Source organism: Pseudomonas muyukensis, assembly GCF_019139535.1.
GTDB classification, from domain to species: Bacteria; Pseudomonadota; Gammaproteobacteria; order Pseudomonadales; family Pseudomonadaceae; genus Aquipseudomonas; species Aquipseudomonas muyukensis.
The window spans coordinates 815,001-872,671 of the sequence record NZ_CP077073.1; the positions used below are offsets into that span (position 1 = coordinate 815,001).

At 63.9% G+C, this 57,671-nt stretch carries 34 protein-coding genes, 3 rRNA genes and 1 pseudogene (1 of these 38 only partly in view); 22 read left to right on the forward strand and 16 right to left on the reverse strand.

The annotated features are described in order from the left end of the window. Positions 1–8: 8 nt before the first annotated feature. The 3 genes from KSS95_RS03815 to rrf (KSS95_RS03825) all read left to right on the forward strand — a co-directional run bounded on the left by KSS95_RS03815 (position 9) and on the right by rrf (KSS95_RS03825) (position 3,374). Positions 9–2,901 (forward strand): 23S ribosomal RNA (locus KSS95_RS03815). Between the two features lie 130 nt (positions 2,902–3,031). Next, positions 3,032–3,147: ribosomal RNA gene (gene rrf / locus KSS95_RS03820) — 5S ribosomal RNA — on the forward strand. 111 nt (positions 3,148–3,258) lie between these two features. After that, a 5S ribosomal RNA gene (gene rrf, locus KSS95_RS03825) occupies positions 3,259–3,374 on the forward strand. A gap of 333 nt (positions 3,375–3,707) precedes the next feature. Here rrf (KSS95_RS03825) and KSS95_RS03830 read toward each other — a convergent pair. From KSS95_RS03830 to KSS95_RS03855, 6 genes are all read right to left on the reverse strand, one after another. After that, complete coding sequence (locus KSS95_RS03830) at positions 3,708–4,175, reverse strand: SRPBCC family protein (RefSeq protein ID WP_217851803.1); 468 nt, start codon at positions 4,173–4,175, stop codon at positions 3,708–3,710. Positions 4,176–4,205: 30 nt separating this feature from the next. Next, a complete protein-coding gene (locus KSS95_RS03835) occupies positions 4,206–7,634 on the reverse strand; it encodes an amino acid adenylation domain-containing protein (RefSeq protein ID WP_217851805.1) in 3,429 nt (1,142 codons plus the stop codon). A 10-nt stretch (positions 7,635–7,644) separates the two neighbouring features. Beyond that, positions 7,645–8,574, reverse strand: coding sequence for a diiron oxygenase (locus tag KSS95_RS03840; protein WP_217851807.1), 930 nt, complete (start codon positions 8,572–8,574; stop codon positions 7,645–7,647). Then, entirely contained in the window at positions 8,571–9,347 is a 777-nt protein-coding gene (locus KSS95_RS03845) for a DUF3050 domain-containing protein (protein WP_217851809.1), read from the reverse strand. Before KSS95_RS03845 ends, KSS95_RS03840 begins: the two co-directional genes overlap by 4 nt. 603 nt (positions 9,348–9,950) lie before the next feature. After that, positions 9,951–10,526 (reverse strand): hypothetical protein, encoded by a 576-nt coding sequence (locus tag KSS95_RS03850; protein ID WP_217851811.1) that lies wholly within the window; start codon positions 10,524–10,526, stop codon positions 9,951–9,953. 61 nt (positions 10,527–10,587) lie between these two features. Next, positions 10,588–11,280, reverse strand: a complete 693-nt coding sequence (locus KSS95_RS03855; protein ID WP_217851813.1) for a GntR family transcriptional regulator — start codon at positions 11,278–11,280, stop codon at positions 10,588–10,590. 270 nt (positions 11,281–11,550) lie between these two features. Between KSS95_RS03855 and lapG the strand changes: the two genes are divergently transcribed. Both lapG and lapD read left to right on the forward strand, forming a co-directional pair. Continuing rightward, the gene (gene lapG / locus KSS95_RS03860; RefSeq protein ID WP_217851815.1) at positions 11,551–12,252 is read left to right on the forward strand and encodes a cysteine protease LapG; all 702 of its coding nucleotides are present in this window, start codon (positions 11,551–11,553) and stop codon (positions 12,250–12,252) included. Positions 12,253–12,262: 10 nt separating this feature from the next. Then, on the forward strand, positions 12,263–14,209 hold the full coding sequence (gene lapD, locus KSS95_RS03865; RefSeq protein ID WP_217851817.1) for a cyclic di-GMP receptor LapD: 1,947 nt from the start codon (positions 12,263–12,265) through the stop codon (positions 14,207–14,209). Positions 14,210–14,285: 76 nt separating this feature from the next. Here the strand turns inward: lapD and KSS95_RS03870 are convergent, their stop codons facing one another. Both KSS95_RS03870 and KSS95_RS03875 read right to left on the reverse strand, forming a co-directional pair. After that, positions 14,286–14,627, reverse strand: coding sequence for a tryptophan synthase subunit beta (locus tag KSS95_RS03870; RefSeq protein ID WP_134694095.1), 342 nt, complete (start codon positions 14,625–14,627; stop codon positions 14,286–14,288). Between the two features lie 162 nt (positions 14,628–14,789). Continuing rightward, positions 14,790–28,736 (reverse strand): retention module-containing protein, encoded by a 13,947-nt coding sequence (locus KSS95_RS03875; RefSeq protein ID WP_217851819.1) that lies wholly within the window; start codon positions 28,734–28,736, stop codon positions 14,790–14,792. 348 nt (positions 28,737–29,084) lie between these two features. Here KSS95_RS03875 and KSS95_RS03880 point away from each other — a divergent pair, with 348 nt between their 5' ends. From KSS95_RS03880 to KSS95_RS03890, 3 genes are read left to right on the forward strand one after another with little or no spacing between them, the layout of a single operon-like run. After that, positions 29,085–30,422: a TolC family outer membrane protein gene (locus KSS95_RS03880; protein WP_217851821.1), complete on the forward strand. Its 1,338-nt coding sequence runs from the start codon at positions 29,085–29,087 to the stop codon at positions 30,420–30,422. 43 nt (positions 30,423–30,465) lie between these two features. Beyond that, complete coding sequence (locus KSS95_RS03885; RefSeq protein WP_217851823.1) at positions 30,466–32,622, forward strand: type I secretion system permease/ATPase; 2,157 nt, start codon at positions 30,466–30,468, stop codon at positions 32,620–32,622. Between the two features lie 7 nt (positions 32,623–32,629). Then, on the forward strand, positions 32,630–33,988 hold the full coding sequence (locus tag KSS95_RS03890; RefSeq protein WP_177414250.1) for an HlyD family type I secretion periplasmic adaptor subunit: 1,359 nt from the start codon (positions 32,630–32,632) through the stop codon (positions 33,986–33,988). A 159-nt stretch (positions 33,989–34,147) separates the two neighbouring features. On the opposite strand, the gene KSS95_RS03895 is transcribed toward KSS95_RS03890, so the two are convergent. Continuing rightward, the gene (locus tag KSS95_RS03895; RefSeq protein WP_217851825.1) at positions 34,148–34,705 is read right to left on the reverse strand and encodes a WYL domain-containing protein; all 558 of its coding nucleotides are present in this window, start codon (positions 34,703–34,705) and stop codon (positions 34,148–34,150) included. Positions 34,706–34,912: 207 nt separating this feature from the next. Between KSS95_RS03895 and KSS95_RS03900 the strand changes: the two genes are divergently transcribed. The 6 genes from KSS95_RS03900 (at position 34,913) to KSS95_RS03925 (ending at position 41,034) form a co-directional block, all read left to right on the forward strand. Continuing rightward, positions 34,913–35,725 carry a tetratricopeptide repeat protein gene (locus KSS95_RS03900; RefSeq protein ID WP_217851826.1) on the forward strand — a complete coding sequence of 271 codons (813 nt, stop codon included), beginning with the start codon at positions 34,913–34,915 and terminating at the stop codon, positions 35,723–35,725. 291 nt (positions 35,726–36,016) lie between these two features. Further along, a complete protein-coding gene (locus KSS95_RS03905; RefSeq protein ID WP_217851828.1) occupies positions 36,017–36,454 on the forward strand; it encodes a MarR family winged helix-turn-helix transcriptional regulator in 438 nt (145 codons plus the stop codon). Continuing rightward, positions 36,451–38,538: an FUSC family protein gene (locus KSS95_RS03910; RefSeq protein ID WP_217851830.1), complete on the forward strand. Its 2,088-nt coding sequence runs from the start codon at positions 36,451–36,453 to the stop codon at positions 38,536–38,538. Before KSS95_RS03905 ends, KSS95_RS03910 begins: the two co-directional genes overlap by 4 nt. Then, positions 38,535–38,747 carry a DUF1656 domain-containing protein gene (locus KSS95_RS03915; protein ID WP_016392395.1) on the forward strand — a complete coding sequence of 71 codons (213 nt, stop codon included), beginning with the start codon at positions 38,535–38,537 and terminating at the stop codon, positions 38,745–38,747. The genes KSS95_RS03910 and KSS95_RS03915 overlap by 4 nt, the downstream gene beginning before the upstream one ends. After that, positions 38,744–39,619 carry an efflux RND transporter periplasmic adaptor subunit gene (locus tag KSS95_RS03920; protein ID WP_217851833.1) on the forward strand — a complete coding sequence of 292 codons (876 nt, stop codon included), beginning with the start codon at positions 38,744–38,746 and terminating at the stop codon, positions 39,617–39,619. The genes KSS95_RS03915 and KSS95_RS03920 overlap by 4 nt, the downstream gene beginning before the upstream one ends. Then, the gene (locus KSS95_RS03925; RefSeq protein WP_217851835.1) at positions 39,616–41,034 is read left to right on the forward strand and encodes an efflux transporter outer membrane subunit; all 1,419 of its coding nucleotides are present in this window, start codon (positions 39,616–39,618) and stop codon (positions 41,032–41,034) included. Before KSS95_RS03920 ends, KSS95_RS03925 begins: the two co-directional genes overlap by 4 nt. 163 nt (positions 41,035–41,197) lie before the next feature. Here KSS95_RS03925 and KSS95_RS03930 read toward each other — a convergent pair whose 3' ends face one another. The 4 genes from KSS95_RS03930 to KSS95_RS03945 are packed head-to-tail and all read right to left on the reverse strand — an operon-like array spanning position 41,198 to position 44,329. Further along, positions 41,198–41,941, reverse strand: a complete 744-nt coding sequence (locus tag KSS95_RS03930) for a penicillin-binding protein activator LpoB (protein WP_217851837.1) — start codon at positions 41,939–41,941, stop codon at positions 41,198–41,200. Between the two features lie 3 nt (positions 41,942–41,944). Continuing rightward, positions 41,945–42,532, reverse strand: coding sequence for a penicillin-binding protein activator LpoB (gene lpoB, locus KSS95_RS03935; RefSeq protein WP_134692869.1), 588 nt, complete (start codon positions 42,530–42,532; stop codon positions 41,945–41,947). 21 nt (positions 42,533–42,553) lie between these two features. Further along, positions 42,554–42,922 (reverse strand): YcfL family putative periplasmic lipoprotein, encoded by a 369-nt coding sequence (locus tag KSS95_RS03940; protein ID WP_217851839.1) that lies wholly within the window; start codon positions 42,920–42,922, stop codon positions 42,554–42,556. Between the two features lie 15 nt (positions 42,923–42,937). Continuing rightward, positions 42,938–44,329: a COG3014 family protein gene (locus KSS95_RS03945; RefSeq protein ID WP_217851841.1), complete on the reverse strand. Its 1,392-nt coding sequence runs from the start codon at positions 44,327–44,329 to the stop codon at positions 42,938–42,940. A 289-nt stretch (positions 44,330–44,618) separates the two neighbouring features. Here KSS95_RS03945 and KSS95_RS03950 point away from each other — a divergent pair, with 289 nt between their 5' ends. Both KSS95_RS03950 and KSS95_RS03955 read left to right on the forward strand, forming a co-directional pair. Next, positions 44,619–46,562 (forward strand): cytochrome c/FTR1 family iron permease, encoded by a 1,944-nt coding sequence (locus tag KSS95_RS03950; RefSeq protein WP_217851842.1) that lies wholly within the window; start codon positions 44,619–44,621, stop codon positions 46,560–46,562. A 172-nt stretch (positions 46,563–46,734) separates the two neighbouring features. Continuing rightward, positions 46,735–47,187 carry a YaiI/YqxD family protein gene (locus KSS95_RS03955; protein ID WP_217851844.1) on the forward strand — a complete coding sequence of 151 codons (453 nt, stop codon included), beginning with the start codon at positions 46,735–46,737 and terminating at the stop codon, positions 47,185–47,187. Positions 47,188–47,390: 203 nt separating this feature from the next. Here the strand turns inward: KSS95_RS03955 and elbB are convergent, their stop codons facing one another. Beyond that, entirely contained in the window at positions 47,391–48,056 is a 666-nt protein-coding gene (gene elbB / locus KSS95_RS03960; RefSeq protein WP_217851846.1) for an isoprenoid biosynthesis glyoxalase ElbB, read from the reverse strand. A gap of 182 nt (positions 48,057–48,238) precedes the next feature. Between elbB and KSS95_RS24540 the strand changes: the two are divergent. Further along, a pseudogene (locus tag KSS95_RS24540) lies at positions 48,239–48,796 on the forward strand (sterol desaturase family protein); the annotation flags it as partial. A 501-nt stretch (positions 48,797–49,297) separates the two neighbouring features. Here the strand turns inward: KSS95_RS24540 and KSS95_RS03970 are convergent. Beyond that, the gene (locus KSS95_RS03970) at positions 49,298–49,942 is read right to left on the reverse strand and encodes a DedA family protein (protein ID WP_217851849.1); all 645 of its coding nucleotides are present in this window, start codon (positions 49,940–49,942) and stop codon (positions 49,298–49,300) included. Positions 49,943–50,150: 208 nt separating this feature from the next. On the opposite strand from KSS95_RS03970, the gene hemB reads away from it, so the two are divergent. After that, positions 50,151–51,161: a porphobilinogen synthase gene (gene hemB, locus KSS95_RS03975; protein WP_217851851.1), complete on the forward strand. Its 1,011-nt coding sequence runs from the start codon at positions 50,151–50,153 to the stop codon at positions 51,159–51,161. A 20-nt stretch (positions 51,162–51,181) separates the two neighbouring features. Continuing rightward, entirely contained in the window at positions 51,182–53,419 is a 2,238-nt protein-coding gene (ppk1, locus tag KSS95_RS03980) for a polyphosphate kinase 1 (protein ID WP_217851853.1), read from the forward strand. A gap of 137 nt (positions 53,420–53,556) precedes the next feature. Here ppk1 and ppx read toward each other — a convergent pair whose 3' ends face one another. Then, positions 53,557–55,059 (reverse strand): exopolyphosphatase, encoded by a 1,503-nt coding sequence (gene ppx / locus KSS95_RS03985; RefSeq protein ID WP_217853926.1) that lies wholly within the window; start codon positions 55,057–55,059, stop codon positions 53,557–53,559. Between the two features lie 242 nt (positions 55,060–55,301). Here ppx and trxA point away from each other — a divergent pair, with 242 nt between their 5' ends. The 3 genes from trxA to ubiD all read left to right on the forward strand — a co-directional run. Further along, a complete protein-coding gene (gene trxA, locus KSS95_RS03990; RefSeq protein WP_217851855.1) occupies positions 55,302–55,631 on the forward strand; it encodes a thioredoxin TrxA in 330 nt (109 codons plus the stop codon). Positions 55,632–55,941: 310 nt separating this feature from the next. Next, positions 55,942–57,201 (forward strand): transcription termination factor Rho, encoded by a 1,260-nt coding sequence (rho, locus tag KSS95_RS03995; protein WP_011536308.1) that lies wholly within the window; start codon positions 55,942–55,944, stop codon positions 57,199–57,201. Positions 57,202–57,395: 194 nt separating this feature from the next. Continuing rightward, positions 57,396–57,671, forward strand: the 5' portion of a protein-coding gene (gene ubiD, locus KSS95_RS04000) for a 4-hydroxy-3-polyprenylbenzoate decarboxylase (RefSeq protein WP_217851857.1). 1,191 nt of this gene lie beyond the right edge of the window; 276 of the gene's 1,467 nt are visible here — the first part of the coding sequence; its start codon is at positions 57,396–57,398; the stop codon falls past the right edge of the window.

The following is a 57,671-nucleotide window of genomic DNA, read 5'->3' on the forward strand; positions in this document are numbered from 1 at the left end:
GGTTATATGGTCAAGTGAAGAAGCGCATACGGTGGATGCCTTGGCAGTCAGAGGCGATGAAAGACGTGGTAGCCTGCGATAAGCTTTGGGGAGTCGGCAAACAGACTGTGATCCAGAGATCTCTGAATGGGGGAACCCACTCAGCATAAGCTGAGTATCTTGTACTGAATACATAGGTGCAAGAGGCGAACCAGGGGAACTGAAACATCTAAGTACCCTGAGGAAAAGAAATCAACCGAGATTCCCTTAGTAGTGGCGAGCGAACGGGGACCAGCCCTTAAGCTGGTTTGAGATTAGTGGAACGCTCTGGAAAGTGCGGCCATAGTGGGTGATAGCCCCGTACACGAAAATCTCTTGCCAGTGAAATCGAGTAGGACGGAGCACGAGAAACTTTGTCTGAACATGGGGGGACCATCCTCCAAGGCTAAATACTACTGACTGACCGATAGTGAACCAGTACCGTGAGGGAAAGGCGAAAAGAACCCCGGAGAGGGGAGTGAAATAGAACCTGAAACCGTATGCGTACAAGCAGTGGGAGCCTACTTTGTTAGGTGACTGCGTACCTTTTGTATAATGGGTCAGCGACTTATATTCAGTGGCGAGCTTAACCGAATAGGGGAGGCGTAGCGAAAGCGAGTCTTAATAGGGCGCTTTAGTCGCTGGGTATAGACCCGAAACCGGGCGATCTATCCATGGGCAGGTTGAAGGTTAGGTAACACTGACTGGAGGACCGAACCGACTACCGTTGAAAAGTTAGCGGATGACCTGTGGATCGGAGTGAAAGGCTAATCAAGCTCGGAGATAGCTGGTTCTCCTCGAAAGCTATTTAGGTAGCGCCTCATGTATCACTGTAGGGGGTAGAGCACTGTTTCGGCTAGGGGGTCATCCCGACTTACCAAACCGATGCAAACTCCGAATACCTACAAGTGCCGAGCATGGGAGACACACGGCGGGTGCTAACGTCCGTCGTGAAAAGGGAAACAACCCAGACCGTCAGCTAAGGTCCCAAAGTCATGGTTAAGTGGGAAACGATGTGGGAAGGCTTAGACAGCTAGGAGGTTGGCTTAGAAGCAGCCATCCTTTAAAGAAAGCGTAATAGCTCACTAGTCGAGTCGGCCTGCGCGGAAGATGTAACGGGGCTCAAACCATGCACCGAAGCTACGGGTGTCATCTTTGATGACGCGGTAGAGGAGCGTTCTGTAAGCCTGTGAAGGTGAGTTGAGAAGCTTGCTGGAGGTATCAGAAGTGCGAATGCTGACATGAGTAACGACAATGCGAGTGAAAAACTCGCACGCCGAAAGACCAAGGTTTCCTGCGCAACGTTAATCGACGCAGGGTTAGTCGGTCCCTAAGGCGAGGCTGAAAAGCGTAGTCGATGGAAAACAGGTTAATATTCCTGTACTTCCAGTTATTGCGATGGAGGGACGGAGAAGGCTAGGCCAGCTTGGCGTTGGTTGTCCAAGTTTAAGGTGGTAGGCTGAGATCTTAGGCAAATCCGGGATCTTAAGGCCGAGAGCTGATGACGAGTGCTCATTAGAGCGCGAAGTGGTTGATGCCATGCTTCCAAGAAAAGCTCCTAAGCTTCAGATAACTGGGAACCGTACCCCAAACCGACACAGGTGGTTAGGTAGAGAATACCAAGGCGCTTGAGAGAACTCGGGTGAAGGAACTAGGCAAAATGGCACCGTAACTTCGGGAGAAGGTGCGCCGGTGAGGGTGAAGCACTTGCTGCGTAAGCCCACGCCGGTCGAAGATACCAGGCCGCTGCGACTGTTTATTAAAAACACAGCACTCTGCAAACACGAAAGTGGACGTATAGGGTGTGACGCCTGCCCGGTGCCGGAAGGTTAATTGATGGGGTTAGCGCAAGCGAAGCTCTTGATCGAAGCCCCGGTAAACGGCGGCCGTAACTATAACGGTCCTAAGGTAGCGAAATTCCTTGTCGGGTAAGTTCCGACCTGCACGAATGGCGTAACGATGGCGGCGCTGTCTCCACCCGAGACTCAGTGAAATTGAAATCGCTGTGAAGATGCAGTGTATCCGCGGCTAGACGGAAAGACCCCGTGAACCTTTACTATAGCTTTGCACTGGACTTTGAGCTTGCTTGTGTAGGATAGGTGGGAGGCTTTGAAGTGGGGACGCCAGTTCTCATGGAGCCATCCTTGAAATACCACCCTGGCAACCTTGAGGTTCTAACTCAGGTCCGTTATCCGGATCGAGGACAGTGTATGGTGGGTAGTTTGACTGGGGCGGTCTCCTCCCAAAGAGTAACGGAGGAGTACGAAGGTGCGCTCAGACCGGTCGGAAATCGGTCGTAGAGTATAAAGGCAAAAGCGCGCTTGACTGCGAGACAAACACGTCGAGCAGGTACGAAAGTAGGTCTTAGTGATCCGGTGGTTCTGTATGGAAGGGCCATCGCTCAACGGATAAAAGGTACTCCGGGGATAACAGGCTGATACCGCCCAAGAGTTCATATCGACGGCGGTGTTTGGCACCTCGATGTCGGCTCATCACATCCTGGGGCTGAAGCCGGTCCCAAGGGTATGGCTGTTCGCCATTTAAAGTGGTACGCGAGCTGGGTTTAGAACGTCGTGAGACAGTTCGGTCCCTATCTGCCGTGGACGTTTGAGATTTGAGAGGGGCTGCTCCTAGTACGAGAGGACCGGAGTGGACGAACCTCTGGTGTTCCGGTTGTCACGCCAGTGGCATTGCCGGGTAGCTATGTTCGGAAGAGATAACCGCTGAAAGCATCTAAGCGGGAAACTTGCCTCAAGATGAGATCTCACTGGGATCTTGAATCCCCTAAAGGGCCGTCGAAGACTACGACGTTGATAGGTTGGGTGTGTAAGCGCTGTGAGGCGTTGAGCTAACCAATACTAATTGCCCGTGAGGCTTGACCATATAACACCCAAGCAATTTGCTTACGCAGATTGTGGTGGTGAAGACGAAAGACCCGAAGATTCGTAGGGCCACAAATTCACATATCCGAATTGGCTGAGAGTGCTGCAAGGCATTCACGGCAACCGAATTTCTTGACGACCATAGAGCATTGGAACCACCTGATCCCATCCCGAACTCAGTAGTGAAACGATGCATCGCCGATGGTAGTGTGGGGCTTCCCCATGTGAGAGTAGGTCATCGTCAAGATTCATTTCGCAAAACCCCTATCTGCGCGAGCAGGTAGGGGTTTTGTCTTTAAGTAGAGAGTACAGAGATTCGCCGAGACGTCCCTGCTGGACGGGTCGGCATACAGAATTTCTTGACGACCATAGAGCATTGGAACCACCTGATCCCATCCCGAACTCAGCAGTGAAACGATGCATCGCCGATGGTAGTGTGGGGCTTCCCCATGTGAGAGTAGGTCATCGTCAAGATTCATTTCGCAAAACCCCTATCTGCGTGAGCAGGTAGGGGTTTTGTCTTTGTGGCGCAATAAACCCAGGCATGTGCGCTCCCTGTAGGAGCGGCCTTGTGTCGCGATCGGACGCGTAGCGGCCGCAAACCTGCAGCCTCGGTCCCCCAGGAAAATCGCGTCGCCTGGTTCGCCAGCAAGGCTGGCTCCTACAGGCCGTTGGCGGGCGGCGATCATTGTAGGAGCCCGAGGCATGACACAAGGCCAGTTCAATGGCCGTGGCGTCTGCTTGAGAAACAAAAAGGCCGCTCCCGATGGGAGCGGCCTTGTTGTTTCTGCCTGCCTACTGGCGTTATCAGCTCAGCAGGTTACGTACATTGCCCATGGCTTCATCAGCGAACCCCTGCAGGAACGCCTGGAATCCCGGCAGCGCTTCGGGCCCGCCTTCCCATGGCTCGGCCTGGATCGTCCAGGTGGCGCGGCTGCGGTTACCCTCGAGCGCCACCACTTCCATGGCCGCCCATAGGTTGCCGATGTTCAGGCTGGTGTAGATCAGGCTCCAGGTCATGTTCATGGCCTGGTCATCCCGCGAGTTCAACTGCTCGATCACCACGTTGCCATCCTTGAATAGCTTCTTGCGCACCGAACGCACGCCTTGGCCTGTCATTTCGATATGCGCCAAGGCGGGGATGAATACCGGGAACCCGGCAAAGTTGCCGACAATGTTCCACACACTGGCGGCCGGTGCGGCGATCTCAACGCTGGACGCCACCTGGCAGCCTTGCGGGTTGCGGATCAGGGTATCGGGTTTGCATGCTTGCATGTCGTAGTGCTCCTGTTGGGTTTGAAAGGATCAGATAAAGCCGATATCGGCCAGGTAGCGACAGCCGCGGCCAAGCAGCTCGGGGCTTTTGCTGGGGTAGTGGCTACCCATGCGCAACACGCCGGCACGGGCGTTGTCATGGGCGATGCCAGAGATGTCACCGATGTCTTCCTCGAAGCCGTCCAGATAGAAGCCCAGGACGTCGTACAGCGCGTTGTCGCGGTCGACCCGGCGCAACTGGCGTTGCCACTGCTCGACACTGACCAGCTCGAAGGCATGGCCCTGGGCGCGGAACGATGCCAGGTAGTCACGCCAACGCAGCGGCTCGGGGTTGTGCAGGTTGAACACACAGTGGCCGCTCTGGTGGCGACTGCCGTGGAAGGCGATGAAGCGGGCCAGGAAGTCCACGGGCATGAGGTCGAAGTCGATCTCAAGGCCTGGCACCTGCCCCAGTTGCAACGACCCCTTGAGCATCAGCATCAGGCGGTTGCGCTGGGGTTGGCAGGCGCCGGTGCGGCTGTCGAAGGTGATGTTGCCGGGGCGGAACAGGTTGACCCACACGCCCTGCTCGCGAGCACGGCTGAGGATGCGCTCGCCGACCCACTTGCTCAGGTTGTAGCCATTGCGGATGTAGATGGGCGGGGTCGGCGCCGGGTCTGCTTCCAGCACGCGCCCGTCGGGGCCGACCGCGCTGCAGGCGGATAACGTCGAGACGAAGTTGAAGATCTTCTTGCGCCGCCCTTCGCACAAGCGCAGGCACTCGAACAGCGGCTCGATGTTGTCGGCCGCCAGCACCTGGTAGTCGAGCACATGGTTGACCTGGGCCGCGTTGTGCAGCAAGGCGCCATAGCCGTTATCCAGGTAGTCGTAGTCGGTCTGGGCAAGCCCCAGGCGCGGCTTGCGCAGGTCGGCCTCGAACACCCGCACGCGGCCCAGGTCCAGGGTGATGTGGTTGTCGCGCAATGCCTGGGCGAAGCGTTCGGCCGCCGACACCCCGTCGCCACGCCGGACCAGGCAGGCCACTTCGCTGGCCCCCCAGTCCAGCAAGGCTTCGACCAGGTGTACACCCAGGAAGCTATTGGCCCCGGTGACGATCACCTTGTGCACATCGCCCAGGTGATCCACCGGCAGCACCTGCAGGTTGAGCGCGCGATTGGCATCCTGCTCAAGGCGCGCCAACGATGCACTCGTGCCTGCGTCTTCGCCATCGAGCAGCGCCCCCAGGCGCTGCAGGGTTGGCTGCTCGATGAACCGGTTGATTGCCACGCCCTGGCCGAACTGCTGACGAATCTCCAGCAACAAGCGCGACAGCAGGATCGAGTGGCCGCCAAGGTTGAAGAAGCTGTCGTCGCAGGAAATGTCCGTCTCTGGCAGCTCCAGCAACGTGCTCCACAGGCCTGCCAGGCGCTGCTCGGTCGCGGTCCGTGGTGCCAGGCGCTGGCTGCTCGGCAGTGCCAAGGGGCGCAGTGCCAGGCTCTGGCGGTCGACCTTGCCATTGGCGGTGTAGGGCATGTGCTCCAGCACCTGGTAGAACATCGGGCGCATGTAGTCGGGCAACTGCCGTTCGGCGTGCTCGCGCAAGCGCTGTGCGGCAGCGTCGCACTCGGGGTGGGCGACGAACGCCAGTACCCGACGCTGGTCGTCGATCACCACCGCCACCTGGGCGTACAGGCGGCTATCGCGCAGACAGTGCTCGATCTCCTCAGGCTCGACGCGAAAGCCGCGGATCTTCACCTGGTTGTCGCGCCGCCCGCATATTTCGATGCCGTGTTCGCCCCACTTGCCGATATCGCCCGTGCGATAGGCACGCAACCGGCGGCCATCCGGCAGCTCGAGCTCGACGAAGCGCTCGGCGCTGAGGCTGGGGTTGTTCAGGTAGCCGAGGCCGACACCTGGACCGCTGATGTACAACTCGCCGGGTGTCTGCTGCAGCACTGGCCGCAGCTCGGGGTCGAGGATCAGCACCTGGGTGTTGGCGATGGGCACCCCGAGGTCACGGTTGCTGTCGCCAGCGGCGAACACCCGGGTGGTTGCCAGCACGGTCGTCTCGGTCGGCCCATAGATGTTGTGCAGCCGACACTGCCCGGATAAGCGGGCGATGACTTCGGGCTCACAGACATCGCCCCCGGTAATCAAGTGACGCAGGCCCAGGTGGGTATCGCGCGGCAGGATGCTCAACAGGGCCGGTGGCAGGAAGGCATGAGTGATTTCCTGGCTGTGGATAAGTTGCAGCAGGCGTTGTGGGTCGCGCCGTTGATCCTCGCTGGGCAGCACCAGTTCGGCAGCACAGGCAAAGGTCGGCAGGATGTCCAGCAGGGAGGCATCGAAGCCGATGGTGGAGAATTGCAGGACCCGGGCCTGGTTATCCAACGCCACATGCTCCCGGTACCAGGCCATGAAATGCGTCAGGTTGCGCTGGCTGAGCAGCACGCCCTTGGGCTGGCCGGTGGTGCCGGAGGTATAGATCGCCACGCAAGGGTGATCTGGCGCTGTATCGCGCAGGACCAGGCTGGGCAGCTCGGTTTCTGTGGCGTCAGCCAGGTTACGCACATCCAGTTGCAAGATATCCACAGGCTGCTGGCCATCGTGAAGCAGCACGCAGGCACCGGCGTCGGCGAGGATGCGCTGCCGCCGTTCGGCTGGCGTGGCCGGGTCCAGCGGCAGGTAGATGGCGGCGCTGCCCAGCACCGCCAGGAGGCTGGCGTAAAGCGCCGGCGACTTGTCCATGCACACGGCCACCACTGGCGCATTCGTCCCGCCAGGCAGCAGCGGCAGCAGGGCGCGCTGGATACCCAACGCCCGTGCATGCAGTTGCCGGTAGCTGTAGCGCTGGCCGTCCTGGTTCAGCGCCGGACGCTGTGCCTGTTGCCACAGGCTGCGTTGCAACTGGTCGACCAAGCCAGCCTCGGCGCTTTCCAACAGGTCGGCACGCAGCGTGCGGTTGAACGGGTGGCGGTAGGCCAGGGCTTCGAGCCAGTCCAGGCCATGTTCGCGTTCCTGCTCGCCGGGGCCGACCGTGGGGGCCTCTTGCAGGTATTGCGGATTGCGGGCGAAACGGGTGATGTGCAGCGCCAGCTGTTCGGCCAAGGCCTGTTGCACAGCCTCACGCAGTTGCTGACCGTTGCCAGAGGCCGGGGAGGCCACCGGCGCGCGACCAATCAGGCGCTGAGCGCTGGCATTGCCGCACCAGCAAAGGGTCTCCAGGCGCGGCAGGGTATTGCTGAAGCTGGCCCCCAGGCGCAGGCGGAGCAAGGGGGCAGGCCCCAGTGGCTGCCAGTCGCCACTGGCCAGGGCCAGGCTGCCGTCCTCCACCACCAGGCTCGGCGCGGTCGCCAGCTGTTGGCGCAGGGCATCGCCACTGTCGGCCTGGGCAACGCCGTGGCCGTGCGCGTCGAGGGTCTGGGCCAGCAGGCCAAGGGTGGGGCTGGTCCCCACCAGGAGTATGTCGAGGCGTCTCATGTCGGGATCCTCAGGGCAGGTAGTCGCGCAGCGCGTCTTGCACGCAGGGCGACTCGAGCATGCTGCTGGCGCGGAAGAAGCGCAGGATGTTGCCCAGCAGCGGATGCTGGTGGTTGATCGGGTAGGCCAGTGCCTGCGCTTCCTCGCGCAAGGCCTGACGCACCGACTCGTGCACCGGCAACGCGGCGATCAGGGCGCAGTCGAAGGCTTGCTGGATGTCGCTGGTCAGGTACTGGCGCAGGAACACCGGCAGTACCGCGGCGATGGCCTGGCGGTCGGCTTCGGCCGCGGACTGCCAATACAGGCGTGTCAGCCGGGCCCAAAAGCTCGAGTGACGGCCTTCGTCGAGCAGGTGGTCGGCCATCAACCCCTTCACCGAGGGCTTGACCGAGTCGTCGCGGGCGAAGGCCGCGACATCGTCGGTCAGGGTGTTTTCGGCTATCCCTACGCAGATCAGCTCCAGGGCGTCCCGCAGGGTCTCGGGCACTTGCTCCAGCGCGGCCGGGATGGCGCGGCTGAGCTCGATTTCCTGGGGCAGGGTGATGGGCTCCACGCCGGTCAGGGCGATGGTCTGCTGGAGGAAGTCCATGGCGACCAGGGCGTGGTAGTCCTCGTCGACGACCACGGTCATGGCGTCGTAGCGGCAGGCAAACGGAAAGCGTACGGCGAAGCGGTCCTTGGCGATGCGCCGGGCTGTGCGGTCGACGATTTCGGTCTCGAAGATCACCACGTCGTTGATGAACTTGTAGAGGCTCTGCACCAGGACGAAATCGCGCAGGTGCGGGCACTCGCGCTGGAAAGTGGCGCCCAGTACCAGGGGCTGGCGGCTGAGCGGGTAGATCAGCCGCTGGTCATCCTCCACCCGCCGCCGTGGGCGGGTGCGGATGGTCGCGCGCTCTTCCCAGGCGTCGGCGAAGGAACGGTAGTCGAACGCATTCATGGCGCGACCTCGGCGATCGGCGCCAGCAAGGTGGCCCGCAGCCCGTCCCATAGGGCCATGCGGCTGTCCACGGCGGCGATGGCGGCGGCATAAACGTCTTCCTGGCGCTGCGGGTCGCCAGCGACCAAGCGGTCCAGCAACTGTTCGGCGGCGGGGCCGTGATCCTCGGAGTCGACTTCGATGTGGCGCTGCAGGTAGTAACGGAATGTCGGTGCCTGCTCGTTGCCGATGCCCCATTCGTCGAGAATCTGCTGGAACATCATCGGGATGACGCTTTCCCGGCCATGCAGGAACGCGGCGGCGACGCGATGGGCCGGGGCCTGCAGGGCGGTTTCCAGGGTATCGCGGACGAAGCCTTGCGCCGCCTCGCTGGCACCGGCGCGTTGCAGCGCTTCGTGGGCAGCGACGCCCTGCTGCTGGAGGCTGATGAATCGCTCGATGGCCACGGTGCTGGCGCCAACCTCGCGCATGGCATCCAGGTACAGCTCGAAATGGCTGTAGTGACCATGGTCGAGACGATCGTCCGACTCTTCGCCCAGCACGATTTCGTTGATCAGACGAGCGGCGGCGGGGTCGGCCGGGGGCAGCCAGGGCAGGCTGACGCAGGTCAGTTCCTGTTGCAGTCGCTTGGTCAGCGACATGAAGTCCCAGACGGCGAATACATGGGTTTCCATGAACCGCTGCAAGGTCGCCAACGAGTCGATCTCGGAAAACAATGGGTGGCGGGAAAGTTCAAGTTTCTTGTCGGAAAGTGTGCGCTTCAAAGGCTTCATGAAAAGGTCCGTTGTTATCGGGTTTCAGGGTTCTGGATGACCGTGCAACCTGTGCGTCCCCCAAGTTCGAGGCGAACAGATACCTCGAACTAAGTTTCGATGACGAACAGGCTGCAAGGGCCGCAGGGCTGTCTGTAGGCCAGGAACCACGGAGTATCCGGGCCGCCCGTGCTTGGCGATATAAAAGTTAGATCAACTTTGAAGTGCGCTGCAATTGTTTTTTCAACTATTTATGATGTGCGGTTTTTTAAAATAATAGTTGTCCGAATAAAACAGTTGATTAGTTTTATTTTGGCAATAAGTGCTCCTTCCGATAATTAACTATCAGAAAATTCGGACGCAGAGTGAATGCCTCACTCGGAGCACTGATAAACGGAGTTTGCGGGGCGTGATTATTCAGGGGCGGCTGATCGCTTGCGGTCCTTGCCCGGTGCCAGAGTCCTTCTGCAGGTGAATGAGGACGCAGGCGGCCAGGCCCGTTACTGATGATCAGCGGCCGCTGCGGGAGAGTAGAGTGTGCTCAAAATGCTGGCACTGCCATGGCCTGCAACAGGCCAAGCAGCGCAAATGCCCGAAATCGCCGGTTCAGCGTCGGTAATGGGCCTAGAAGCCGAGCAGCCCGAGGTGGGTGTTGAAGATGCGCACCAGGCGCTGGTTGAGCATTGAGGCGTCGACCGTGCTGGCCGGCATCTCGATCAACTCCAGCGCGCGTCGGGCCTGGCTGTGCCAGCCGAGCATGGCGGCCAATGCCCCCGGGGGGTAGAGCACGGTGATCGGCACCTGCAGGGCCGGGTGGGCAGAGCCTGTGGCGGTGTATGCCGGGCTGTCACAGCTTGAAACAAACAAATGCCGGGTCTGCCCAGGGTAGCGACCCTGGGCCAGCTGGGTCAGGGCCAGGGCGACATGAGCCCCCTGGTGTTGGCCAAACAGGGCGTGGGGCTGCGCCAGGTAGGGCTGCAAGTGCTCGGCCAGGGTCTTGGCCAACTCACTGGCCGGTTGCGTCGGGTCGAGTGCGCCGGGCATGACCGTGGCGGGTACGTCCACCGCGACCAGTTCGATGGGGTCGCTGAGGGTGCGTGCCCATGTGCGGTACTGGATAAGCTGCTGTCGGGTACAGGCCAGGCAGATCAGGCGGACCCTGGACGGTGTTTCGGTCGAGGATTGCTGTCGCGTCTGCACGTGCACTGCCGTTCCTTATGCCGGATCGTCCGACCTTGGGCGGCATGGCCGCCGAATGGGATCAGTTGGCCGCTTGCCGATCGAGGTAGTTGCGAATGGTGCGGGCGGCGTTGTTCAGGTGCGCCTCCAACAAGGTGACGGCTTCGTCCACCAGTTTGTCGCTGGCGGCATCGACCAGGGCGATGTGGTCATCCTGGGTCAGCTTGCCCAGGCCCATCGACGACAGGTGGAAGCGCAGGAAGCGTTCTTCCTCGTTGAGTTCGACCTCGATCATGCGCAGCAGCTTCTGGTTGTGCGCCTTGCTGTAGAGGGCCATGTGCAGCAGGCGATTGAGCCGGCCAATTTCGGCGTGGCGGGTCTCGGTTTCCAGCTGGCGGATGAAGGTCCTGGCCTGGGCGATATCCTCGGCGTCGAGCAAGGGGATCGACTGGCGCAGCGCTTCGGTTTCGAGGATCACGCGCAGGGCGTAGGTGTCGACGGCGTCTTCACCGATCAAGGGAGCGACCACGGCGCCCTTGTGCATCACCACCTGCAGCAGCGACTGGGCCTCGAGCTGGCGCAGCGCCTCGCGCACCGGCATGCGGCTGACACCGAACAGGGTCGCCAGCTCCTGCTGGCGCAGGGCGGTGCCCGGCGGCAGGCGACCGTCGAGGATGGCGCTGCGCAGGCGCTCTTCGATGACACCGCGGGCCAGGTGCGCCGGCACCTGTTCGCTGCCCAGCACGGTGCTCAGGAGTTTGGGTTTGTCAGCCACGCGGGGTTCGCCTCGGCAACGTCAATATTGGATCCAATAACCCTAGTGAGGGTGGGGGGCCCTTGTCAAACGGATTGATCGGCGCCGGCGTCGCAGCGTGATCGCAAAACGCGGCTATCGTGAAGCAAGTCGGCAGCCTTGTGAAGCCAGACAAGGCCGTCAGACCTTGTGCGAAGCGGGTTTGCCGACAGTTGGCGGCATGATCGCACGGTGCCATTGTCTTTTCTGGCCGCTGCCCGCACCATCGCTGCTTTCGAATGATCAGAACAGGTGCCCGCAGTGGCGATACCCTGGAGCTTCCATGCGACCGCGCGCCGTTTCGGGCTGGCCCTGCTGCTGGGCTGCCTGCTGCTGGGCGGCACGCAGGCGGACTGGGACTTCTCCCAGATCAGCCGCCGCGCCCAGGCGTTGTACGGCACGCTGGGCGCGGGCCAGGGGCGGATCGACGCCTGGCAGAACCTGCTGGCGACCCAGAAGCAAGGGAGCGAGCTGGAGCAGTTGCAAGTGGTCAACCTGTTCTTCAACAAGCAGCTGCGTTATGTCGAGGACATCGACCTGTGGCATGAGGTCGACTACTGGGCCACGCCGGTCCAGTCGCTGATCAAGGGCGCCGGCGACTGCGAAGACTACGCCATCGCCAAGTACTTCAGCCTGCGGCGCATGGGCATCCCCGCGGAAAAACTGCGCATCACCTACGTCAAGGCCCTGCGCCAGAACCGCGCGCACATGGTCCTGACCTATTATTCAAACCCACAGGCCCAGCCGCTGGTGCTCGACAGCCTGATGGACGCGATCAAGCCGGCCAGCCAGCGTACCGACCTGCTGCCGGTCTATGCCTTCAACGGCGAAGGCCTGTGGCTGACCGGCGCCGCGGGCAACAAGAAGGTCGGCGACACCAAGCGCCTGTCGCGCTGGCAGGACTTGCTGAAGAAAATGCAGGCCGAAGGGTTCCCGGCCGAACCGGTTTACTGAAGGAGCACAGATGTCACTGTTCAAACAATTGCTGCTAGCCATTTGCCTGTTCCTGGTGGTCGCCTTCAGTGGCAGCTTCATGGTCAGCCTGGAGAGCTCGCGCAGCCAGTACGTCAACCAGCTGCGCTCCCATGCCCAGGATGCGGCCACCGCGCTGGCGCTGTCGCTGACGCCGAACATCGACGATCCGGCGATGGTCGAGCTGATGGTCAGCTCGATCTTCGACAGTGGCTACTACTCCAGCATCAAGGTCATCGACCTGGGTTCCAACGCGGTGCTGGTCGAGCGCCATGCCGAACCCGACACGGGTGGCGTGCCGGGTTGGTTCATCCACCTGATCGGCCTGGAGCCGGCCGGCGGCGATGCCATCGTCAGCCGCGGCTGGCAGCAAGCCGCGCGGGTCGAGGTGATCAGCCACCCGATGTTCGCCCTGGCCAAACTGTGGCAGAGCGCCCTGGGCAGCCTTGGCTGGCTGCTGCTGTGCGGCGCGGTGAGCGCGGTGCTGGGCGCGCTGCTGCTGCGCCGTCAGTTGCGGCCGCTGGACTACATGGTGGCGCAGTCCCACGCCATCGCCCGGCGTGAGTTCCTGAGCCTGCCGGAGTTGCCACGCACGCCTGAACTGCGCCGGGTGGTGCAGGCGATGAACCAGATGGTCGAGAAGCTCAAGGCCCTGTTCACCGAGCAGGCCGAGCGCAGCGAGAAGCTACGCGCCGAGTCCTACCAGGACAGCCTTACCGGCTTGGCCAACCGTCGTTACTTCGAGATGCAGCTCAATGCCCGTGTCAGCAACCTGGAGGAAGCCCGCGCCGGCTACCTGCTGTTGCTGCGGGTGCAGGACCTGGCGGGTCTCAACGCCCGCCTGGGTGGCCAGCGCACCGACCAGCTGCTGCAAGCGGTGGGTGAGCAACTGCGGCGCACCTGCGCCAACTTCCCTGAAACCAACGACCTGATCACCCGCAGCCGCGGCGGCGAGTTCGCCGTGCTGGCACCGGGCATGGTCCATGACGAGGCGATCCAGCTGGCCCAGGCCCTGGAGGCCACCTTGCAGAGCCTGCATGAAACCGGCGCCAGCGATGTCGACCCGGTGGCCTGCATCGGCCTGGCCCCCTATAGCCCGGGGGATGCGCCACAGGCGCTGCTCAAGCTCGCCGACGAAGCCCTGGCCCGTGCCGAGAGCCAGCCGGAGCCGGGCTGGGTATGCCTGGAGCAGGGCGCCGCAGGCCAGGCCGCCGACAGCCACCATGCCTGGCACACGCGCCTGGACCAGGCGCTGGCCAAGGGGCAGTTCGAGCTGTTCTTCCAGCCGGTGGTGGACAGCAAGGCGCCGGACAAGGTGCTGCATTACAAGGTCATCTCACGCCTGCACGATGCCGAGGGCCAAGCCCTGGCGGCGGGGCGCTTCCTGCCCTGGCTGGAGCGCTTCGGCTGGATGGCGCGCCTGGACCTGCTGGTGCTGGAGAAGGTCCTCAGGCACTTGCAGGGGCATGGCGAGTCGCTGGCGCTGAACCTGTCCGCCGCGACCCTGGCCGACCCCAAGGCGTTGCAGCGGGTCTATGACCTGCTGGGGCAGCACAATGCACTCGGGCCGCGCTTGACCTTCGAGATCGGCGAGGAGCAACTGCCCGAGCAGTCGGTGCTCGAGCAATTGACCCGGCGCCTGCGCGGGCTGGGCTTCAGCCTGGCGCTGCAGCGTTTTGGCGGGCGCTTCAGCATGATCGGCAACCTTGCCCACCTGGGGCTGGCCTACCTGAAGATCGACGGCGGCTATATCCGCAACATCGACCACGAGCGGCACAAGCGCCTGTTCATCGAGGCCATCCAGCGTGCGGCGCACAGCATCGACCTGCCGCTGATTGCCGAGCGGGTCGAGACCGAAGGGGAATTGAAGGTGCTGCGCGAGATGGGCGTGCAGGGGATTCAGGGGCAGTTGGTGGGTGAGCCTGCGCCCTGGCGTTGAACGCCAGGGGTGGTTCGCCGGCAAGCCGGCGCCTGCATGATGCTGTGGGCGCCGGCGCGCTGGTGGGTCGGGCCGCTCAGATCAACCCGCCTTCCTCGTCTTCCTCGATCAGGTTGTTCAGGCTGCCCAGCGCCTTGCGCGCGCTGGAGCGGTTGAGCAACTTGGCCTGGGCGCCTGGAGGCAGGTCGGTGATGCTGAACACGCCCTTGGCGGTGAGCACCTCGATCAGGTCCTCCAGCACCCGGATCATGTCCAGGTCGCTCTGCTTGAGCTGCTTGAGGCTGTTTTCCACGACGTCGTCGGCGAACCACGCCTGGATCTCGGCACTGTCGGCCGGGACCATGTCCGTATACTCATCAAACGGGGCGGCTTCCACCCGCAGCAACTGGCCGGCGGCGTCGCGGTGCACGTAGAACATGGCGTGATCCCTCGTCACGATGATTCCTTCTTGGTGTCAGCAGCATAGGCAAAGTTCACCAGGCCTGCTGGCCTGGTGCACGAGTATGCGCGGGAAGCGTTGGCTGGGGAACCCCGGCCGCCGCGGCGACGGCCCTTGCAGGCCGCCGCCGGGGGGGCAGCATCAGCTATTGGAGTTGTCGATCTTGATGGTCGGGTCGGCACCGCTGATCAACGAATTGATCGTGGTGTTCGACCAGTTCACCCCCTCGAGCTTGATGGTCACGTCGGCGTTGGCCAGGCCACCGGCGGCGTTGAGCTTGCCTTCGGTGCTGACCTGCAGGGTCGACTCGCCGCCGACCGTGGTGATCTTCAGGAAGTTGTCGATGGTGCTGGCCTTCTCGCCCTGGAGCAGGTCGCTCAGGTCGAGGCGGTCGCCTTCCTTGACGTTGAAGTCCTTGATCACGTCCTTGCCCAGGTCGCCGGCCTTCCACACGAAGGTGTCGGCACCGCTACCGCCGATGAGGATGTCGTCGCCCTTGCCGCCGATGAGGATGTCATTGCCTTCACCGCCGAGCAGGGTGTCGTTGCCGGCGCCGCCGAGCAGGATGTCGTTGCCCTTGCCGCCGTCGATGTAGTCGTTGCCACCCTGGCCGAAGATGATGTCGTTGCCATTGCCACCGAGCAGGGTGTCGGCGCCATCGTTGCTGCGCGAGATATCGAACTCGCTGTAGTGCTCGGTGATGTACTTGTGCATCGCCCGACCATCCACATCCCCAGTGTCGACGCCAATCTTGCCGGCGACATAGGCCTGGATCGCCTCGACGCCAGTTCCGGCGATGCCGTTGAAGGTCATCAGGTCGCCGAAGATGATGTCGTTGCCGTCGCCACCATTGACCGTGTCGTTGCCTGGGTTGGTGACTTCGGTGTGGCCGAGGATCGCCTCGGCCAGCTTGCTCGGGTCGATGTTGGTCTGTGGCTTGCCATCGGAGTCGAACGGCTTCAGGTCGTTGGCGTTGACACCGTTGTTGAGGCCGATGGCTTCGACGGTGGACAGCCCCGAGAGCAGCTTGAAGCTGTCCAGCGAGTTGCTCTGGGTGGCATTGGTGGTGTCGTAGCCCAGGCCGCCACGCGACGACAGTTCATAGGTGCCGTTGCCTTCGGCGTGCAGCTCGCCGGAGACACCATACTTCCAGCCATTGCGGTAGTACTGCACCTGCAGGTTGCCGGCATTGTCGATGCTGACGTAGTTGGTGCTGCTGCTGTCGATGTAGCCGTTGAACGCCATGCCCGGCTTGTAGTTGATCGACGCCAGGAAGGTATCCAGGGTGATGCCCGAGGTACCCAGGGTCGGGTTGGGGTTCTCGTTGGTCTGATGGTAGGTCGGCTTGCCATCGGTGATGAAGAACGTCTGGTTGCTGCCGGTGCTGCCGCCGTCCTTGAGGTTCTGGAACCAGTTGGCGGTGGTCTTGAACGCGTCTTCGTAGTTGGTGCCGCCGTCGGCCCGCAGGTTGTTCAGTGCGTTGAGCAACTGCTGCAGGCCTGCATCGTTCAGGGTCACCGAGACGTTGCTCTTGACCTGGGTGGCGAAGTCCACCAGGAGGATGTTGACCGTCCCGGAGGCATCGCCCTTGACGCTCGCCGCCAGGGTCTTGAACACCGACTCCAGCGACTTGCGCGCCGCGTCCACGCCCGACGAGCCCATGCTGCCAGAGGTGTCGACGATGAACGCCAGGTTGTAGTTCTGGCCCGGCACCACGTGCAGCCCGGCGACGTCCGAGACGACGATGTCGTTGCCATCGGTGCCGACGACGCTGTCGTTGTCGGACGACAGGTTGCTGGTGTTGTAGCTCTGCGGGTAGACGTTGACCTTGATCGTGCCTTCGCTGGTGGCGGTGCTGCCGCCAACGCTTTCGCTGGAGGTCGAGGTGACCTTCACGTCGAACTGACCGTGGTAGTACGCCGGTGGCTTGATGGTCAGGCTGCCCAGGTTCCAGCCGGTGACGTCCACCGCGTCCTTGCCGACGGTGACGGTGTGGCCGGCGCCATCGGACAGCACCGAGCCTGCCGGGATACCGCCGAGCTTGACGCTCAGGCTCTCGGAGCCATCGGTGTCGGTCAGGTTGGTGCTGATACCCACCAGCTTGACCGGCGCGCCGTTCTCGCTGCCTTCGTTGAGCTTGTAGCCGTCGTAGTAGCCCTGGCCGTTGCTGCCGTGCAGGTCGGACACGCTTACGCCGGCGTTGCTCAGGTCGTTGACGCTCGGGTACATCGGGATGTTCGAGCTGTTCAGGTCCATGGCCGCGCCATTGTTGACCCGGATGTTGACGTCCAGGCTGCCGGGGCCGGCCTGGTTGGCGTTGTAGATCTCCAGGGTGTAGTAACCGCTGGTGGTCGGGGTGAAGCTGCCGGAGATCGCGCCGCTGGCCGAGCCCCAGATGCCGCTGGCGACGTTCTTGCCGCCGATGACGATCTGCAGGCTGTCATCGGCGGTGCCGGTGAAGGCGTAGGTCTTGCCGGCTTCCAGGTAGATCAGGCCGGAGGTCTTCGAGCCGCTGCCTGGGGTGACGTTGCTGCTCGAGTCGACGCCGCTGACCGTCTCGGTCTTGCTGGCACTGCCGGAGTTGGCGAACACGTTCTTCAGCGTATCGCCGGAGATGCCGTTGCCATTGCTGCCCAGGCCGGTGAGGTTGTTCCAGGTTTCCCGGACCAGGCCGATCGAGTTGACATCGTTGCTGGCGATGTTCAGGTCGGGCTTGTCGGCGACCGGGCGGATATCGACCTTCAGGGTCGCTTCGTTGCCCAGGTTGGTGCCGTCGTTGGGCTTGTACTTGAGCTGCGCGTAGTCGGCCTGCTTGTTGCCCACGCCGCTACCGCCATAGCCGTCGATACCCGACTGGTTGGCCAGCGGCACGAACTTCAGCTTGCCGGCGGCGATGTCAGCCTGGCTGACGGTCTGGTTCAGCGACACATCGACCCACGAGGTGCCGTTGAAGAACTTCAGGCTGCCCAGGTCCGGCAGCTTGCTGATGGTCACGGCCAGGCCGGTATTGCCATCGGCGTCGCTGACGTTGAAGTCACCCCACTGGAATACGTAGTCGGTGTCTTCGGTGCCGGTCACCGCGCCGCCGGTCGCGACCGGGGCGTGGTCGTTGTCGATGATGGTGGTGGTGACGCTGGCCTTGCCGGCGTCGACCTGCAGGTTCTCGAAGCCGCCGCCGCTGGCGCCGCTGATCTTGACCGTGAAGTTCTCCGAGCCTTCGACCAGCTTGTCGTCGATGGTCTTGATGTCGAAGCTGGTGCCGCTGCTGCCAGCCGGGATCTTCACGGTGACCACACCGGTGAAGTCCTGGCCGTCGGTGGCGGTGCCGCTGTAGGTCAGGGTGATGGTCACCTCGGACTTCGACGGGTTGCTCAGGGTCAGGTTGTAGTGGGCGGTATCGCCTTCGACCACCGAGGTGTCGCCGCTGATGCCGACGGTGGTCAGGTCGCCCTGGCCGGCCGGTTCGTCGGTGACGGTGGTGGTGACGGTGTTGCTGCCCAGGCTCAGCTTCTCGAAGTTGTCGCCGCCGCTGACCGACTCGATCTTGTTGACGATGTTCGGCTGGCCACCGAGGTACGGGTCGTCCTTGGCGGTAATGGTGAAGGTGCCGCTGGCGCTGCCGGCCGGGATGGTCACCTTGGTGCCATCGGTGAGGGTGAAGGTCAGGCCATTGTGGCCGGTGACCGACAGGCCCTGGGCGTTGCTCAGGGTCACGGTGTAGGTGATCTGGCCGCCTTCGCTGACGGTGGTCTTGTCCGCCGACAGGGTCGCGACCACTTCACTGACGGTATCGGTGATCTGCACGGTGGCCTTGCCGCCGAGCTCGAGGTTCTCGAAGGTCTTGCCGGCGACGCTGGCATCGCTGATGCCGACCGAGACCGAACCTGGGTCCTTGAACACGTCGTCGCCCTGGGCCTTGGTCTTGTACTCGGCTTCGGTCTGGCCGGCCTTGATCACCACCTTGTCGCCGTTGTCCAGGGTCACGGTCAGGTCCTGGGCCAGTTTCTGGCTGACCTTGACGGTGAAGCTTGGCTGCTGGTCTTCGGTGACATTGCCGTTGCTGACGATGGTGACCGAGACCTTGTCGCCCTGGTTGCCGGTGCCTGGGGTGCCCGAGCCCGGTTCGTCGGTGACGGTGGTCTTCACTTCGTTCTGACCCAGGGTCAGTTTTTCGAAGTTGTCGGCGCCGGTGACGCCGGTCAGCTTGTTGCTGATGGTCGGCTGGCCACCGATGAACACATCGTCCGGCGCGTTGACGGTGATGGTGCCGCTGGCGCTGCCGGCCGGGATGGTGACCTTGGTGCCATCGGTGAGGGTGAAGGTCAGGCCATTGTGGCCGGTCACCGACAGGCCTTGGCCGTTGCTCAAGGTGACGGTGTAGGTGATCTGGCCGCCTTCGCTGACGGTGGTCTTGTCGGCGCTGAGGGTCGCGACCACTTCACTGACGGTATCGGTGATCTGCACGGTGGCCGCGCCACCGAGCTCGAGGTTCTCGAAGGTCTTGCCGACCACGCTGGCATCGCTGATGCCGACGGTCAGCGGGCCGCCGTCCTTGAACACGTCATCGCCCTGGGCCTTGGCCTTGTATTCGGTTTCGGTCTGGCCGGCCTTGATCACCACCTTGTCGCCATTGCTCAAGGTGACGGTCAGGTCCTGGTCGAGCTTCTGGCTGACCTTGACGGTGAACGAGGCTTGCTCGGCTTCGTTCACGTCGCCGTTGCCGACGATGGTGACCGAGACCTTGTCGCCCTGGTTGCCGGTGCCTGGGGTGCCCGAGCCCGGCTCGTCGGTGACGCCAGTCTTCACCTCGTCCTTGCCGAGGGTCAGTTTCTCGAAGTTGTCGGCACCGGTGACACCAGTCAGCTTGTTGCTGATGGTGGCCTGGCCGCCGATGAACACATCGTCCGGGGCGGTGATGGTGAAGGAGCCACTGGCGCTGCCGGCCGGAATGGACACCTTGGTGCCATCGGACAGGGTGAAGGTCAGGCCATTGTGGCCGGTCACCGCCAGGCCCTGGCCGTTGGTCAGGGTCACGGTGTAGGTGATCTGGCCGCCTTCGCTGACGGTGGCCTTGTCGGCGCTCAGGGTGGCCACGACTTCACTGACGGTATCGGTGATCTGCACGGTGGCCTTGCCGCCGAGCTCGAGGTTCTCGAAGGTCTTGCCGGTGACGGTGGCATCGCTGATGCCGACCGAGACCGAACCTGGGTCCTTGAACACATCGTCGCCCTGGGCCTTGGTCTTGTACTCGGCTTCGGTCTGGCCGGCCTTGATCACTACCTTGTCGCCGTTGTCCAGGGTCACGGTCAGGTCCTGGGCCAGTTTCTGGCTGACCTTGACGGTGAAGCTTGGCTGCTGGTCCTCGGTGACATTGCCGTTGCTGACGATGGTGACCGAGACCTTGTCGCCCTGGTTGTCGGTGCCTGGGGTACCGGTGCCGGGTTCGTCGGTGACTTCGGTTTTGACTTGCTCTTTGCCGAGGGTGAGTTTCTCGAAGTTGTCCGCGCCGGTCACGCCTTCCAACTTGTTGACGATGGTCGGCTGGCCGCCGATGAACACATCGTCCGGGGCATTGATGGTAATGGTGCCGGTGGCGCTGCCTGCCGGAATGGTCACTTTGGTGCCATCGGTCAGGGTGAAGGTCAGGCCGTTGTGGCCGGTCACCGACAGGCCTTGGCCGTTGGTCAGGGTGACGGTGTAAGTGATCTGGCCGCCTTCGCTGACGGTGGTTTTATCGGCGCTGAGGGTCGCGACCACTTCGCTGATGGTGTCGGTGATCTGCACACTGGCGTTGCCGCCCAGTTCCAGATTCTCGAAGGTCTTGCCATCGACGGCGGCATCGGTGATGCCGACAGTCAGGGTGTCGCCGTCCTTGAAGACGTCATCGCCCTGCGCCTTGGCCTTGTACTCGGCTTCGGTCTGGCCAGCCGGGATCACCACCTTGTCACCATTGGACAGGGTGACAGTCAGGTCATGGTCCAGTTTCTGGCTGACTTTGACGGTGAAGGCGGGTTGCTGGTCTTCGGTCACGTCGCCCTTGCTGACGATGGTCACGGTGACTTTGTCGCCCTCGTTGCCAGTGCCCGGAGTACCGGTACCGGGTTCGTCGGTGACTTCGGTCTTCACTTCCTCTTTGCCGAGGGTCAGCTTCTCGAAGTTGTCGGCACCGGTGACGCTGGTCAGCTTGTTGCTGATGGTGGCCTGGCCGCCGATGAACACATCGTCCGGGGCGGTGATGATGGCAGTACCGCTGGCGCTGCCCGCCGGGATGGTGACCTTGGTGCCGTCGCTCAGGGTGAAGGTCAGGCCGTTGTGGCCAGTGACCGACAGGCCTTGGCCGTTGGTCAGGGTCACGGTGTAGGTGATCTGGCCGCCTTCGCTGACGGTGGTCTTGTCGGCGCTGAGGGTCGCGACCACTTCACTGATGGTGTCGGTGATCTGCACGCTGGCATCGCCGCCGAGCTCCAGGTTCTCGAAGGTCTTGCCATCGACGGCGGCATCGGCAATGCCGACAGTCAGGGTGTCGCCGTCCTTGAAGACGTCATCGCCCTGCGCCTTGGCCTTGTACTCGGCTTCGGTCTGGCCAGCCGGGATCACCACCTTGTCGCCATTGGACAGCGTGACGGTCAAGTCGTGGTCCAGCTTCTGGCTGACTTTGACGGTGAAGGCGGGTTGCTGGTCTTCGGTCACGTCGCCCTTGCTGACGATGGTGACGGTGACCTTGTCGCCTTCGTTGCCAGTACCTGGAGTGCCGGTGCCGGGTTCGTCAGTGACTTCGGTTTTGACTTCGTCTTTGCCGAGGGTCAGTTTCTCGAAGTTGTCAGCGCCGGTCACGCCTTCCAGCTTGTTGACGATCGAAGGCTGGCCGCCGACGAACACGTCATCCGGGGCGTTGATGGTGATGGTGCCGGTGGCGCTGCCTGCTGGGATGGTCACTTTGGTGCCATCGGTCAGGGTAAAGGTCAGGCCATTATGGCCGGTCACCGACAGGCCTTGGCCGTTGGTCAGGGTCACGGTGTAGGTGATCTGGCCGCCTTCGCTGACGGTGGTCTTGTCGGCAGACAAGGTAGCCACGACTTCGCTGATGGTGTCGGTGATCTGCACGGTGGCATCGCCGCCCAGTTCCAGATTCTCGAAGGTCTTGCCGTCCACGGCAGCATCGGTGATGCCGACAGTCAGGGTGTCGCCGTCCTTGAAGACGTCATCGCCCTGGGCTTTGGTTTTGTACTCAGCTTCGGTCTGACCGGCTGGGATTACCACCTTGTCACCATTGGACAGGGTGACAGTCAGGTCATGGTCCAGTTTCTGGCTGACTTTGACGGTGAAGGCGGGTTGCTGGTCTTCGGTCACGTCGCCCTTGCTGACGATGGTCACGGTGACTTTGTCGCCCTCGTTGCCAGTGCCCGGAGTACCGGTACCGGGTTCGTCGGTGACGTCGGTCTTCACTTCGTCCTTGCCGAGGGTCAGCTTCTCGAAGTTGTCCGCACCGGTCACGCCTTCCAGTTTGTTGACGATGGTCGGCTGGCCGCCGACGAACACGTCATCCGGGGCGTTGATGGTGATGGTGCCGGTGGCGCTGCCTGCCGGGATGGTCACTTTGGTGCCATCGCTCAGGGTGAAGGTCAGGCCATTGTGGCCAGTGACCGACAGGCCTTGGCCGTTGGTCAGGGTGACGGTGTAGGTGATCTGGCCACCTTCAGACACTGTGGTTTTGTCCGCCGACAGAGTCGCGACCACTTCGCTGATGGTGTCGGTGATCTGCACGCTGGCGTCGCCGCCGAGCTCCAGGTTCTCGAAGGTCTTGCCGTCCACGGCAGCATCGGTGATGCCAACGGTGAGGGTGTCACCGTCCTTGAAGACGTCGTCGCCTTGTGCCTTGGCCTTGTACTCGGCTTCGGTCTGGCCAGCCGGGATTACCACCTTGTCGCCATTGGACAAAGTGACGGTCAGGTCGTGATCCAGTTTCTGGCTGACTTTGACGGTGAAGGCCGGCTGTTGGTCTTCGGTGACATCGCCTTTGCTGACGATGGTCACGGTGACCTTGTCGCCCTCGTTGCCGGTGCCCGGAGTACCGGTACCGGGTTCGTCGGTGACGTCGGTCTTCACTTCGTCCTTGCCGAGGGTCAGCTTCTCGAAGTTGTCTGCACCAGTTACACCCTCGAGTTTGTTCACGATCGAAGGCTGGCCGCCGACGAACACGTCATCCGGGGCGTTGATGGTGATGGTGCCGCTGGCGCTGCCGGCCGGGATGGTGACCTTGGTGCCATCGGTGAGGGTGAAGGTCAGGCCGTTGTGGCCGGTCACCGACAGGCCTTGGCCGTTGGTCAGGGTCACGGTGTAGGTGATCTGGCCACCTTCGCTGACGGTGGTCTTGTCGGCGCTGAGCGTCGCGACCACTTCGCTGATGGTGTCGGTGATCTGCACGCTGGCGTCGCCGCCCAGTTCCAGATTCTCGAAGGTCTTGCCGTCCACGGCAGCATCGGTGATGCCGACAGTCAGGGTGTCGCCGTCCTTGAAGACGTCATCGCCCTGGGCTTTGGTTTTGTACTCAGCTTCGGTCTGACCGGCTGGGATTACCACCTTGTCACCATTGGACAGGGTGACAGTCAGGTCATGGTCCAGTTTCTGGCTGACTTTGACGGTGAAGGCGGGTTGCTGGTCTTCGGTCACGTCGCCCTTGCTGACGATGGTCACGGTGACTTTGTCGCCCTCGTTGCCAGTGCCCGGAGTACCGGTACCGGGTTCGTCGGTGACTTCGGTCTTCACTTCCTCTTTGCCGAGGGTCAGCTTCTCGAAGTTGTCCGCACCGGTCACGCCTTCCAGTTTGTTGACGATGGTCGGCTGGCCGCCGACGAACACGTCATCCGGGGCGTTGATGGTGATGGTGCCGGTGGCGCTGCCTGCCGGGATGGTCACTTTGGTGCCATCGCTCAGGGTGAAGGTCAGGCCATTGTGGCCAGTGACCGACAGGCCTTGGCCGTTGGTCAGGGTGACGGTGTAGGTGATCTGGCCGCCTTCGCTGACGGTGGTCTTGTCGGCAGACAAGGTAGCCACGACTTCGCTGATGGTGTCGGTGATCTGCACGCTGGCATCGCCGCCCAGTTCCAGATTCTCGAAGGTCTTGCCGTCCACGGCAGCATCGGTGATGCCGATGGTGAGGGTATCGCCGTCCTTGAAGACGTCATCGCCCTGGGCTTTGGTCTTGTACTCAGCTTCGGTCTGACCAGCAGGGATCACCACCTTGTCACCATTGGACAGAGTGACAGTCAGGTCGTGATCCAGCTTCTGGCTGACTTTGACGGTGAAGGCAGGCTGTTGGTCTTCGGTGACATCACCTTTGCTGACGATGGTCACGGTGACCTTGTCGCCTTCGTTGCCGGTGCCCGGAGTACCGGTACCTGGCTCGTCGGTGACTTCGGTTTTGACTTCGTCTTTGCCGAGGGTCAGCTTCTCGAAGTTATCCGCACCGGTTACGCCTTCCAGCTTGTTGACGATGGTTGGCTGGCCGCCGACGAACACGTCGTCTGGCGCGTTGATGGTGATGGTACCGGTGGCGCTGCCTGCCGGAATGGTCACTTTGGTGCCATCGGTCAGGGTGAAGGTCAGGCCGTTGTGGCCGGTCACCGACAGGCCTTGGCCGTTGGTCAGGGTCACGGTGTAGGTGATCTGGCCGCCTTCGCTGACGGTGGTCTTGTCGGCAGACAAGGTAGCCACGACTTCGCTGATGGTGTCGGTGATCTGCACGGTGGCCTTGCCACCGAGCTCGAGGTTCTCGAAGGTCTTGCCGTCGACGGCGGCATCGGTAATGCCGACAGTCAGGGTGTCGCCGTCTTTGAAGACGTCGTCACCCTGGGCCTTGGCCTTGTACTCGGCTTCGGTCTGGCCAGCCGGGATCACCACCTTGTCACCATTGGACAGCGTGACGGTCAAGTCGTGGTCCAGTTTTTGGCTGACTTTGACGGTGAAGGCAGGCTGCTGGTCTTCGGTCACGTCGCCCTTGCTGACGATGGTCACGGTGACCTTGTCGCCTTCGTTGCCGGTGCCCGGAGTACCGGTACCGGGTTCGTCGGTGACGTCGGTCTTCACTTGGTCTTTGCCGAGGGTCAGCTTCTCGAAGTTGTCCGCACCGGTCACGCCTTCCAGTTTGTTGACGATGGTCGGCTGGCCGCCGACGAACACGTCGTCTGGTGCGTTGATGGTGATGGTGCCCGTGGCGCTGCCCGCTGGAATGGTCACTTTGGTGCCATCGGTCAGGGTGAAGGTCAGGCCATTGTGGCCAGTGACCGACAGGCCCTGGCCGTTGGTCAGGGTCACGGTGTAGGTGATCTGGCCACCTTCGCTGACGGTGGTCTTGTCGGCGCTGAGCGTCGCGACCACTTCGCTGATGGTGTCGGTGATCTGCACGCTGGCGTCGCCGCCCAGTTCCAGATTCTCGAAGGTCTTGCCGTCCACGGCAGCATCGGTGATGCCGACAGTCAGGGTGTCGCCGTCCTTGAAGACGTCATCGCCCTGGGCTTTGGTTTTGTACTCAGCTTCGGTCTGACCGGCTGGGATTACCACCTTGTCACCATTGGACAGGGTGACAGTCAGGTCATGGTCCAGTTTCTGGCTGACTTTGACGGTGAAGGCGGGTTGCTGGTCTTCGGTCACGTCGCCCTTGCTGACGATGGTCACGGTGACTTTGTCGCCCTCGTTGCCAGTGCCCGGAGTACCGGTACCGGGTTCGTCGGTGACTTCGGTCTTCACTTCCTCTTTGCCGAGGGTCAGCTTCTCGAAGTTGTCCGCACCGGTCACGCCTTCCAGTTTGTTGACGATGGTCGGCTGGCCGCCGACGAACACGTCGTCCGGGGCATTGATGGTAATGGTGCCGGTGGCGCTGCCTGCCGGAATGGTCACTTTGGTGCCATCGGTCAGGGTGAAGGTCAGGCCATTGTGGCCAGTGACCGACAGGCCCTGGCCGTTGGTCAGGGTGACGGTGTAGGTGATCTGGCCACCTTCAGACACTGTGGTTTTGTCCGCCGACAGAGTCGCGACCACTTCACTGATAGTGTCGGTGATCTGCACGCTGGCGTCGCCGCCGAGCTCCAGGTTTTCGAAGGTCTTGCCGTCCACGGCAGCATCGATGATGCCGACGGTGAGGGTATCGCCGTCTTTGAAGACGTCATCGCCTTGCGCCTTGGTCTTGTACTCGGCTTCGGTCTGGCCGGCCGGGATTACCACCTTGTCGCCATTGGACAGCGTGACGGTCAAGTCGTGGTCCAGCTTCTGGCTGACTTTGACGGTGAAGGCCGGCTGTTGGTCTTCGGTGACATCACCTTTGCTGACGATGGTGACGGTGACCTTGTCGCCCTCGTTACCGGTACCTGGAGTGCCGGTGCCGGGTTCGTCAGTGACGTCGGTTTTGACCTCGTCTTTGCCGAGGGTCAGCTTCTCGAAGTTGTCCGCACCGGTCACGCCTTCCAGCTTGTTGACGATGGTCGGCTGGCCGCCGACGAATACGTCGTCCTGGGCATTGATGGTGATGGTGCCCGTGGCGCTGCCCGCTGGGATAGTGACCTTGGTGCCATCGGTGAGGGTGAAGACCAGGCCGTTGTGGCCGGTCACCGACAAGCCCTGGCCGTTGGTCAGGGTCACGGTGTAGGTGATCTGGCCGCCTTCAGACACTGTGGTCTTGTCTGCGGACAGTGTGGCCACGACTTCGCTGATGGTGTCAGTGATCTGCACGCTGGCGTCGCCGCCCAGTTCCAGATTCTCGAAGGTCTTGCCGTCCACGGCAGCATCGGTGATACCGACGGTGAGGGTATCGCCGTCTTTGAAGACGTCATCGCCTTGCGCCTTGGCCTTGTACTCGGCTTCGGTCTGGCCGGCCGGGATCACCACCTTGTCGCCATTGGACAAAGTGACGGTCAGGTCATGGTCCAGTTTCTGGCTGACTTTGACGGTGAAGGCGGGTTGCTGGTCTTCGGTGACATCGCCTTTGCTGACGATGGTGACCGTCACTTTGTCACCTTCGTTGCCGGTGCCCGGAGTACCGGTACCTGGCTCGTCGGTGACTTCGGTTTTGACTTCGTCTTTGCCGAGGGTCAGCTTCTCGAAGTTGTCAGCGCCGGTCACGCCTTCCAGCTTGTTCACGATCGAAGGCTGGCCGCCGACGAATACGTCGTCTGGTGCGTTGATGGTGATGGTGCCCGTGGCGCTGCCCGCTGGAATGGTCACTTTGGTGCCATCGGTCAGGGTGAAGGTCAGGCCGTTGTGGCCAGTGACCGACAAGCCTTGGCCGTTGGTCAGGGTGACGGTGTAGGTGATCTGGCCACCTTCGCTGACGGTGGTCTTGTCGGCAGACAAGGTAGCCACGACTTCGCTGATGGTGTCGGTGATCTGCACGGTGGCCTTGCCACCGAGCTCGAGGTTCTCGAAGGTCTTGCCCGCAACACTGGCATCGGTCACGCCGAGCGACACCGAGCTTGCGTCCTTGAACACATCGTCGCCCTGGGCCGGCAGAGTGTAGGTCGCCTCGGTCTGGCCGGCAGCGATGACCACCTTGTCGCCGTTGCTCAGGGTCACGGTCAGGTCGTGATCCAGTTTCTGGCTGACCGAAACGGTAAAGGTCGGCTGCTGGGCTTCGGTGACATCGCCGTTGCTGGCGATGGTGACGCCCACGGTGTCGATACTGTCGGTGATCTGGGTCTGCACCGGTGTCTGGTTTGGCACCAGGCTTTCGAAATTGCCGCCAGTGGCCCCTGTGATGCTGGTGCTGACGGTGCTGCCATTGACGAACACGTCGTTGGCCGGGGTCTGGAACTCGACACTGCCGGTGCTTTCGCCGGCCTTGACGGTGACGGTCTGGCCGTTGGACAGGGTGACGGTCACCTCGGTCTGGGCAGGGTTGCTCAGGGTCACGGTGTAGGTGATCACGCCGCCTTCAGTGACGCTCGGGGTGGCGGTCAGGGTGGCGCTGGTGGTGTCTACCGAGTCGCTGATGACGGTTTGCGCTGGCGTCGGGTTCGCCACCAGATTCTCGAAGTTACCGCCCGTTGCCCCCGTAATCGTGGTGCTGACGGTGCTGCCATTGTTGTAGACATCGTTGGGCGGGGTCTGGAAATCGACACTGCCCGACGACTTGCCGGCTTCGATGGTAACCGTCTGGCCATTGGACAGGGTGACGGTCACCGGGGTTTGCGCCGGGTTGGTCAGGGTCACGGTGTAGGTAATCACGCCGCCTTCGGTGACGCTCGGGGTCGCGGTCAGGGTGGCGGTGGTGGTGTCGATGGTGTCGGTGATCTGGGTCACTGCCGGGGTGGTGTTCGGCGTGATGACCAGGCCGTTGCCGCCCGTGGTGCCGGTGATGCTGGCGGAAATCTGGCCGCCGTCGATATAGGGCGTGTCGTTCGGGGCAATGGTGACGTTCACGCTACCCGTGGTCTGGCCCGCCGGAATGACGATCACCGCGCCGTTGGACAAGGTGACGGTCAGGTTGCTCAGCGGCGGCTGGCCGACGGTGGCGGTATAGACGATCACGCCACCCGCCTCGGTGATCGTGGGGGTGGCGTTCAGGGTCAGGCCGGTGACATTGGGGGCGTTGCTGGTGGTATTGGCGCCGTTGGCGTCCAGGGCGCCCACTTCTTCGCTGCCCTGGCCGTTGCCGAAGCCGATCGGACCGGTCGGGAAGCCAATGCTCGGGTCGACCGCGCCGGCGGTCTCCTGCAGCATCACGAAGCTGTGGCCGCCACCCGCCGCACCGCCACCCGCAGCGGATGGGCCCGCGGCGGTGGCTTCCAGTTCGGTGGTGGGGTCGACGCCAGCGGCGATGGCCTGCTGCAGCTCCTCGACCGAAGGCGCCGCCTGGGCGCTGGCCTGGCTCAGGTCGGTGCTGCTGTCGGGGCTGTCGGCACTCCACTGGGTGTCGCGGCCCAGGTCGAGCACGCGGCCGTCGGCCAGCTCCAGGGACACCGCGCCGCCGGCGCCGGTGTCTACCTGCTCGCCGGCGAACAGGCGGTCGCCTTCGATGAGAACGCGCCGGATGCCTTCTGGGGAAACTGCGATGACTTGGCCAACAATGCTTTTGACGATGGCAACAACAGTGCTCATTGGACTCTCCGGACTACCCGTTCAGTTGGCTTCCATGCCTGCTCGCGCGTGAGGCGGCGACTGATGGAATGTTTCAATAATGTTTTTGACGCTGATTTGCGTCAATTTTACGTCTATAATTTCTGGCTATTAAGTTTATGCCAAACTATTGACCTTCTGGCTGCCATCCTAAACAATCGTCGAGGTAATGTCACATTGATATTTGGCCAGCCACAGCTCTCTCTTTCGTATTAATCGCACTGCCTATTCGGAAGTTTCCTACCCACAGGATCAGGGCTTGCCATTTTCCAAGGCAGGGACAGCTTCGGCTGTGATTTAGGACAACAGCTCTCTCGGGAACCAGCAAACATGCGTGCGTCACTGTTCACCGCTCTTCCTTTCGCTCTCGCCGCCACATTCGTTCAAGCACAATCCTTGCCCGAAGCCATGCAAAAAGCCCTCGAGGTGCACCCGGAAATCCAGGCCGGGGTGAACGCCCGCACGGCTGCGGATTACCAGTTGCGCGCCGCCCAGGGCGGCTATTTGCCGCGGGTCGATGTGACAGCCGGTTACGGTCGGGAAGGCACCGACAGCCCCAGCACCCGCAATCGCTGGGAGACGCTCAACCGTGGCGAGTCAGCCATTCGTCTGCGGCAAATGGTTTTTGACGGTTTTGCCACCTCCAGCGAGGTCGGGCGTCAACAAGCCACCGTCAATGCCCGGGCCTATTCGCTGCTGGGCACCTCCGAGCGCACCGCGCTGACCGTCGCCCAGGTCTACCTGGATGTGCTGGCCCGTCGCGAGATGGTGCGCCTGGCCGAAGACAACCTGCGCAACCACGACCGCATCCTCGACCAGATCAAGCTGCGCACCAGCCGCGGGGTCGGGCGCATGGCCGACCTCGACCAGGCCGAAGCCCGCCAGGCCCAGGCGCGCAACAACCTGATCACCGAGCAGACCAACCTGGCCGACGCCAACACCAACTACCTCAGCGTCGTCGGGCAAATGCCGGACGAGTTAAGCACGCCTGCGCCGTTTGTCGACCTGCTGCCGGCAACCCTCGACGAAGCGCGTCACCAACTGATCGAGTTCAGCCCGATACTGCGTTCGGCCGAGTCGGACATCGCCGCCGCCGAAAAGCAGTACGACGCGGCCAAGTCCACTTTCTACCCGCGCTTCGACGCCGAGCTCGGCCGCACCGCCGACAACAACCTCGACGGCGCCGTCGGCCACAACAACGAGTGGCAGGCCATGCTGCGCATGAACTTCAACCTGTACGCCGGTGGCAGCAACAAGGCCGACCTCGAGTCGAAGTCGTACCTGGCCAACCAGGCCCTGGATATTCGCAACAACGCCTTGCGCCAGCTCAATGAGGAGTTAGGCTTGGCATGGAATGCTCTGGACAACGCCAACGCCCAGGTGCCGATCGCCCAGCAGTACGTCGATCACAGCAACCGCGTGCGCAGTGCCTACCAGCAGCAGTTCAGCCTGGGCGAGCGAACCCTGCTCGACCTGCTCGACAGCGAGAATGAAACCTTCACCGCCCAGCGTCGTCTGGTAGAGGTGAAGAACACGCAAATGTTTACTCAGTACCGAATCAAGGCGACCATTGGCCAACTGCTCAAGAGCCAGGGTGTCGTAGCCCCGATGGCCGCCGTTGTGCAGAACGACCTGAAACCCAAGGTGAACCTGCCAGGCATGAACTGAAAGGCGCCTTGAACCAACCCCGCAAGGATGAAGAGAGCGCCGCGTGGAATCCGAAGTCAGTCGAGTCCAACTCAGCCACGATCCACGCAGTCAGCATGACGACCCGCTGCTGGACAGTCTGCTGACCCTGTGTGTCCTGCATCAGAAGCCCGCCAGCCGGGCCATGCTGACCACCGGGCTACCCTTGCCCTCCCAACGCCTGACCGCCGAGCTGCTGCCCCGTGCCGCCGCTCGCGCCGGGCTGCAGGGGCGGTTGCTGCAGCGCAAGCTGGAGCAGATCCCGAGCATCGCCATGCCGGCCATGCTGCTGCTCAAGGAAGGCCGCTGCGCCGTCCTGCTGGGCTGGGAGAACGACGACACCGCGCGCCTGCTGCTCAGCGAAAGCGACGGCGGCGAGGTGCTGGTGACCCGCGAAGCCTTGCAGGGCGACTACAGCGGCAAGGTGTTCTTCGCCCAGCCGCAGCACAAGTTCGACGTCAACCACGGCAACCTGATTCCACGGGCGCGCTCATGGTTCCGTGACACCCTGCTGCGCAGCAAGTGGCTGTACATCGATGCCATCGCCGCCAGCCTGGTGATCAACCTGATCGCCCTGGCCGCGCCGCTGTTCGTGATGAACGTGTACGACCGCGTGGTGCCCAACCAGGCCACCTCGACCCTGTGGGTGCTGGCGGTCGGCATCGCCGGCGCCTACGTCTTCGACCTGATTCTCAAGGGGCTGCGCAGCCTCTGCCTGGACCTGGCCGGCAAGAAGACCGACCTGATCATCTCGGCGACGCTGTTCGAGCGCATCGTCGGCATGGCCATGAAGTATCGCCCGGCGCGGGTCGGCAGCTTCGCCCAGAACATCCATGAGTTCCAGGGCCTGCGCGACTTCCTCGCCTCGCTGACCCTGACCAGCCTGATCGACTTGCCGTTCACCTTGCTGATCCTGATGGTCATCGCCATCATCGGCGGGCACCTGGTGTGGATCCCGATCCTGGCCTTCCCATTGGCCCTGGGGATCGGCTATGCCTTGCAGAAGCCGCTGATGTCGACCATGGAGCGCACCATGGCGCTGGCCTCCGAGCGCCAGTCGAGCCTGATCGAAACCCTCGCCGGGCTGGACGCGGTCAAGGTCAACAACGCCGAGAGTGAGCGCCAGTACATGTGGGAGCAGACCCTCGGCACCCTCAGCCGCCTGGAACTGCGGGTCAAGGTGCTGTCGGGCCTGGCCATGAACATCACCGCGTTGATCCAGCAACTGGCCGGCGTGGCGATGATCTGCGTGGGCGTGTACCTGATCATCGACGGCAACCTCAGCATGGGCGGCCTGGTGGCCTGCTACATGCTCAGCGGCCGCGCCCTCGGCCCATTGGGCTCGCTCAATGGCCTGCTGGCCCGCTACCAGCAAGCCAAAGTGACCATGGTCGCCACCGACCAGATGATGGAACTGCCCCAGGAGCGCAACTTCGAGGAACGCCCGCTGAGCCGCCAGGTGCTGCAGGGCGCCATCGAGTTCCGCGGCGTCGAGTTCACCTACCCCAACCAGCAGAACCAGGCGCTCAAGGGCATCAACCTGAGCATTCGCCCGGGCGAGAAGGTCGGCATCATCGGCCGCAGCGGCTCGGGCAAGAGTTCGCTGGCCAAGCTGATCGTCGGTTTGTACGAGCCGGACAACGGCTCGCTGCTGGTCGATGGCGTGGACATTCGCCAGATCGACGTCAGCGAACTGCGCCACAACATCGGCTACGTGCCCCAGGACATCCAGCTGCTGGCCGGCACCCTGCGGGACAACCTGGTCAGCGGTGCCCGCTACATCGAGGATGAGCTGATCCTGCAGGCCGCGGAGTTGGCCGGCGTACACGAATTCGCTCGCCTGCACCCCGACGGCTACGAACTGCAGGTCGGCGAACGGGGCCAGAACCTTTCCGGCGGCCAGCGGCAGAACGTTGCCCTGGGCCGGGCGCTGTTGCTCAACCCGCAGATCCTGCTGCTCGACGAACCCACCAGCGCCATGGACAACACCGGCGAGGAGCGCCTCAAGCAGCGCCTGGCGGCGGTTGTCGAAGGCAAGACCGTGTTGCTGGTCACCCACCGCGCCTCGTTGTTGTCGCTGGTGGACCGGCTGATCGTCATCGATCGTGGACAGATTGTCGCGGATGGCCCGAAAGCCGCCGTCATGGATGCGCTGAAGAAGGGGCAGATCAGTGTTGCATAAGCTGGATATGGGGCGTTTCAAGGACAGCCTGCGCCGTTATTTCAAAGGCTCCGAATCGCTGGCCGGGCAGCCCCTGCCCGAGGTCAACAAGGCGCTGATCGAGGACGCGCCACGGGTGGTGCGCCTGACCATCTGGGGCGTGATCGCGTTCTTCCTGTTCCTGATCGTCTGGGCCAGCGTGGCGCCCATCGACGAGGTGACGCGCGGCGAGGGCAAGGCGATCCCGTCGTCCAAGGTGCAGAAAATCCAGAACCTCGAGGGCGGTATCGTCGCCGAGATCTTCGCCAAGGAAGGGGAGGTCGTCGAAGTCGGCCAGCCATTGCTGCGCCTGGACGAAACCCGCTTCGCCTCCAACGTCGACGAGACCGAGGCCTCGCGCCTGGCCATGGCCCTGCGCGTACAGCGCCTGAACGCCGAGGTCGAGGACAAGCCGCTGCAGATCGACGAGGAGCTGCGCAAGGCCGCGCCGAGCCAGGCGGCCAACGAACAGTCGCTGTACCTGAGCCGACGCCAGCAGTTGCAGGACGAGATCGGTGGCCTGCAACAGCAGTTGGTGCAGAAGCAGCAGGAGCTGCGCGAGTTCAACTCCAAGCGTGCCCAGTACGCCAACAGCCTGCAGCTACTGCGCCAGGAAATCGCCATGTCCGAACCGCTGGTGGCCCAGGGCGCGATTTCCCAGGTCGAAGTGCTGCGCCTGCGCCGCGCCGAGGTCGAGAACCGTGGCCAGATGGACTCCACCGCCCTGGCCATTCCCCGTGCCGAGGCGGCGATCAAGGAAGTCCAGAGCAAGATCGAAGAGACTCGCGGCAAGTTCCGCAGCGAGGCGCTGACCCAGCTCAACGAAGCCCGGACCGAGTTGAACAAGGCCACCGCCACCAGCAAGGCACTGGACGACCGGGTGCACCGCACCATGGTTACCTCGCCGGTGCGCGGCATCGTCAAGCAGTTGCTGGTCAACACCATCGGCGGGGTGATCCAGCCGGGCAGCGACATCATCGAGATCGTGCCGTTGGACGACACCCTGGTGGTGGAGGCGAAGATCCTGCCCAAGGACATCGCCTTCCTGCACCCAGGCCAGGAAGCCACGGTCAAGTTCACCGCCTACGACTACACCATCTATGGCGGGCTCAAGGCCAAGCTTGAGCAGATCGGTGCCGACACCATCACCGACGAAGACAAGAAGACCACCTACTACGTGATCAAGCTGCGCACCGAGAAGAGCCACCTGGGCACTGAGGAGAAGCCGCTGCTGATCATCCCGGGGATGGTTGCCACGGTGGACATCATGACCGGCAAGAAGACCATCATGAGTTACCTGCTCAAGCCGATCATCAAGGCCCGTAGCGAGGCGCTGCGCGAGCGCTGATTGGCGATCACGTTGCTCTGTCGCCTGCTTCGCCAGCAAGCTGGCGCCTACGGCTTTGGGGGCTGCCAGGCCTTTATCCGTAGGCGCCAGCCTTGCTGGCGAACACCGGCACAGCCGGTGCCCTCCACCGCGCCACCTGCTTCGCCAGCAAGGCCGCGATCATTTCAGGTACTGCGCGGCCGCCGAGGCCAGGGTCCGCGCGATCTCCTCGCGCAGCGCCTGCGGCGCCTCCACCACCAGCCCATCCCCCTGGCTCAGCAGCCACCAGCGCAACGACCAGCCGTCGGCCACGGTCGCGCGCAGCCTGTGCCCCTGCTCCAGGGCCGTCAGCTGCATGTCGCCGGTCAGCGGCGCCTCGCGCAGGCGCCGCGCCAGCAGGTCGCTGATCCACGCCTGCAATTCGATACCGTCCTCCTGCCCAGGCTGCAAGGTGTCGCCGCGCAGGTAGCCATGCAGGTCGAAATTGCCGCGCAACTCGCTGCCGGCAGTGGCTGACCAGTGCCAGCCGAACGGAATGCTCTTGTCGTTGCGCTCCAGCGGGAAGATCAACGACAGCTCGTTGAGGTCGCGCTCGACCGTGCGCTTGCTGACACTGAAACCCACGTCACGCAGGCGCCACACCAGTTCGGCACTGGTGATCCCGGGGGAGCGACTGGGCAACTGGCGCAGCAACGCCCATTGTCGGCTGAGGGTGGCGCGGGTGGTGGCGAACGGCAAAAGGAAACGTCCTTGTCTAGGCTTGCCGGCATAGGATGGCGGCACGGGCGGGGCATGGCAATTGGCCACAGCCCTGCTCAGATCAAGGAAGCGGCAATTGGTTGCCTGGCTTTGAATCGTTCGCGACAGGTTTTGTCGTGCCATCGCGCAGAATCACGCCTCAACACAGTGGAGGTTGGAGCTGTGGGTCGTTCAATGAGGATGAACATGTCTGCCGCCAGCAATATCCATTCGCTGCTTGCCCGGCTGCTTCCCGAGCGGATCGTGCCGGCGCCGGCGCGCCCGGGCCAGCGTCACCGGCTGTTCGCCGGGGTCGGCATGCCCAGCCAGCAGGCACTGCCCGGCGAGCGTTTCGGCCTGATCGATCGCCTGGACGAAGCGGTCGACTTGCAGGCGGTGTATCACGACCTGTGTCGCCAGGCCCTGCTGGGCAACGTGGCGGCGCTCAATGACCTGGGCTGGATCTGGCTCAACGGCAAGTACTGGCGCGGCGACACTTCGCTGGCCGGCCACCTGCTGCGCATGGCGGCGTTGCAGGGCAATGCGGCGGCCTGGTTCAACCTGGGGCAGCAGCACTACTTCGGCAAGGGCGTGGAGGTCAGCTACGCCAATGCGGCGGAGTACTACCGGCATGCCTTCGAGCGCGGCATGGTGCATGCCGCCGCGGCCTTGGGCGATTTGTACGAGGAGGAGGTCTGCGAGGGCGACCAGGTGTGGCAGGTCGATCCGCTCGAGGCCTACCAGTGGTTCCTGCGCGGTGCCCAGCGCGGCGAAAAGCGTTGCCGTTTCGAGGTTGGCTATCGCTTGCTGCATGGCGTGTACGTGGAGGCCGACACCCGGGCCGGGCTGTACTGGCTGGAACTGGCGGCGGCGACCGGGGTGATGCATGCCGCCGAGGAGTTGGCCGTGTACTTCAGCAGCCGCGACGCGACGCGCTACCTGGGCTGGCGTGACCAGGCCATCCAGCTGGGCAGCACCCTGGCACTGACCATGAAGCTGGAAGACCAGATCCAGCCTTGAGCCAAGGCATGGCCGTAACTTATTGATTTAGCTTGACCCTGTGGGAGCGGCCTTGCGTCGCGAAAGGGCTGCGCAGCAGCCCCGGCAATTTCGAGGGTGGCTCAGAACCTGGGGCCGCTTTGCGCCCCTTTCGCGACACCAGGCCGCTGCTACAGGGATCGCGTTATCCGGCCGGATGGCGGGTAGATGAACAACCTTTCATCTGCTCCCCCTGTCGCCCCCGGTTGACGACAGGGGGAGGGCAGGGCGTATATTGATAGTTAGCAAACTATGAATATCCTCGGTTCTCACATGTCCCTCGACGCACTGCACCTGAAAATCAGCAGCGGCATGGTCGTGGCCGCCCGGCATTGGCGTCGCCTGTGCCAGGGGGCCCTGACCGGCTATGGCATTTCCGAAGCCTGCGCCGTGCCGCTGCTGATGATCGTGCGCCTGGGCGATGGCGTGCACCAGGTGGCCGTGGCCCAGGCTGCGGGCCTGGAAAGCCCGTCGCTGGTACGCCTGCTCGACCAGCTGTGCAAGGCCGGCCTGGTGTGCCGCAGCGAAGACCCGCTGGACCGTCGGGCCAAGGCCCTGAGCCTGACCCCGGCAGGGCGCGAGCTTGCCGAGTCGATCGAAGGCGAGTTGGTGCGCCTGCGCCGCGATGTGCTTGCCGGCATCGACCAGGCCGACCTGGAAGCCACCCTGCGGGTGATCCGCGCCTTCGAAGAGGCGGACCTGCCAGCATGAACGGCTTCTTCAGCTCGGTTCCCCCGGCCCGCGACTGGTTCTACGGCGTGCGCACCTTCGCCGCCTCGATGATCGCCCTGTACATCGCCCTGCTGATGCAGCTGCCGCGCCCGTACTGGGCCATGGCCACGGTGTACATCGTCTCCAGCCCGTTCCTCGGCCCGACCACCTCCAAGGCCCTGTATCGCGCCCTGGGCACCTTGCTTGGGGCCGGCGGGGCGATCCTGCTGGTGCCGCCGCTGGTGCAGTCGCCCTTGCTGCTGAGCATCGCCATCGCCCTGTGGACCGGCACCTTGCTGTTCCTCTCGCTGAACCTGCGCACCGCCAACAACTACGTGCTGATGCTGGCCGGCTACACCTTGCCGATGATCGCCCTGGCCGTGGTCGACAACCCGCTGGCGGTGTTCGACGTGGCGTCCTCCCGGGCCCAGGAGATCTGCCTGGGGATCGTCTGCGCGGCGGTGGTCGGCGCGGTGTTCTGGCCACGCCGGCTGGCGCCGGTGGTGCTGGGCTCGGCCGGCAGCTGGTTCGCCGAGGCGATCCGCTACAGCGACACCTACCTTGCCCGCGAAGCCAGCGCCGACAAGGTCGGCGGCATGCGCGGCGCAATGGTCGCCACCTTCAACACGCTGGAGCCGATGATTGGCCAGCTCGGCCACGAAGGCGCCGGCCCGCACACCCTGAAGAACGCCCGCGAGCTGCGTGGGCGAATGATCCACCTGCTGCCGGTGATCGACGCCCTGGACGATGCCCTGGTGGCCCTGCAAAACCGCGCGCCGACGCAGTTCGCGCAGCTTCAGCCGGTGCTCGAGCACGCCCGCGAATGGCTCAGGGGCACCGCCGACAGCGCCGCCGTGGCACGCTGGACCGCCCTGCACGAGCAGATCGACCGCCTGCAGCCTGGCGCCGCGGCGCTCGATCAGCGCGACCAGTTGCTGCTGTCCAACGCCCTGTACCGGCTGACCGAATGGGTCGACCTGTGGCAGGACTGCTGCACCTTGCAGCATGCCTTGCGCAAGGACGACGCCACACCCTGGCGCGCGGTCTACCGCCACTGGCGCCTGGGCCGGCTGACACCGTTCTTCGACCGCGGGCTGATGCTCTACTCGGTGTTTTCCACCGTCACCGCCATCGTCGTCGCCTGCGGCCTGTGGATCGGCCTGGGCTGGAACGATGGCGCCAGCGCGGTGATCCTCGCCGCGGTGTCGTGCAGCTTCTTCGCCGCCATGGACGACCCGGCCCCGCAGATCTACCGGTTCTTCTTCTGGACCTTGATGTCGGTGATCTTCTCCAGCCTGTACCTGTTCCTGGTGCTGCCCAACCTGCACGACTTCCCGATGCTGGTGCTGGCCTTCGCCGTGCCGTTCATCTGCATCGGCACCCTGACCGTACAGCCGCGCTTTTACCTGGGGACCTTGCTGACCATCGTCAACACCTCGACCTTCATCAGTATCCAGGGCGCCTACGACGCCGACTTCTTCACCTTCATCAACGCCAACCTGGCGGGCCCGGTGGGGCTGCTGTTCGCCTTCATCTGGACCTTGGTGGTGCGCCCGTTCGGCGTCGAGCTGGCCGCCAAGCGCATGACCCGCTTCGTCTGGCGCGACATCGTCGAGATGACTGAGCCGGCGACCCTGGCCGAGCACCGCCAGGTTGGCGTGCAATTGCTCGATCGCCTGATGCAGCACCTGCCGCGGCTGTCGCAGACCGGCCAGGACAGTGGCGTGGCGCTGCGCGACCTGCGCGTGGGCTTGAACCTGCTCGACCTGCTGGCCTACATGCCGCGTGCCGGCCAGCAGGCCCGCCAGCGCCTGCAGACGGTGATCGAGGAAGTCGGCGGCCACTACGCCGCCTGCCTGCGCCAAGGCGAACGCCTGCATGCCCCGGCGGCGTTGCTGCGCAACATGGAGCGCGCGCGCCTGGCGCTGAACCTCGATGAGCTGCACGAGCGCGGCGATGCCCGCACCCACCTGCTGCATGCCCTGAGCGGCCTGCGCCTGGCGTTGCTGCCGGGCGTGGAAGTGATGCTCGAGCCTGCCGAACAAACGCAACTGCCCCCCGGCCTCGACGGAGCGCCCCTGTGATCGGTGAACTGGATATCAGCGGGGTGTTCCTGCCCACGCTGCTGGTGATGATGTTTGGCACCTACCTGTTGTTCCTTGGGGTGCACGCGGTGCTGGTGCGCCTGCACTTCTACCGCCTGGTCTGGCACCGGGCGTTGTTCAACGTTGCCCTGTATGCCGTGCTGCTTGGCGCGGTGGACCACTTTTGCCGAAGCCTGATGCTGCCATGAAAAAACCTTTGCTGACCCTGGGCCGCGTGGTCCTGACCCTGCTGGTAGTGACCTTCGCCGCCGTGCTCGTGTGGCAGATGGTGGTGTACTACATGTTCGCCCCCTGGACCCGCGACGGCCACATCCGCGCCGACGTGATCCAGATCGCCCCCGACGTGTCTGGGCTGATCCAGCAGGTCGAGGTGCGCGACAACCAGACCATCAAGCGTGGCGAGGTGTTGTTCACCATCGACCAGGACCGCTTCACCCTGGCCCTGCGCCAGGCCAAGGCGACCCTGGCCGAGCGCCAGGAAACCCTGGCCCAGGCCTCCCGCGAGGCGCAGCGCAACCGCAAGCTGGGCAACCTGGTGGCGGCCGAGCAGCTGGAAGAGAGCCAGTCCCGCGAGGCCCGCGCGCGCTCGGCGGTCAACGAGGCCCAGGTGCAGGTCGACGTTGCCCAGCTCAACCTCGACCGTTCGGTGGTGCGCAGCCCGGTCGACGGCTACCTCAACGACCGCGCCCCGCGCGCCCACGAGTTCGTCAGCGCCGGCCGGCCAGTGCTGTCGGTGGTCGACAGCGCCTCCTACCATGTCGATGGCTACTTCGAGGAAACCAAGCTGGGCGGCATCCACATTGGCGACGCCGTGGACATCCGCGTGATGGGTGATACCACCCGCCTGCGTGGCCGTGTACAGAGCCTGGCCGCCGGCATCGAGGACCGCGACCGCAGCAGCGGCGCCAACCTGCTGCCCAACGTCAACCCGGCGTTCAGCTGGGTGCGCCTGGCCCAGCGCATTCCAGTGCGCATCGCCTTCGACGAGGTGCCGGAAGACTTTCGCATGATCGCCGGGCGCACCGCCACGGTCTCGATCATCGAGGGGCAGCAGCCATGAAACAGCTGATTCTGGCGGGGCTGTGCCTGTCGCTTGGCGCCTGCATGATGGTCGGCCCCGACTACCAGCTGCCCAAGGACGCCGCCGTGCAGCGCGAAGACCTGAACGGCCCGCTGCGCCAGGACGCCGACAGCGTGGTGTCGGCGCCGGTGCCCGAGGATTGGTGGCAGCTGTACCAGGACCCACGGCTGAACCAGCTGGTGCGCCAGGCGCTGAGTGCCAACACCGAACTGCGCGTGGCCGCCGCCAACATCGCCAAGGCCCGTGCCCAGGTGGAAGTGGCCGAGTCGCAAGGCGGCTTCAACGGTGGGGTCAAGCTGGGTGCCCAGCGCCTGCAGGAGTCCGGCGAGGCCTTCTTGCTGCCGGAGAAAGTGCCGGTGGCCAATATCGGCGAGGCGATCATCAGCGCCAGCTACCAGTTCGACCTGTGGGGCACCTTCAAGCGCGGCACCGAGGCGGCCAAGGCCAATGCCGACGCCGTGCAGGCCGCTGCCGACACCGCGCGCATCACCCTGGTGGCCGACGTGGTCAAGGCCTATACCCAGGTGTGCTCGGCCAACGAGGAATACCATATCGCCCATGAGTCCCTGGACCTGCAGCAGCAGAGCGTGCAACTGACCCAGCGCCTGCGTGACGCCGGGCGTGGCGACGAGACCCAGGTGACCCGGTCGCAGACCCAGTTCAAGTCGCTGCGTGCCGAGTTGCCACGTTTCAAGGCCGAGCGCGAGGCCGGGCTGTACACCCTGGCCGCGCTGCTGGGCAAGCCGCTGGAGCAGTTGCCGGCGGGCACCGCCGATTGCGCCGAGCTGCCGCAGTTGGCGCAGTTGATCCCGGTTGGCGATGGTGCCGCGCTGCTCAAGCGTCGCCCCGACGTGCGCCAGGCCGAGCGCCAGCTGGCCGCGGCCACCGCGACCATCGGCGTGGCCACCGGGGCGTTGTACCCGGATATCAGCATCGGCGCGCAGATCGGCACCATCGGCCTGGCCAAGAACCTCGGCGAGCCCTCGGCCAATCGTTGGGGCTTTGGCCCACAGGTCAGTTGGAACATTCCCACCAACGGCACCCGCGCGCGCATTCGCATGGCCGAGGCCTCGACCCAGGCGGCGCTGGCGCATTTCGACGGGGTGGTGCTCAACGCCATCCGCGAGACCCAGACCCGCCTGGCGCAGTACAGCGCGCTGCTGGACCGGCGCGATGCGCTGGCCGACGCCGAGCGTTCGGCGAAGGAGTCGGCGGACCAGACGCACCTGCGTTACCAGGTGGGGCGTGAGTCGTTCCTGGCGGACTTGCAGGCGACCCGCACCTACACCGATGTGCGTGCCCAGCTGGCGGCGGCCAACAGCCAGGTGGCGATGGGGCAGATTGGCGTGTTCCTGGCCTTGGGCGGCGGCTGGAAGGACAGCGCCAGGCCTTGATGGCTGCGGACACGTTTCCTTGTAGGAGCGGCCTTGCCGGGGCGCCGGACCGGTCGGAAAGGGCCGCATAGCGGCCCCAGGGATTTGTGCATCACGGCTGAATCCCTGGGGCCGCTATGCGGCCCATTCGCGACACAAGGCCGCTCCTACAGGGAATGCGTACTTAGTTCAGCACCCGTGCCGGCTCATCCGGCGGCAGGTTGTCGCGGCCACGCGGCGCTTTGGGTTGCCCAGGCAGCGAGCCGCCCAGTTGCTCCGCCAGCTGCTGCGCCACATCCTCGCCCAGCGCCTTCGACACATCCCGCACCACCCGCGGGCGGTTCAGCGTCACCCGCCGGTCCTGGCCCTTCACCAGCTTGGTGTCCTGCCCTTCACCCATGGCGGTGAACGCCGAGGTGATTTCGTAGGTGCGGGTGTTGATCAGGCTGAAGTCGGCGACCACCGTCAGGCCCAGCACCGCCGAGTAGCTGTCGGTGTGGTCCAGCGAGTTGATGTCCTGCTGGAAGTCGATGTCCGACAAGGTGCCGAACAGCACATAGTCGGCGCCCTTGAACGCGCCGTTCTTGATGCGCCGGATCACGTCGTACACGTCTTCCTTCGCGTCGGCGGTGTAGGGGCGGCCCTGGACCAGCTGGAACATGCCGGTCTTGAGGATCTCACCCTTGATGTCGCCACCGAACTTGCGCAGTTCGGTCTGCTCGATGTAGCTGTTGAGGCTCTCGAACTCGCTGTAGCTCGACTGGCCGCTGGCGTGGTACATGCCGGCCTGGCCGCTGCTCTGGGCGTTGACGGTGTGGATGTACTCCTCCACCTGCGCCTGGTAGGCCAGGTCGGTCACCGCCACCTTGGGGGCCGCCTGCGCGGCGAAGGCGCAGGCCAGGCCAATGATTGCCATCCATGCACGCATCGATCAGCGCTCCGTGGTCTTGCGGATTTCTTTTTCGTCCATCCACTCGGCCAGGCCGCTTTCCACGTCGATCAGTTGCAGGCTGAACTTGTAGAACACGTCCTTGTAGTCGCTGCTGCGCTTGACGATGGAGCTGATCGAGCCTTCCAGGCGGTACTTGGCGGCAATCATGTTGCCGGTCTTGGCCACGGTCTTCTTCTTGTACAGGCCGCTCTGGTTCTGCAGCTTGAGCTGGTCGACCTGGCTTTGCATGTCGGTGTTGTCGCTGGCGAAGCGCGCCACGCCGGACTTCATCAGCTGGGTCTTGATCGAGGTGGTGATCTCGCGGGTATCGATGTACTCGCTGGTCTTGTTCTTCACGTCGTACACCTGCACCACCGGACGGCCGTGCAGCACGCCGGACTGGGCCAGGGAGCGGGTCATGCTCTCGGCGATCATCTGCAGGTCGGTGGAGCCGAACTCGTTGGTGACCAGCTCGACAGCCTTGCTGTCGCCGTAGCTGATGTTCTTGCCGCCAAGAACCGGCGAAGGGGTGCTGCAGCCGCTGACCAGGGCGATGGCGATGGCGGCGAGGGAAAGGCGTGCAAACATGGAACGTGCTCCTGAAAAGGGTTACCGGGTGTGGACTTCGAGGCGGAAGTCGCGGGCAGCGGGGGTGGGGGCGATGGCCGGCAGGAACTTGGCCTGCTTGCCGTACAGCGGCAGGGCCTTCCAGCTTTCTTCGTCGGCTACCGGGAAGCCGTCGTCGCCCAGCCAGGCGAAGCGGTAGTAGAGGGTCTGGTTGCTGCGGCTGGTGTTGTTCAGCGCCACGTTGACGGTGAGGAAGCCGTTTTCCCGGGCGACGCGCATCTGGCCGACCTCGATGTCATCCAGTTGGCCCATGGTCACCACCTTGCTGGCGGCGCTGCCGGGGGCGGGAGGCGGGGTGGCGCAGCCGGCCAGCAGGGCGACGGCGGCCAGGGCGAGGCATGTTTTGCGCATGTGCGATCCTTGTGCTTACTTGAGGCTGGCGACGGCTTGCGCCGGGGCCTGCGGGGTGACTTCGACGGCCGGGCCGCCAGCGAATACACGGTTGCCGACCACGCGCAGGCTCACCACCTGGTAGGGCCGGTCGATCTTCACCTTGACCTGGGTGCCACCGAGGTTCGACGGCAGGTTCAGCTGGTGCTCGCCAGGCTTGAGACGGACCCGCGCCACCTGGGTCTGGTCGGGCAGGGTGCGCCAGGTGCGGGTGTCGGCGCCTTCGAGCACGCTGGAGGCGATGCCCACCACCAGGCCGGCCATGGGGTTGGCCTTGTTCAGGTTTTTCTGCGCCACGCCGCGGCTGATGGCGCGCACGCTGGTACGCAGGATGATGCCCGGCATGTCGTCGCGCAGGGCCCGGCGCGACATGGCGCTGGTGCTGTTGAGCGCGGTCAGGGCCAGGGCGCGGTCGTCCAGGCGGATCTCGCCCAGGTGCGCGGTGGAGGTGTCGTCGCGAATGATCGGGAACGACAGCGGGGTGATCACCAGGTTGTCCTCGATCGGCAGCGGCAGCGGGATACGGATCGAGTCCCGGGCCGGGGCCAGGCCGCTCTGCACCACGATCAGCACGTCGCTTTCAGTGGCCTTGGCGCTGTTCTTGTCCAGCTCGAGCAGGGCCTGGTCCAGCAGCGGGGTGTTCGGTCGCAGTTCGGCGGCCTTGCGGTAGCCGGGGGCGGCCAGGCCCTTTTCGCCGAGGGCTTCGTAGACGAAACCGGACAGGTAGTGGCTGAAGGCGCTCTGGTAGCTGTTCTTCAGGCTGACCACCTCCGGGGCATCGAGGCTGGCGACCGGGTAGCCTTGCAGGTCCTTGTATTCGGTCTTGATGCCTTCCTGCTCGGCCGCTTCCTCGCGCTTGAGGTACTCCTTGTCGCGCAGTTCGGCGATCACCGCTTCGCGCTCGTGGGTCTTCTTGATCTCGGTGCGGGCACCATCGAAGTCGTTCTGCGCCAGCAGGTTCAGGGCCATCTGCGTGGTCAGCATGACCTTTTCGTAGTCATAGCCTTCGTAGCGGCGGACCTTGTCGTTGACCAGGTAGCTGCCGAACTGGCTGAGGTACTTGTCGGTGTCGAGCTTGACCGACTCTTCCCACTGGAACACCACGCTGTCGGCGGCGCGCCAGGCGTCCTGGCTGCCCTTGAGGTCGCCCTTGGAGCGCAGCAGCTCGCCTTTTTCGAAGTAGTAGAGCAGGTCTTTCTGCTCGCCCTTGTTGTGGTTTTCCAGCAGGGCGAGGGCGGCATCGACGTTGCCGGCGGCCAACTGCTTGTTGGTCTCCTGCAATTCGCTGTCGTAGCTGCGAAAGACCGAGCAGCCGGTGAGCTGCACGGCGGCGAGCAAGGTCGCCAGGGTCAAAGCGCGGGATACCATCGGACTTCTTCTTTCCCTGAAACAAATGAGCCGCGCGGGCGGGGGCGGCAGATCCCTCTGTTTATCGCCAGAACCTCTCGATGGAGGCGCCTTGATTGCTAATAGCTATTACGGCGGCGCGGGATTATACCCAAAGTAGTAGCCTGGTGATGGCGAATTGCTTCGCAACTTCGGCGGGTTTGCCATCAGTCGTAAAAGCCGGTCGGACGGCGTCGCTCGATGAATTTGTCACGGGATTTTTCATGAAATCTGCCCCTGAGCCTTGAGTGACACAGAGTGGAAGTGAACAATGTTCTCTTTCGTATTTACGTCGAGATTGGCCATGAATTCCCGTTCCCGTCTGTTCGCCTGGCTGCCCGCCTTGTTGCTCGGCCCGCTGCTGGCGCTGTGCAGCGCCCCGACGCTGGCCGAAGCCCCGGCCGATGCGACCAAGGCCCTGCACCTGCTGGACTACATCGGTGCCGACTACCCGCCGACGGTGCGTGACGGCCAGGTGGTGGACGACGGTGAATACCGCGAGCAACAGGAATTCAGCGGTGTGCTGGCCGAGCTGATCAAGGGCCTGCCGGACAACCCCGAGCGAAGCGCGTTGGCGCAGGGCGTGCAGGGCCTGCGCGAGGCCATCGAGCAGCGCCAGGATGGCGCCGGGGTGGCGCGCCAGGCTCGCCAGCTAGGCGCCCGCCTGGCCGTGGCCTACGAGGTCAGCCAGGCCCCGGTGATCACCCCGGATCCGGCCCGTGGCGCCGCGTTGTACGCGCAGAACTGCTCGATCTGCCACGGCGACAGCGGCCTGGGCGACGGCCCGGCCGGCACCGGGCTCGAGCCGCCGCCGGCCAACCTGCGCAGTGTCGAGCGGCTCGACCACCTGAGCCTGTTCGACCTGTACAACACCCTTGGCCTGGGCATCGAAGGCACCGAGATGCCGTCGTTCGCCGACCAGCTCGACGAGCGCCAGCGCTGGGACGTGGCGGCCTACATCGCCAGCTTCACCGCCGATCCGCAGGCAGCCAAGGGCGACAAGGCCTGGAACCTTGCCGACCTGGCCCGGCAGACCCCGGCCGAGGTCGCCGCCAGCGAAGGCGCCGGTGCCGTGGCCGCGTTCCGTGCCCAGCGCGCGCAGCCGCCGCAGGCCAAGCGTGGCCCGGCACAACTGCTCGAGTACACCGCCAGCACCCTGGACAAGAGCCTGGCAGCCTACCGTGCCGGCGACCACGACCAGGCCTATGACTTGTCGGTGGCGGCCTACCTGGAAGGCTTCGAGCTGGTGGAAAGCTCGCTCGACAACATCGACACCCAGGCCCGCAAGGACACTGAGAAGAGCTTGATGGCCTACCGCCAGTCGCTGCAGGACGGCCTGCCGGTGGCCCAGGCCGAACAGCGCCTGGCCGAGGCCAAGGCGAAACTGGACGAGGCCGCCAAACTGCTGGGCAGCGATGGCCTGAGCTGGTCGCTGAGCTACATTTCCGGTCTGCTGATCCTGCTGCGCGAGGGCCTGGAAGCGATCCTGGTGCTGGCGGCGATCCTCGCCTTCCTGCGCAATACCGGCCAGCAGTCGGCGGTGCGTAGCGTCAACATCGGCTGGGGCCTGGCGCTGGTCGCCGGCTTCGCCACCTGGGCCCTGGCCGCCTATGTGATCGACGTGGGTGGCGCCCAGCGCGAACTGCTCGAAGGCTGCACCGCGCTGTTCGCCGCGGTGATGGTGCTGTGGCTGGGGGTATGGATGCACGACCGCCGCCACGCCGCGGCCTGGCAGGACTACATCAAGAGCAGCCTGGTCAGCGGTGGCGGGCGCTTCGGTTTTGCCGTGCTGGCGTTCTTCTCGGTGTACCGCGAGTTGTTCGAGGTGATCCTGTTCTACGAGACCCTGTGGCTGCAGGCCGGGCCCGCCGGGCACCAGGCGGTGCTGGCCGGCGGTGCCACGGCGCTGGTGCTGCTGATGGGCCTGGCCTGGGTGATCCTGCGCGGCTCGGCCAAGCTGCCGCTGTCGCTGTTCTTCAGCATCAACGCGGCGCTGCTGTGCGCGCTGTCGGTGGTGTTCGCCGGGCATGGCGTGAAGGCGCTGCAAGAGGCCGGTGTGCTGGGTACGCGGCCGGTGGCGTTCTTCGAGTTCGATTGGCTGGGCATCCATGCCGATGCCTACTCGCTGAGCGCGCAGGTGCTGGCGCTACTGGCCATTGTGGTGCTGTACGGACGTAGCCGCCTGGCCGAGAAGCGCCGAGCGGCGGCCAACTGATCATAGGCTGGGACCGCCAGGCCGCGCCCACAGTGGCCGTGTCTACCTGAGACCTGGTGTTGCCCCCGTGCAAGACAGTCGCAGCCACAGGCATACTGGTCACTTTGTGGGAGCGGCCTTGTGTCGCGAAAGGAGGGCGCAGCCCTCCCAGCTTTGCGAGGATACGAAAGCAATGCGTGTATGGATCGATGCCGACGCCTGCCCCAAGGCGGCCAAGGACCAGATCGTCAAGTTCGCCCTCAAGCGCAAGCTGGAGGTGGTGATGGTCGCCGGCCAGCCGCAGATCAAGCCGGCCTTCGCCTGCGTGCGGCTGATCGTGGTGCCCAGCGGCATGGACGCGGCCGACGACTACCTGGTAGAGAACGCCGAGCCTGGCGAGTTGGTGATCTGCAGCGACGTGCCGCTGGCCGATCGCTTGATCAAGAAGGGCGTGGCGGCGCTGGACCCGCGCGGCCGCGAGTTCGACGAACGCAACATGGGCGAGCGCCTGGCAGTGCGCAACCTGTTCACCGAGCTGCGCGAGCAGGGCCAGGTTGGGGGCGGGCAGGCCCCTTATGGCGAGCGTGAGAAGCAGGCGTTTGCCAATGCGCTGGACCGGATCCTGACCCGCTTGTCCAAAGCCTGACGCTATCGCGCAAGCATTCGCCTAGCGCTGTGGGAGCGGCCTGGTGTCGCGATGGGGCGCGTAGCGGCCCGATCTCGGCATCATGCAAAATCGCCGGGGCCGCTACGCAGCCCATCGCGACACCAGGCCGCTCCCACAGGGACCGCAGCAGCCATGAGTCTGCGCTTTACCTGTAGGCGATGAGGTCGGTACACCCGCGTTTATCAGTCGTTCTCGTGGGTCAGCTCCAGCACCCGGTCCACCAGCTTGTAGATGCCGCTGGCGGCTTCGCTGATCGACTTCGCCTCCATGTACGCCGGGGTGGTCACCAGCTTGCGCTGCACATCCTCGACGATGTCATGCACATCGCATTCTTCATGGGTGCCGCCCATCTTCACCACCGCCGCGCTGGTGCCGGCGTCCTTGCCAATGGTGCAGACCACGCCCGGCCCGTAGATCTTCGCCGCCAGCGCCGGCGAAATGCAGATCAGCCCGACCGGCTTGCAGGCATCGGCGAAGGCTTCGGCCAGGGCCAGCACATCCGGCTGCACGCTGCAGTTGGCGCCCTCGACGGCAAAGTTCGAAAGGTTCTTCGCCGCGCCGAAACCGCCGGGCACGATCAGCGCGTCGAAGTCCTCGACCTTGGCTTCGCGAATATCCTTCACCGCGCCACGGGCGATGCGCGCCGACTCCACCAGCACATTGCGCGACTCGGGCATCTGCTCCCCGGTCAGGTGGTCGATCACATGCATCTGCGCGATGTTCGGCGCGAAGCACTGCACCTGGGCGCCGCGCTGATCCAGGCGCAGCAGGGTTATCACGCTTTCGTGGATTTCGGCGCCGTCGTACACGCCGCAACCGGACAGAATCACCGCAACTTTTTTCGTCATGCTCAATACTCCAGTGTCGAGGCACTAAATGTCCTCTAGTTTGGCAGATGTATCCATGGGATTTGCCCGGCAGGCGGCCTAATCTTCGTGGATAACCTTGGAGGTGGCCGTTCATGGACCTGATTCTGCTGGCCGTGCCGTTCTTCTTCGTGCTGATCGCGGTCGAGCTGATCGCCGACCGCATGCGCGGGCGGCACAACTACCAGCTCGCCGACTCGATCAACAGCCTCAGTACCGGCGCGCTGTCCACCAGCACCGGGCTGCTGACCAAAGGCGTGGGGTTGGTTACTTACGCCGTGGCCTGGGAGCACCTGGCCCTGTTGCGCTTGCCCGTCGATGCCTGGTGGACCTGGGTGTTCGCCTTCGTGCTCTACGACCTGTGCTACTACTGGCTGCACCGCCTCGGGCACGAGCGCAACGTGCTGTGGGCGGCGCACTCGGTGCACCACCAGAGCGAGGAGTACAACCTCACCACCGCCCTGCGCCAGACCAGCAGCGGCTTCATCTTCTCGTGGATCTTCTACCTGCCGCTGGCGTTGCTGGGCGTGCCGCCGCTGGTGTTCATCACCGTGGCCTCGCTGAACCTGCTGTACCAGTTCTGGGTGCACACCCGGCACGTGCCCAAGCTGGGCTGGCTCGAGTGGATGTTCATCACGCCGTCCAACCATCGCGTCCACCATGCGCAGAATCCTGTGTACTTGGATCGCAACTACGGTGGCGTGTTCATAATCTGGGATCGGCTGTTCGGCACCTTCCAGGAAGAAGACGAACGTGAACCGGTGATCTTCGGCGTGACCACGCCGCTGGCCAGCTGGAACCCTTTGTGGGCCAACCTGCAGTTCTATGCCCAGCTGTGGCACGACGCCCGGCGTGCCGGCAGTTGGTGGGACAAGCTGCGTATCTGGTTCATGCCCACCGGCTGGCGCCCGGCGGACGTGGCGGCGGCTTATCCACAGGCCAAGCAGGACCTGGCAGGCTTTCGCAAGTTCGCCATCCCGCTGGGCGGCGCGCAGCAGCTGTACGTGACGGCGCAGTTCGCGGTCTATGTGGCGTTGGGCAGTTACTTGATGGATTCGGCCGAGCGGCTGTCGCCCGCGGCCCTGGTACTGGGCTGGACGCTGATGGCGTTCGGCTTGTTCGTGCTGGGCGCGGCGCTGGAGGACCGGCCCTGGGCGCGGCGCCTGGAGTGGCTGCGGCTGCTGTCGAATGCGCCGGCCCTGTACCTGGCCGGCGTGCTGGGCTTAGCGCTGGTCGCGCCCCTGTCCTGGCTGTTGCTCCTGGGCTACAGCCTGCTCAGCCTCGGCGGCCTGGCTCTGTGCCGCCGCGCGACGCTCGGCGCGGCTGTTGCGAAAACGCCGGCGCAGCCACAGCAGCAGGCCCAGCACCAGCAGGCCGCCGAGCACCCATAGCTCGTATTTCTTGATGCTGCCCAGCATGCCTTCGAGGATCGCGCCGAAGTGGTAGGCGGCCAGGCCCAGCGCCAACGCCCACACCGCGGCGCCGATGCCGTTGAGCAGCAGGTAGCGGCGTGGCGGGTAGCCGGACAGGCCGATGGCCACCGGCATCACCGTGCGCAGGCCGTAGACGAAACGGAAGCTCAGCACCCAGATGTCCGGGTGGCGGCGGATGTGTTCCAGCGCGCGGTCGCCCATGGCCTGCCAGCGTGGCTTGCGGGCGAGGATCTTGCGCCCGTGGCGGCGGCCCATGAAGTACCACAGCTGGTCGCCGGCGTAGCTGCCACAGAAGGCCACCAGCACCACCAGCTTGATATCCATGTACTCGCGGAACGCAAGAAACCCCGCGAGCACCAGGATGGTCTCGCCTTCGAAGAACGTGCCGAGAAAAAGGGCAAAGTAGCCGAAATCGTTCAGGAATTGTTGAAGCATTTTCTGGCGTGCTGGCGAAATGAACGCGCAGCCTACCCCTTCGGGCGCCTTGGGGAAAGTGTCCAAATGTGTCTCGACGTGAACATTTCCTACAAGGACAATGTCTGCGGCCACAAGTCGCAGGGTTGCCTCAGGGCGTAACACAGGCGTCATAATGGCCGCTTATAACTGTCGCGCTAGCCCGCCTGCGCGGGCTCAGGAGTCTGCCGTGAGCTTTACCCCCGCCAATCGTCTGTTTCCTGCTACCCGTCTGCGTCGCAACCGCCGCGACGAATTTTCCCGTCGCCTGGTTCGCGAAAACACCCTGACCGTCGATGACCTGATCCTCCCGGTATTCGTCCTCGACGGCGACAACCGCCGCGAAGAAGTGCCGTCCATGCCGGGCGTCGAGCGCCTGTCGATCGACCTGCTGCTGGAGGCCGCGCAGGGCTGGGTGGAGCTGGGTATCCCGGCGTTGGCGCTGTTCCCGGTGACCCCGACCGAGAAGAAATCCCTCGACGGTGCCGAAGCCTGGAACCCGGACGGCATCGCCCAGCGCGCCACCCGTGCCCTGCGCGCGCGCTTCCCGGAGCTGGGGGTGATCACCGACGTCGCCCTCGACCCGTTCACCACCCACGGCCAGGACGGCATCCTCGATGAAGAGGGCTATGTCCAGAACGACATCACCGTCGACGCCCTGGTGCGCCAGGCCCTGTCCCATGCCGACGCCGGCGCCCAGGTGGTGGCCCCCTCGGACATGATGGACGGCCGCCTCGGTGCGATTCGCGAAGCCCTGGAACTGGCCGGCCACGTCAACGTGCGCATCATGGCCTATTCGGCCAAGTACGCCAGCGCCTACTACGGCCCGTTCCGCGACGCGGTCGGCTCGGCGCTGAACCTGGGCAAGGCCAACAAGGCCTCCTACCAGATGGACCCGGCCAACAGCGACGAGGCCCTGCACGAAGTGGCCACCGACCTCGCCGAAGGCGCCGACATGGTCATGGTCAAGCCGGGCATGCCGTACCTGGACATCGTTCACCGGGTCAAGACCGAGTTCAAGGTGCCGACCTTCGTCTACCAGGTCAGCGGCGAGTACGCCATGCACATGGCGGCGATCCAGAACGGCTGGCTCAGCGAGGCCGTGATCCTCGAATCCCTCACCGCTTTCAAACGGGCAGGCGCCGATGGCATCCTGACCTATTTCGCCGTGCGTGCCGCTCAATTGATGAGAGGGCAGTAACGCCTTCCCAGGAACGTCAGATGAATAACGAAGTGCTCACCCCTGTCGCGATCAAGGATGCCCAGGCCGTGCCCGAAGAAATGGTGCAGACCCCGCCGGACCTGCCGGTCGCCGCTCAGCCGGAGGCCGTGGCCGAAGCCGCGCCCCCCGCGCCGACGCCAGCCCCGGCGATCGCCGTGCCGAGCCTGGACGACAGCAGCCTGTACATTCATCGCGAGCTCTCGCAGCTGCAGTTCAACATCCGCGTGCTGGAACAGGCGCTGGACGAGTCCTACCCGCTGCTCGAGCGCTTGAAGTTCCTGCTGATCTTCTCCAGCAACCTCGACGAGTTCTTCGAAATCCGCGTGGCGGGCCTGAAGAAACAGATCAACTTCGCCCGCGAACAGGCCGGCGCCGATGGCTTGCAGCCGCACCAGGCATTGGCGCGGATCAGCGAGCTGGTGCACCTGGAAGTGGATCGCCAGTATGCGATCCTCAACGACGTGCTGCTGCCGGAGCTGGAGAAGCACGCCATTCGCTTCATCCGTCGCCGCTACTGGACGCCCAAGCTCAAGACCTGGGTGCGGCGCTTCTTCCGTGACGAGATCGCGCCGATCATCACCCCGATCGGCCTCGACCCGACCCACCCGTTCCCGCTGCTGGTGAACAAGAGCCTCAACTTCATCGTCGAGCTCGAGGGTGTCGACGCCTTCGGCCGCGACTCGGGCCTGGCGATCATCCCGGCGCCGCGCCTGCTGCCGCGGGTGATTCGCGTACCGGAAGAGGTCGGCGGCCCCGGCGACAACTATGTGTTCCTGTCGTCGATGATCCACGCCCACGCCGACGACCTGTTCCAGGGCATGAAGGTCAAGGGTTGCTACCAGTTCCGCCTGACCCGCAACGCCGACCTGGCGCTGGATTCCGAGGAGGTCGACGACCTCGCCCGGGCCCTGCGCGGCGAGCTGTTCTCCCGTCGCTACGGCGATGCGGTGCGCCTGGAGGTGGCCGATACCTGCCCGAAACACCTGTCGGACTACCTGCTCAAGCAGTTCAGCCTGAGCGAGAGCGAGCTGTACCAGGTCAATGGTCCGGTCAACCTGACTCGCCTGTTCAGCATCACCGGGCTCGACAGCCACCCGGAGCTGCAGTACACGCCGTTCACCCCGGCGATCCCCAAGCTGCTGCAGAACGCCGACAACATCTTCAGCGTCATCGGCAAGCAGGACATCCTGCTGATGCACCCGTTCGAGTCCTTCACCCCGGTGATCGACCTGCTGCGCCAGGCTGCCAAGGACCCGCACGTGCTCGCCGTGCGCCAGACCCTGTACCGCTCCGGGGCCAACTCGGAGATCGTCGACGCCCTGGTGGACGCGGCGCGTAACGGCAAGGAGGTCACCGCGGTGATCGAACTGCGCGCGCGCTTCGACGAAGAGTCCAACCTGCAGATGGCCAGCCGCCTGCAGGCCGCCGGCGCGGTGGTGATCTACGGCGTGGTCGGTTTCAAGACCCACGCCAAGATGATGCTGATCCTGCGCCGCGAGCAGGGCGAAATCGTCCGTTACGCGCACCTGGGTACCGGCAACTACCACGCTGGCAACGCCCGCCTGTACACCGACTACAGCCTGCTGACCTCCGACGACGCCCTCACCGAGGACGTCGGCAAGCTGTTCAGCCAGCTGATCGGCATGGGCAAGACCCTGCGCATGAAAAAGCTCCTGCACGCCCCCTTCACCCTGAAGAAGGGCATGCTCGACATGATCGCCCGGGAGACCCAGTTCGCCCTGGAGGGCAAGCCGGCGCACATCATCGCCAAGTTCAACTCGCTGACCGACGCCAAGATCATCAAGGCGCTGTACAAGGCCAGCCAGTCGGGCGTGCGCATCGACCTGGTGGTGCGTGGCATGTGCTGCCTGCGTCCGGGCATCCCGGGGGTGTCGCACAACATCCATGTGCGCTCGATCATCGGTCGCTTCCTCGAGCACACCCGGGTGTTCTACTTCCTCAATGGCGGCGAGGAGCAGATCTACCTGTCCAGCGCCGACTGGATGGAGCGCAACCTCGACAAGCGCGTGGAGACCTGCTTCCCGGTGGAGGGCAAGAAGTTGCTGCTACGGGTGAAGAAGGAGCTGGAGGGGTACCTCACCGACAACACCCAGGCCTGGAGCCTGCAGCCGGACGGGCGCTACGTGCGCAGCACGCCGACCGGCAACCAGAACCCGCGCAGCGCCCAGGCGACGCTGCTGGAGCGGCTGAGCAACCCGGTGTTGAACGTACGCTAGATGGCTTGCTGGGGCCGCTTTGCGGCCCTTTCCGACCGGTCCGGCGCCTCGGCAAGGCCGCTCCTACAGGCGATCGCGATCTTCTGTAGGAGCGGCCTTGTGTCGCGAAAGGGGCGCAAAGCGCCCCCCTGGGCCCGTCAGCGCACGCTAAGCACGAAATTGACCCGCGCCAGCCATTCCGCCTCGTTGGCGAAGTCGGCCTGGGTCAACTGGTTCTGTTCCAGCCAGCCCTCGGGGAAGACCACTTCCAGGCTGTTGTCGCCGGCCTGCAACACCACCTTGGGCATCTGCTGGGTGCCGCGGATATGGTGGAACAGGATGGCGAAGCGCAGCAGCACGCACAGGCGGATCAGCTTGATGCCTTCGTCGCCGAACTCGGCGAACTTGTCCTTGGGGATGTTGCGGCGGTGGCCGCGCACCAGCAGGGCCATCATCTGCTGGTCCTCGCGGGAGAACCCGGAGAGGTCGGAGTGTTCGATCAGGTAGGCGCCGTGCTTGTGATAGTGATAGTGGGCGATGTCCAGCCCGACTTCGTGCACTTTCGCCGCCCAGCCCAGTAGATCGCGCCAGTTGCCGTTTTCCAGGTCCCAGGCCTGGGCCACCTGGTCGAAGGCGTGCAGGGCCTTGCGCTCGACCCGTGCTGCCTGGCCCTGGTCGACGTGATAGCGCTCCATCAGCGAGTTCAGGGTGCGTTCACGCACGTCTTCATGGTGGTGGCGGCCCAGCAGGTCGAACAGCACGCCTTCGCGCAGGGCGCCGTCGCAGTGGTCCATGCGGGTCAGCTCCAGGGCATCGAAGATCGCCTCGAGGATCGCCAGGCCCGCCGGGAAGATGGTGCGTCGGTCAGGCTTGACCCCTTCGAAGTCGATCTTGTCGGTTTCGCCGAGCTTGAACAGCTTGCGCTTGAGCGCCGCCAAGCCTTCGGCGTTGACCTCGCCGCTGCCCTGGCCCATGGCCTTGATCGCCGCGGCGACGGCACGGATGGACCCGGACGAGCCGATGGCCTCGTCCCAGGTCAGGCGGTGCAGGGCGTTCTCGATGCTCATCAGCTCCAGGCGCGCGGCGGTGTAGGCCTGGGCGTAGCGCGCCGGGGTGATCTTGCCGTCGCGGAAGTAGCGCTGGGTGAAGCTCACGCAGCCCATCTGCAGGCTTTCGCGCAGCAGCGGCTCGAAGCGCTGGCCGATGATGAACTCGGTGCTGCCGCCGCCGATGTCGGCGACCAGGCGCTTGCCAGGGGTGTCGGCCAGGGTGTGCGAGACCCCCAGGTAGATCAGGCGCGCCTCTTCACGGCCGGAGATGACCTCCACCGGGTGGCCGAGGATGGCCTCGGCGCGCTGGATGAATTCGTTGCGGTTGCGCGCTTCGCGCAGGGCGTTGGTGCCGACGATGCGCACCGAGCCGGCCGGCATGCCGTTGATCAGCTGGGCGAAGCGCTTGAGGCACTCGAGCCCGCGCTGCATGGCCTCTTCGCTGAGCCGGCGCTCATCGTCGATACCGGCGGCCAGCTGCACTTTTTCCCCGAGCCTCTCGAGAATGCGGATTTCCGTGTGATGGGCCTTGGCCACGACCATGTGGAAACTGTTGGAGCCAAGGTCGATGGCGGCGATCAGGGACAGGTTCTTCGCGGTGGTTTGCGGCATGATCTGCAAGTTCTCGGTCGTTAACCCGGCAATCGTGCCACGATCATCGGCATACGCCAACGAGCGGCACTGCAAGGCTTGATGCATGGCAATGTCATAGCAATGTTATGACCGTGGCATGACGGTTTCGATTCGTGGCGTCTTGCACAACTATAGATACACTCAATCGTCTGTGGCTTCCTGTAGGACGAGGGTGCGGCTATGATGGGCAACGTTTTTTTGCTTACGACCTGGAGATATCCATGAGCAGCGATCTTATCAAACATGTCACCGACGCCAGCTTCGAAGCCGACGTACTCAAGGCTGAAGGCGCGGTGCTGGTCGACTACTGGGCTGAATGGTGCGGCCCATGCAAGATGATCGCGCCGGTACTGGACGACATCGCCTCTGAGTATGCAGGCAAGGTGACCATCGCCAAGCTGAACATCGACGAAAACGCCGAAACCCCGGCCAAGCACGGCGTGCGTGGCATCCCGACGCTGATGCTGTTCAAGAACGGCAACGTCGAGGCGACCAAGGTCGGCGCGCTGTCCAAATCGCAGCTCAAGGCGTTCCTCGACGCCAGCCTGTGATGTGAACAAGCCCCGCAAATGCGGGGCTTTTCTTTACCTGTCGTAGGCAAATTCCTTGTTGTGCGGCGCGCCGCGGGCTCAGGCCTATCCAGGCGGATAGCCCCGGAAATCAGTGGGCAAAACCACTAGACGTCGAAAAAAGCAAGTGTTACATTCGGCCTCGCACTGCTTCTCCAGTGCCCTCTGCACGCCGTCGCCGAAGCATCCCTAATTCGAATCAGTACGCGATCCTGTCGCCATCTAGCGGCGCGGCCTCATTAAGCCACATGCTTAATTTTTCCCTTCCTTACATGATTACGTCACTCCCCTTATGAACCTGACAGAACTCAAGCAAAAGCCGATTACCGATCTTTTGGAAATGGCCGAACAGATGGGCATCGAAAACATGGCCCGTTCGCGCAAACAGGACGTGATTTTCGCCCTGCTGAAAAAGCACGCGAAAAGCGGCGAAGAGATCTCGGGTGACGGCGTGCTGGAGATTCTCCAGGATGGTTTCGGTTTCCTGCGTTCGGCGGATGCCTCGTACCTGGCCGGCCCTGACGACATCTACGTTTCGCCCAGCCAGATCCGCCGTTTCAACCTGCGCACCGGCGACACCATCGTCGGCAAGATCCGCCCACCGAAAGAAGGCGAGCGTTACTTCGCGCTGCTGAAGGTCGACACCATCAACTTCGACCGTCCGGAAAACGCCAAGAACAAGATCCTGTTCGAAAACCTGACGCCGCTGTTCCCCAACAAGCGCCTGAAGATGGAAGCGGGCAACGGTTCCACCGAGGACCTCACCGGTCGAGTCATCGACCTCTGCGCCCCCATCGGCAAGGGCCAGCGTGGCCTGATCGTCGCACCGCCCAAGGCCGGTAAGACCATCATGCTGCAGAACATCGCGGCCAACATCACCCGTAACAACCCCGAGTGCCACCTGATCGTCCTGCTGATCGACGAGCGCCCGGAAGAAGTGACCGAGATGCAGCGCACCGTGCGCGGCGAAGTGGTCGCCTCGACCTTCGACGAGCCGCCGACCCGCCACGTGCAGGTTGCCGAAATGGTCATCGAGAAGGCCAAGCGCCTGGTCGAGCACAAGAAGGACGTGGTCATCCTGCTCGACTCCATCACCCGTCTGGCGCGCGCCTACAACACCGTGATCCCGAGCTCCGGCAAGGTCCTGACCGGTGGTGTCGACGCCCACGCCCTGGAAAAGCCCAAGCGCTTCTTCGGTGCCGCCCGTAACATCGAGGAAGGCGGTTCGCTGACCATCATCGCCACCGCGCTGGTGGAAACCGGCTCGAAGATGGACGAAGTGATCTACGAAGAGTTCAAGGGTACCGGCAACATGGAGCTGCCGCTGGACCGCCGCATCGCCGAGAAGCGCGTGTTCCCGGCCATCAACATCAACAAGTCCGGTACTCGCCGCGAAGAGCTGCTGACCGCCGACGACGAACTGCAGCGCATGTGGATCCTGCGCAAGCTGCTGCACCCGATGGACGAGATCGCCGCCATCGAGTTCCTGGTCGACAAGCTCAAGCAGACCAAGACCAACGACGAGTTCTTCCTGTCGATGAAGCGCAAGTAAGCTTCCCGACCAGGCATTGAATGGGGCTGCTTTGCAGCCCATCGCCGGCAAGCCGGCTCCTACACGAACCCTGTAGGAGCCGGCTTGCCGGCGATGGGACGCGAAGCGGCCCCTTTTCATTTTTGCCCCAACGCACGGCCGAACGGCGCTACACTCTGCCACCCGACCGACACGCCCCCACACGAGGCTCTTGCATGCAGTATCGCGACTTGCGCGACTTCATCCGTGGCCTGGAACAGCGCGGTGAACTCAAGCGCATCCAGGTTCCCATCTCCCCTGTACTGGAAATGACCGAAGTCTGCGACCGCACCCTGCGCGCCAAGGGCCCGGCCTTGCTGTTCGAAAAGCCCACCGGCTTCGACATCCCGGTACTGGGCAACCTGTTCGGCACCCCCGAACGCGTGGCCATGGGCATGGGCGCCGAGTCCACCGCCGAGCTGCGCGAAATCGGCAAGCTGCTGGCGTTCCTC

Excerpts from the sequence above, each read along its gene's own strand:
- KSS95_RS03945 (WP_217851841.1), bottom strand. The coding sequence starts at position 44,329 with ATGGTATCCCGCGCTTTGACCCTGGCGACCTTGCTCGCCGCCGTGCAG.
- KSS95_RS03835 (WP_217851805.1), bottom strand. The coding sequence starts at position 7,634 with ATGAGACGCCTCGACATACTCCTGGTGGGGACCAGCCCCACCCTTGGC.
- KSS95_RS03830 (WP_217851803.1), bottom strand. The coding sequence starts at position 4,175 with ATGCAAGCATGCAAACCCGATACCCTGATCCGCAACCCGCAAGGCTGC.
- KSS95_RS03900 (WP_217851826.1), top strand. The coding sequence starts at position 34,913 with ATGTCTGCCGCCAGCAATATCCATTCGCTGCTTGCCCGGCTGCTTCCC.
- ppx (WP_217853926.1), bottom strand. The coding sequence starts at position 55,059 with ATGCCGCAAACCACCGCGAAGAACCTGTCCCTGATCGCCGCCATCGAC.
- KSS95_RS03930 (WP_217851837.1), bottom strand. The coding sequence starts at position 41,941 with ATGCGTGCATGGATGGCAATCATTGGCCTGGCCTGCGCCTTCGCCGCG.
- KSS95_RS03920 (WP_217851833.1), top strand. The coding sequence starts at position 38,744 with ATGAAAAAACCTTTGCTGACCCTGGGCCGCGTGGTCCTGACCCTGCTG.
- KSS95_RS03905 (WP_217851828.1), top strand. The coding sequence starts at position 36,017 with ATGTCCCTCGACGCACTGCACCTGAAAATCAGCAGCGGCATGGTCGTG.
- KSS95_RS03925 (WP_217851835.1), top strand. The coding sequence starts at position 39,616 with ATGAAACAGCTGATTCTGGCGGGGCTGTGCCTGTCGCTTGGCGCCTGC.
- lapD (WP_217851817.1), top strand. The coding sequence starts at position 12,263 with ATGTCACTGTTCAAACAATTGCTGCTAGCCATTTGCCTGTTCCTGGTG.
- KSS95_RS03840 (WP_217851807.1), bottom strand. The coding sequence starts at position 8,574 with ATGAATGCGTTCGACTACCGTTCCTTCGCCGACGCCTGGGAAGAGCGC.
- lpoB (WP_134692869.1), bottom strand. The coding sequence starts at position 42,532 with ATGTTTGCACGCCTTTCCCTCGCCGCCATCGCCATCGCCCTGGTCAGC.
- KSS95_RS03910 (WP_217851830.1), top strand. The coding sequence starts at position 36,451 with ATGAACGGCTTCTTCAGCTCGGTTCCCCCGGCCCGCGACTGGTTCTAC.
- KSS95_RS03845 (WP_217851809.1), bottom strand. The coding sequence starts at position 9,347 with ATGAAGCCTTTGAAGCGCACACTTTCCGACAAGAAACTTGAACTTTCC.
- KSS95_RS03875 (WP_217851819.1), bottom strand. The coding sequence starts at position 28,736 with ATGAGCACTGTTGTTGCCATCGTCAAAAGCATTGTTGGCCAAGTCATC.
- KSS95_RS03950 (WP_217851842.1), top strand. The coding sequence starts at position 44,619 with ATGTTCTCTTTCGTATTTACGTCGAGATTGGCCATGAATTCCCGTTCC.
- ppk1 (WP_217851853.1), top strand. The coding sequence starts at position 51,182 with ATGAATAACGAAGTGCTCACCCCTGTCGCGATCAAGGATGCCCAGGCC.
- KSS95_RS03880 (WP_217851821.1), top strand. The coding sequence starts at position 29,085 with ATGCGTGCGTCACTGTTCACCGCTCTTCCTTTCGCTCTCGCCGCCACA.
- KSS95_RS03970 (WP_217851849.1), bottom strand. The coding sequence starts at position 49,942 with ATGCTTCAACAATTCCTGAACGATTTCGGCTACTTTGCCCTTTTTCTC.
- KSS95_RS03955 (WP_217851844.1), top strand. The coding sequence starts at position 46,735 with ATGCGTGTATGGATCGATGCCGACGCCTGCCCCAAGGCGGCCAAGGAC.
- elbB (WP_217851846.1), bottom strand. The coding sequence starts at position 48,056 with ATGACGAAAAAAGTTGCGGTGATTCTGTCCGGTTGCGGCGTGTACGAC.
- trxA (WP_217851855.1), top strand. The coding sequence starts at position 55,302 with ATGAGCAGCGATCTTATCAAACATGTCACCGACGCCAGCTTCGAAGCC.
- rho (WP_011536308.1), top strand. The coding sequence starts at position 55,942 with ATGAACCTGACAGAACTCAAGCAAAAGCCGATTACCGATCTTTTGGAA.
- KSS95_RS03940 (WP_217851839.1), bottom strand. The coding sequence starts at position 42,922 with ATGCGCAAAACATGCCTCGCCCTGGCCGCCGTCGCCCTGCTGGCCGGC.
- KSS95_RS03870 (WP_134694095.1), bottom strand. The coding sequence starts at position 14,627 with ATGTTCTACGTGCACCGCGACGCCGCCGGCCAGTTGCTGCGGGTGGAA.
- KSS95_RS03890 (WP_177414250.1), top strand. The coding sequence starts at position 32,630 with ATGGGGCGTTTCAAGGACAGCCTGCGCCGTTATTTCAAAGGCTCCGAA.